Source organism: Ignavibacteriales bacterium (assembly GCA_026390775.1).
Taxonomy (GTDB): Bacteria; Bacteroidota; Ignavibacteria; order Ignavibacteriales; family Melioribacteraceae; genus Fen-1258.
In genome coordinates, this window is the sequence record JAPLFF010000003.1 from 115343 (window position 1) to 173013 (window position 57671).

The 57671-nt window shown below is 34.3% G+C and carries 51 protein-coding genes (2 of these 51 running past the window's edge); 38 read left to right on the forward strand and 13 right to left on the reverse strand.

All coding sequences use genetic code 11. The features are described 5' to 3' along the window. The 6 genes from dxs to rpmA all read left to right on the forward strand — a co-directional run. Window positions 1–851 carry the end of a 1-deoxy-D-xylulose-5-phosphate synthase gene (gene dxs / locus NTZ27_00715; protein ID MCX6173263.1) on the forward strand. It extends 1066 nt beyond the left edge of the window, so the window shows 851 of its 1917 coding nt (coding positions 1067–1917); its start codon lies off the left edge, out of view; the stop codon is at window positions 849–851. Then, window positions 851–1852 carry a Gfo/Idh/MocA family oxidoreductase gene (locus NTZ27_00720; protein MCX6173264.1) on the forward strand — a complete coding sequence of 334 codons (1002 nt, stop codon included), beginning with the start codon at window positions 851–853 and terminating at the stop codon, window positions 1850–1852. The genes dxs and NTZ27_00720 overlap by 1 nt, the downstream gene beginning before the upstream one ends. A gap of 5 nt (window positions 1853–1857) precedes the next feature. Further along, the gene (locus tag NTZ27_00725; GenBank protein ID MCX6173265.1) at window positions 1858–2550 is read left to right on the forward strand and encodes a response regulator transcription factor; all 693 of its coding nucleotides are present in this window, start codon (window positions 1858–1860) and stop codon (window positions 2548–2550) included. Further along, window positions 2543–3571, forward strand: coding sequence for an ATP-binding protein (locus tag NTZ27_00730; protein MCX6173266.1), 1029 nt, complete (start codon window positions 2543–2545; stop codon window positions 3569–3571). Before NTZ27_00725 ends, NTZ27_00730 begins: the two co-directional genes overlap by 8 nt. A 143-nt stretch (window positions 3572–3714) precedes the next feature. Further along, the gene (gene rplU / locus NTZ27_00735; protein MCX6173267.1) at window positions 3715–4023 is read left to right on the forward strand and encodes a 50S ribosomal protein L21; all 309 of its coding nucleotides are present in this window, start codon (window positions 3715–3717) and stop codon (window positions 4021–4023) included. A 17-nt stretch (window positions 4024–4040) separates the two neighbouring features. After that, window positions 4041–4301, forward strand: a complete 261-nt coding sequence (rpmA, locus tag NTZ27_00740; protein MCX6173268.1) for a 50S ribosomal protein L27 — start codon at window positions 4041–4043, stop codon at window positions 4299–4301. A 74-nt stretch (window positions 4302–4375) separates the two neighbouring features. On the opposite strand, the gene mdh is transcribed toward rpmA, so the two are convergent. From mdh to NTZ27_00770, 6 genes are all read right to left on the reverse strand, one after another. After that, window positions 4376–5341, reverse strand: coding sequence for a malate dehydrogenase (gene mdh / locus NTZ27_00745; GenBank protein ID MCX6173269.1), 966 nt, complete (start codon window positions 5339–5341; stop codon window positions 4376–4378). A 102-nt stretch (window positions 5342–5443) separates the two neighbouring features. Continuing rightward, the gene (locus NTZ27_00750; protein ID MCX6173270.1) at window positions 5444–5857 is read right to left on the reverse strand and encodes an ATP-binding protein; all 414 of its coding nucleotides are present in this window, start codon (window positions 5855–5857) and stop codon (window positions 5444–5446) included. A 92-nt stretch (window positions 5858–5949) separates the two neighbouring features. Continuing rightward, window positions 5950–7857, reverse strand: a complete 1908-nt coding sequence (locus NTZ27_00755; GenBank protein ID MCX6173271.1) for a hypothetical protein — start codon at window positions 7855–7857, stop codon at window positions 5950–5952. Between the two features lie 13 nt (window positions 7858–7870). Beyond that, window positions 7871–8785, reverse strand: a complete 915-nt coding sequence (locus NTZ27_00760) for a hypothetical protein (protein ID MCX6173272.1) — start codon at window positions 8783–8785, stop codon at window positions 7871–7873. A 55-nt stretch (window positions 8786–8840) separates the two neighbouring features. Then, a complete protein-coding gene (locus NTZ27_00765) occupies window positions 8841–10238 on the reverse strand; it encodes an MBL fold metallo-hydrolase (protein ID MCX6173273.1) in 1398 nt (465 codons plus the stop codon). 91 nt (window positions 10239–10329) lie between these two features. Next, complete coding sequence (locus tag NTZ27_00770) at window positions 10330–11388, reverse strand: AI-2E family transporter (GenBank protein ID MCX6173274.1); 1059 nt, start codon at window positions 11386–11388, stop codon at window positions 10330–10332. Between the two features lie 156 nt (window positions 11389–11544). On the opposite strand from NTZ27_00770, the gene pta reads away from it, so the two are divergent. From pta to NTZ27_00790, 4 genes are all read left to right on the forward strand, one after another. Beyond that, window positions 11545–12528, forward strand: coding sequence for a phosphate acetyltransferase (gene pta, locus NTZ27_00775; protein MCX6173275.1), 984 nt, complete (start codon window positions 11545–11547; stop codon window positions 12526–12528). 313 nt (window positions 12529–12841) lie between these two features. Further along, complete coding sequence (locus tag NTZ27_00780) at window positions 12842–13633, forward strand: hypothetical protein (GenBank protein MCX6173276.1); 792 nt, start codon at window positions 12842–12844, stop codon at window positions 13631–13633. Window positions 13634–13859: 226 nt separating this feature from the next. After that, complete coding sequence (locus tag NTZ27_00785) at window positions 13860–14435, forward strand: DUF4256 domain-containing protein (GenBank protein ID MCX6173277.1); 576 nt, start codon at window positions 13860–13862, stop codon at window positions 14433–14435. A 130-nt stretch (window positions 14436–14565) separates the two neighbouring features. Next, entirely contained in the window at window positions 14566–15141 is a 576-nt protein-coding gene (locus NTZ27_00790; protein MCX6173278.1) for a glutathione peroxidase, read from the forward strand. 43 nt (window positions 15142–15184) lie between these two features. On the opposite strand, the gene malQ is transcribed toward NTZ27_00790, so the two are convergent. Further along, window positions 15185–16720, reverse strand: a complete 1536-nt coding sequence (gene malQ, locus NTZ27_00795; GenBank protein MCX6173279.1) for a 4-alpha-glucanotransferase — start codon at window positions 16718–16720, stop codon at window positions 15185–15187. Between the two features lie 289 nt (window positions 16721–17009). Between malQ and NTZ27_00800 the strand changes: the two genes are divergently transcribed. The 9 genes from NTZ27_00800 (at window position 17010) to NTZ27_00840 (ending at window position 28972) form a co-directional block, all read left to right on the forward strand. After that, window positions 17010–20570, forward strand: coding sequence for a vitamin B12-dependent ribonucleotide reductase (locus NTZ27_00800; protein MCX6173280.1), 3561 nt, complete (start codon window positions 17010–17012; stop codon window positions 20568–20570). Between the two features lie 132 nt (window positions 20571–20702). Further along, on the forward strand, window positions 20703–21386 hold the full coding sequence (locus NTZ27_00805; protein MCX6173281.1) for a YggS family pyridoxal phosphate-dependent enzyme: 684 nt from the start codon (window positions 20703–20705) through the stop codon (window positions 21384–21386). 12 nt (window positions 21387–21398) lie between these two features. Beyond that, complete coding sequence (locus tag NTZ27_00810; protein ID MCX6173282.1) at window positions 21399–21947, forward strand: DivIVA domain-containing protein; 549 nt, start codon at window positions 21399–21401, stop codon at window positions 21945–21947. Beyond that, on the forward strand, window positions 21944–22765 hold the full coding sequence (locus NTZ27_00815; GenBank protein ID MCX6173283.1) for a purine-nucleoside phosphorylase: 822 nt from the start codon (window positions 21944–21946) through the stop codon (window positions 22763–22765). The genes NTZ27_00810 and NTZ27_00815 overlap by 4 nt, the downstream gene beginning before the upstream one ends. After that, window positions 22762–23379, forward strand: coding sequence for a hypothetical protein (locus NTZ27_00820; GenBank protein ID MCX6173284.1), 618 nt, complete (start codon window positions 22762–22764; stop codon window positions 23377–23379). The genes NTZ27_00815 and NTZ27_00820 overlap by 4 nt, the downstream gene beginning before the upstream one ends. An 84-nt stretch (window positions 23380–23463) precedes the next feature. Beyond that, window positions 23464–26652: an isoleucine--tRNA ligase gene (gene ileS, locus NTZ27_00825; GenBank protein ID MCX6173285.1), complete on the forward strand. Its 3189-nt coding sequence runs from the start codon at window positions 23464–23466 to the stop codon at window positions 26650–26652. A 20-nt stretch (window positions 26653–26672) separates the two neighbouring features. Continuing rightward, window positions 26673–27293 (forward strand): conjugal transfer protein TraR, encoded by a 621-nt coding sequence (locus tag NTZ27_00830; GenBank protein MCX6173286.1) that lies wholly within the window; start codon window positions 26673–26675, stop codon window positions 27291–27293. A 28-nt stretch (window positions 27294–27321) separates the two neighbouring features. Further along, window positions 27322–28029: a signal peptidase II gene (gene lspA / locus NTZ27_00835; protein MCX6173287.1), complete on the forward strand. Its 708-nt coding sequence runs from the start codon at window positions 27322–27324 to the stop codon at window positions 28027–28029. Further along, entirely contained in the window at window positions 27992–28972 is a 981-nt protein-coding gene (locus NTZ27_00840; GenBank protein ID MCX6173288.1) for an RluA family pseudouridine synthase, read from the forward strand. The genes lspA and NTZ27_00840 overlap by 38 nt, the downstream gene beginning before the upstream one ends. A 188-nt stretch (window positions 28973–29160) precedes the next feature. Here NTZ27_00840 and NTZ27_00845 read toward each other — a convergent pair whose 3' ends face one another. Beyond that, entirely contained in the window at window positions 29161–31284 is a 2124-nt protein-coding gene (locus NTZ27_00845; GenBank protein MCX6173289.1) for a T9SS type A sorting domain-containing protein, read from the reverse strand. A 251-nt stretch (window positions 31285–31535) separates the two neighbouring features. Between NTZ27_00845 and cysS the strand changes: the two genes are divergently transcribed. The 5 genes from cysS to rsgA all read left to right on the forward strand — a co-directional run bounded on the left by cysS (window position 31536) and on the right by rsgA (window position 37372). Beyond that, the gene (cysS, locus tag NTZ27_00850) at window positions 31536–32957 is read left to right on the forward strand and encodes a cysteine--tRNA ligase (protein ID MCX6173290.1); all 1422 of its coding nucleotides are present in this window, start codon (window positions 31536–31538) and stop codon (window positions 32955–32957) included. Between the two features lie 42 nt (window positions 32958–32999). Further along, window positions 33000–33773 (forward strand): hypothetical protein, encoded by a 774-nt coding sequence (locus tag NTZ27_00855; protein ID MCX6173291.1) that lies wholly within the window; start codon window positions 33000–33002, stop codon window positions 33771–33773. Between the two features lie 142 nt (window positions 33774–33915). Beyond that, the gene (locus NTZ27_00860) at window positions 33916–34827 is read left to right on the forward strand and encodes a hypothetical protein (protein ID MCX6173292.1); all 912 of its coding nucleotides are present in this window, start codon (window positions 33916–33918) and stop codon (window positions 34825–34827) included. Window positions 34828–34865: 38 nt separating this feature from the next. Beyond that, on the forward strand, window positions 34866–36335 hold the full coding sequence (locus NTZ27_00865) for an outer membrane protein transport protein (protein ID MCX6173293.1): 1470 nt from the start codon (window positions 34866–34868) through the stop codon (window positions 36333–36335). Between the two features lie 95 nt (window positions 36336–36430). Next, the gene (rsgA, locus tag NTZ27_00870) at window positions 36431–37372 is read left to right on the forward strand and encodes a ribosome small subunit-dependent GTPase A (GenBank protein MCX6173294.1); all 942 of its coding nucleotides are present in this window, start codon (window positions 36431–36433) and stop codon (window positions 37370–37372) included. Here the strand turns inward: rsgA and NTZ27_00875 are convergent. Further along, complete coding sequence (locus NTZ27_00875) at window positions 37369–38268, reverse strand: hypothetical protein (protein ID MCX6173295.1); 900 nt, start codon at window positions 38266–38268, stop codon at window positions 37369–37371. The two genes, rsgA and NTZ27_00875, sit on opposite strands and share 4 nt — an antisense overlap. Window positions 38269–38377: 109 nt before the next feature. Here NTZ27_00875 and NTZ27_00880 point away from each other — a divergent pair, with 109 nt between their 5' ends. From NTZ27_00880 to NTZ27_00905, 6 genes are all read left to right on the forward strand, one after another. Continuing rightward, a complete protein-coding gene (locus NTZ27_00880; GenBank protein MCX6173296.1) occupies window positions 38378–40186 on the forward strand; it encodes a tetratricopeptide repeat protein in 1809 nt (602 codons plus the stop codon). Next, window positions 40183–40971, forward strand: coding sequence for a DUF4292 domain-containing protein (locus NTZ27_00885; GenBank protein MCX6173297.1), 789 nt, complete (start codon window positions 40183–40185; stop codon window positions 40969–40971). The genes NTZ27_00880 and NTZ27_00885 overlap by 4 nt, the downstream gene beginning before the upstream one ends. After that, window positions 40961–42181 (forward strand): peptidoglycan DD-metalloendopeptidase family protein, encoded by a 1221-nt coding sequence (locus tag NTZ27_00890; protein ID MCX6173298.1) that lies wholly within the window; start codon window positions 40961–40963, stop codon window positions 42179–42181. The genes NTZ27_00885 and NTZ27_00890 overlap by 11 nt, the downstream gene beginning before the upstream one ends. Window positions 42182–42507: 326 nt before the next feature. Further along, window positions 42508–42966, forward strand: coding sequence for a hypothetical protein (locus tag NTZ27_00895; GenBank protein ID MCX6173299.1), 459 nt, complete (start codon window positions 42508–42510; stop codon window positions 42964–42966). Window positions 42967–42976: 10 nt separating this feature from the next. After that, on the forward strand, window positions 42977–43105 hold the full coding sequence (locus tag NTZ27_00900) for a hypothetical protein (GenBank protein MCX6173300.1): 129 nt from the start codon (window positions 42977–42979) through the stop codon (window positions 43103–43105). 199 nt (window positions 43106–43304) lie between these two features. Then, complete coding sequence (locus NTZ27_00905) at window positions 43305–43844, forward strand: hypothetical protein (GenBank protein MCX6173301.1); 540 nt, start codon at window positions 43305–43307, stop codon at window positions 43842–43844. Between the two features lie 46 nt (window positions 43845–43890). On the opposite strand, the gene NTZ27_00910 is transcribed toward NTZ27_00905, so the two are convergent. Together NTZ27_00910 and NTZ27_00915 are read right to left on the reverse strand one after the other, a co-directional pair. Next, the gene (locus NTZ27_00910) at window positions 43891–44547 is read right to left on the reverse strand and encodes an HAD-IA family hydrolase (protein ID MCX6173302.1); all 657 of its coding nucleotides are present in this window, start codon (window positions 44545–44547) and stop codon (window positions 43891–43893) included. Window positions 44548–44550: 3 nt separating this feature from the next. Then, window positions 44551–45675 carry a PQQ-like beta-propeller repeat protein gene (locus NTZ27_00915; protein MCX6173303.1) on the reverse strand — a complete coding sequence of 375 codons (1125 nt, stop codon included), beginning with the start codon at window positions 45673–45675 and terminating at the stop codon, window positions 44551–44553. A gap of 166 nt (window positions 45676–45841) precedes the next feature. Here NTZ27_00915 and lepA point away from each other — a divergent pair, with 166 nt between their 5' ends. The 5 genes from lepA to NTZ27_00940 all read left to right on the forward strand — a co-directional run bounded on the left by lepA (window position 45842) and on the right by NTZ27_00940 (window position 51901). Beyond that, window positions 45842–47635 (forward strand): translation elongation factor 4, encoded by a 1794-nt coding sequence (lepA, locus tag NTZ27_00920; protein ID MCX6173304.1) that lies wholly within the window; start codon window positions 45842–45844, stop codon window positions 47633–47635. 108 nt (window positions 47636–47743) lie between these two features. Continuing rightward, complete coding sequence (lepB, locus tag NTZ27_00925) at window positions 47744–48673, forward strand: signal peptidase I (GenBank protein ID MCX6173305.1); 930 nt, start codon at window positions 47744–47746, stop codon at window positions 48671–48673. A gap of 104 nt (window positions 48674–48777) precedes the next feature. Beyond that, window positions 48778–50775, forward strand: coding sequence for a S8 family peptidase (locus tag NTZ27_00930; protein ID MCX6173306.1), 1998 nt, complete (start codon window positions 48778–48780; stop codon window positions 50773–50775). Window positions 50776–50792: 17 nt separating this feature from the next. After that, entirely contained in the window at window positions 50793–51434 is a 642-nt protein-coding gene (locus NTZ27_00935) for an O-methyltransferase (GenBank protein ID MCX6173307.1), read from the forward strand. Between the two features lie 2 nt (window positions 51435–51436). Beyond that, window positions 51437–51901: a hypothetical protein gene (locus NTZ27_00940; GenBank protein MCX6173308.1), complete on the forward strand. Its 465-nt coding sequence runs from the start codon at window positions 51437–51439 to the stop codon at window positions 51899–51901. 33 nt (window positions 51902–51934) lie between these two features. Here NTZ27_00940 and NTZ27_00945 read toward each other — a convergent pair whose 3' ends face one another. Next, window positions 51935–52363: an Rrf2 family transcriptional regulator gene (locus tag NTZ27_00945; protein ID MCX6173309.1), complete on the reverse strand. Its 429-nt coding sequence runs from the start codon at window positions 52361–52363 to the stop codon at window positions 51935–51937. A 121-nt stretch (window positions 52364–52484) separates the two neighbouring features. Next, window positions 52485–53117 carry an IMPACT family protein gene (locus NTZ27_00950; protein ID MCX6173310.1) on the reverse strand — a complete coding sequence of 211 codons (633 nt, stop codon included), beginning with the start codon at window positions 53115–53117 and terminating at the stop codon, window positions 52485–52487. A 78-nt stretch (window positions 53118–53195) separates the two neighbouring features. Between NTZ27_00950 and uvrA the strand changes: the two genes are divergently transcribed. The 3 genes in view from uvrA to NTZ27_00965 are tightly spaced (at most 10 nt apart) and all read left to right on the forward strand, a layout consistent with a single transcriptional unit that may run on beyond the window. Next, complete coding sequence (gene uvrA, locus NTZ27_00955; protein ID MCX6173311.1) at window positions 53196–56027, forward strand: excinuclease ABC subunit UvrA; 2832 nt, start codon at window positions 53196–53198, stop codon at window positions 56025–56027. A 10-nt stretch (window positions 56028–56037) separates the two neighbouring features. Further along, window positions 56038–56400, forward strand: a complete 363-nt coding sequence (locus tag NTZ27_00960) for a carboxymuconolactone decarboxylase family protein (GenBank protein MCX6173312.1) — start codon at window positions 56038–56040, stop codon at window positions 56398–56400. Next, window positions 56390–57671: the 5' portion of an amidohydrolase family protein gene (locus NTZ27_00965; protein ID MCX6173313.1), read on the forward strand. Its footprint extends 65 nt past the window's final position; only the first 1282 of its 1347 coding nucleotides appear in the window; the start codon lies at window positions 56390–56392; the stop codon falls past the right edge of the window. Before NTZ27_00960 ends, NTZ27_00965 begins: the two co-directional genes overlap by 11 nt.

Genomic DNA, 57671 nt, shown 5'->3' on the forward strand with positions numbered 1-57671 from the left:
ATATTTTTCAGAAAGAAATGCCTGAAAGATATTTTGACGTCGGAATTGCAGAAGAACACGCTGTAACTTTTGCTGCTGGAATGGCAACACAAGGAATTATTCCTGTGGTTGCTATTTATTCTACTTTTCTTCAACGTGCATTCGATCAAATGATTCACGATGTTGCGTTACAAAAACTACATGTGGTTTTTGTTTTAGATAGAGCAGGATTAGTCGGTGCTGATGGACCGACCCACCACGGTGCATTTGATCTAACTTATCTGCGTTTGATACCAAACATTGTCATCATGGCGCCGAAAGATGAAGCAGAGCTCCGCGATATGCTTTTCACTGCTGTTAATTATGAGAAAGGACCAATTGCAATTCGTTATCCGCGTGGTTCGGCGCTCGGAGTTCCAGTAAAAAATGGATTTACTGAAATCCCGATTGGTAAAGCTGAAAGATTGGTTAACGGGCAAGATGTTGCTCTACTTGCAGTTGGAAATATGGTTGAGTATGCAAAAAAATCTTCTGAGAAATTATTGGCAGAAGGTATTCGTTGCGAAATAATTAATATGCGGTTCATTAAACCTCTTGATGTTGATATGTTGCATGATGTAGTTACTCGATTTGAAAAAATCGTTACGCTTGAAGAAAGTACAATTATAGGCGGATTTGGAACCGGTGTGCTGGAATATCTAGCCGAGAGAAATTTAAAGAATGATATTTTAAGAATTGGACTACCCGATAAATTTGTTGATCATGGAACTCAAGAAGAATTGCACAAGCAGATTGGTATAGATCCGGATGGTATTGTTGAAAAAATTAAAAAATTTCTCAATACAAAAATAAATCATGGTGTGGTAGCTTAATGGAAAAAACAAAAGTTGCCGTTATCGGTCTTGGCGGAATCGCTCAGCTAGTACATTTGCCAATATTATCAAAATTGATGAATGTTCAAATTTCAGCTGTGGCTGATAGAAATAAGAATCAACTTAATTCAGTTGGTGATATATTCAAAATTGAAAAACGCTATACTGACCATAAAGAGATGCTTGATAAAGAGGAAATCGAAGCTGTTATAATTGCAACTCCAACAAATACACATCTAGAAATAGCATTAGATTGTTTAAAAGCAAACAAACATATCTTGATAGAAAAACCGATTGCAAGAAGTGTTGAGGAAGCAAAACAAATAAATGCAGCATCAAAAAAATATAAAAAACAAGTAATGGTTGGAATGAACTTACGTTATCGTCCGGATGCTATGTTAATGAAAAGTTTAGTAAATAGCGGTGAACTGGGAGATATTTGTTATATCCGCTGCGGGTGGTTAAGAAAACAAAGCAACGAGCAAAAATGGTTTATTAATAAGAGCCAATCCGGCGGCGGCGTAATAATTGATCTTGGTATTTTAATTCTTGATTTGGCGCTCTGGATTTTGAATGATAAAAAGATGAAAAGTGTTTCCGTCCAAAAATTTAATCACAATACAAAAGATGTAGAAGATTCCGCAATCGGATTGATCCGTTTCGATGACGATCGTGTTATAAGTTTTGAAGTAAGTTGGGGGTTACATTCGGAATGGGATAAATTTCATCTTGCAGCATTTGGTACCGAGGGCACTGCTCATCTTAATCCCTTACGTGCATATAAGCGAATGGAATCAAGCCATATTGATTATACAGTTTCAAATCAATCTAATCAAACAAACCTATTTAAGAAATCTTATGAAAATGAATTAAAACATTTTATCGGCGTTGTTCGCGAAAATACTCCGGTTATTTCAACCGGAGACGATGCAGTTTCTTTGATGATTTTATTGGAAGCACTTTATAAATCGGCAAAGCTTAAGAAGGAAATAAATCTTTAAAAATTATGCAGACAAAGATTCTTTTAGTTGATGATGAAAAAGATATTGTAGAATTTCTTCAATATAACTTGGTCCAAGAGGGATTTAAGGTAATCACTGCCTTTAATGGTAAGGAAGCACTGGAAAAAATTTCTCAAAAACCAGATTTGATTATATTAGATGTTATGATGCCTAAGATGGACGGTTACGAAGTATGCTCTAAAATCAGAAGCATGGAGGAATTTAAAAACACGCCAATTATTTTTCTAACCGCTAAAGCAAGTGAACAAGATGAAGTACTCGGACTGAATATCGGCGCAGATGATTTTATTCAGAAACCAATCTCTCCAAAGAAATTAACAGCTCGTGTAAAATCTAACCTTCGCAAATTAGAAACCTCTCAGACTGAAATAAGTAATGCCGCAGAAATAAATGCCGGCCCCTTAACTATTAATAAAGAAAAATATTCAGTTTCACTTGCTGGGAAACAAATTGTATTTCCGAAAAAAGAATTTGAAATACTCGCTTATCTGGCATCGCATCCAGGTAAAGTTTTTCATAGGGACAAAATACTGAGTGATATTTGGGGTTCTGAAATTTTTGTTGTAGAAAGAACTATTGATGTTCATGTTAGAAAGATAAGAGAGAAACTCGGCGATTACGCAGATTTGATTGAAACAATAAAAGGCGTTGGATACCGGTTTAAAAGTGATGAGTAATCTCAAAAAATATTTTTTCTCCGCAAAAAGAATAATCCCGTCAGTTTTTTCTGTCACAACAATTCTAATAATTTTGTTTTCTTTTTTATTCAGCTTAACCGTAATTCAACTACTCGAAACAATTTTATTCTTTGCAATCTTAGATTTTCTATTAATTCTATTCATAAGTAAGAATAGAAATGATGAACTGATCGCGATAAAAAACGTAATTGAAATGATCCGAACAAATAGTTTTCATTCGGCTGATGAAATTCAATTAGGAAACGACTTAAAAGAATTGGAAGACGGAATCAAATCAATGTTTTTAAGGACTCAGAACGATATAACCAATCTAAAAAGATTAGAGCAGGTAAGAACTGAATTCCTGGGAAATGTTTCTCACGAACTACGCACTCCGATTTTTGCAATTCAAGGATACATAGAAACATTACTCGATGGCGCAATCAACGATGAGAATGTGAACAAATCATTTCTACAGAAAGCTAATCAGCATACAATCAATCTAAATAACCTTCTTAATGATTTGATTAACATTTCGATGATAGAATCCGGACAGATGCTTATGAGTTTTCGTTATTTCAATGTTCACGAATTTTTAGAAGGAATAATTCACGACCAAAAACCAAATGCAGTTAAGAAAAATCTTGAATTAAATCTTGTTCAGTTTAATCACACACTTCAATTGTTTGGAGATAAGCAGCGGCTCAGACAAGTGATGACTAATCTGATTCAGAATGCATTAAAATATACAGAAATAGGAAAAGTTGATGTTGGTGTTATTGAAGAAGAAAATCACGGAAGAATTTTTGTCCGTGATACTGGAATTGGAATTTCCGGTAATGATATTGATAGGATATTTGAAAGATTCTATAGAGTTGATAAAGACAGATCCAGAGAGATGGGCGGAACGGGATTAGGATTAGCCATTGTTAAACATATAGTTGATGCGCATGGTTCAAAGATTGAGTTGGTAAGTAATTTGGGAAAAGGAAGTGAGTTTTCTTTTCGTTTGAAGAAATGATAATTACAATTCATTAATAAATAGACCGAAAACAAAACTTTTTTCATATAATCCTATCGTAGAATTTAATTCATCAATTTATTGACATCAATAAGTGGTTTAGCTTATATTTACGGCTCAAAAATTGAGTGTTTGGAGGAAGAATGTTTGCAGTTGTTGATATAGCTGGGCAGCAATTTAAGGTACTGGAAAACAATAAGTATTACGTCCCGCGCTTAGATGCTGAACCTAATGCGGAGGTTACCTTTGATTCTGTATTGATGTTAGGTGATGATAAATCTACTAAAGTTGGCACACCAAATATTAAAGGTGCAAAGGTTCAAGCAAAAGTTTTAGAACATCTTAAAGATGAAAAAGTAATTGTGTTCAAAAAGAAAAGAAGAATTTCTTATAGAAGAAAGAACGGACACAGACAACTATTAACTAGAATAGAAGTTACTAAGATTTCTTAGTAGCGGAGGATTTTTCAATGGCACATAAAAAAGGTCAAGGTTCATCTCGTAACGGTCGTGATAGTAATCCGCAATATCTTGGTGTAAAAGCTTTCGGCGGAGAAAAAGTTACTGCAGGTTCAATCCTTGTTAGACAAAAAGGGACAAACTTTCATCCCGGTAAGAATGTAAAGTTAGCCGGTGATCATTCATTGTTTGCTACTGTTAATGGAGTTGTTAAATTCGAAAGAAAAAAGAACGATAGACAATTCATCAGCGTTTACGAAGCAACAGCATAAGAATTTTTTATATTCAGAAAATAAAAACCCCGACAAAAGCCGGGGTTTTTATTTATTCAAATATTGAAATAATTTTAGAAACCGAGTCTTGTCATAGCTTCAACTAATTCTTTAACAGCCTTAACAGAATTATCAAGAGCAGCTTGTTCTTCAGCATCAAGTTTGAATTCGATAATTCTCTCAACTCCGTTAGCTCCAAGCACAGTCGGCACGCCAACATAATATCCTTTAACTCCGAACTCGCCGTTTAAGAATGCACAAGTCGGAAGAATTCTTTTTTCATCATATAAGATGGCTTCAGTCATAGCAATTGCAGAAGAAGCGGGAGAATAGAAAGCTGAACCGGTCTTCAATAATTTTACAACTTCGCCGCCAGCCATCTTTGTTCTGTTAACCATTGCATCCATAACTTCTTTTGCTTTGGTTTTGTCATTGTATTTTCTTTCTAACAATTCCATAACCGGAATACCGTTTACATTAGCATAACGAACGATTGGAACCATTGTATCGCCATGTCCGCCCATCACCATTGCATTAACATCTTTAACAGACACACCAAGTTCCCAAGCAATGAAAGTTGCAAAGCGTGATGAATCAAGAACACCGGCTTGACCGATAACGCGTTTTGTTGGGAATCCCGTAATTTTTTGGAATAGTGTTACCATTGCATCAAGAGGATTTGAAATTACAATTACAATTGCATTAGGTGCATATTGTTTTACATTCTCGGCAACAGTCTTCATAATTTTAGCATTCGTTACAAGAAGATCATCTCGGCTCATGCCGGGTTTTCTTGGAAGTCCTGCGGTGATAATCACAAGATCAGATCCTTCAATATCTTTGTAATCATTCGTTCCTCTAAGATTAACATCAAACAAATCAACTCTTGAAGCTTCAACAATATCAAGTGTTTTTCCTTGCGGAAGGTCTTCAACGGTATCAAACAAAACAACATCACCTAATTGTTTTTGAGCGATTAATTGTACAAGTACTCCGCCAATCTGTCCGCCGCCGATTAAAGCAATTTTTTTTCTTCCCATATTATTCTCCAATTGAAATAATTAAATAGATAGACAGACAAAATATATGAAGATTGAGTTCAATTTTCATTAAACAAAAATGAGTTAAAAATACCGATGGTATTACTTTAATTTAATTTCTAGAATTGCTTCTGTACCGGTAGGAGTAAAATTATATCTGAGACCGTTCAGAAAAGAACGCATGATGTGTATTCCTCTTCCGTTATCCTTTAAAATATTTTCCGGTTTGGTGGGATCTGGTACGGAATCTAAATTAAAACCTTTTCCTTCATCTTTTATGATAACGGTCATTTTATCTTTATCAACTTTGATAGTGATTTTTACTTTTTTGTTAACATCGAGTTTATTTCCATGAACAATACTATTGGATGCAGCTTCGGAAAAAGAAAGTGCTAAGCTGTTTAATTTTTCGTCAGTTAGATTATATTTTTTTGCCAATTTAATTATTAACTCTTCAAGTTCAGGCAAAAGATCAGGATCGCTCTGGATTTCTTTCTCGAAAATTATTTCCTGCAAGTTTTCTCCGCAATTAATTCAATCAGTTATGTCGAAAAATATAATTACTTGTTCATTCTTACAATAGTAAATCTTAATGATTAAAAATATTTCTAAATTTTATAATTAAGCTTAATACTCATATTTGCCATTTCGCGGTTCGTATTATCTTCGGATTTTATAAATTCATACCAGCCATAAATTTTAAGATTAATCCTTTCACCAACCACGTAGCTAATTTCAGCAAGTGGTCCAATGCTTCTATAATCGGAGATTTTAATTTTTTCAATTCCTTTATTATAATTAAATGTCTCTAATGAAAAGTAACGAATGCCTAATCCGATGCTAAGCGACTGAAACTCATAATAAATTTTTGGATCAGCATACTGTTCGCTTAAATAACGTAATGGTTTACTAGAAAAACTTGACCACTTAAAATCGCCCTGCTCTGATAATTTTAAGTAACCGGAAAAAAATAATCTAAGCTTACGGCTCAATTTATAATCGGAAGAATCTCTAAACACAAATTGGCGGAATGAGTAACTCCTAAAGTTAGGATTGAGTTCTTCATAATCGAAGACTGTGTAATTTGCCGATACTTCAGCGGAGTTTGATGATGAAAAATTTCCGGTTGTAAATGCACCGCCTGAAGAAAATTTTAGAGTTCTCTTGTTATTGTTATTAGAACTACGCTGTGCAAAAATATACACTAATTTATTTAAGCTTCCTTCGAGATTAACAAAAATTCTAAAGTAGGGATTGAATTCTTTCTCAAATAGTATTCTGCCGATTGATAAAAGCTCATCCCGGTCATCATAATTAAGAATGCTGGGAGTATCGTACATCAATTTTCTATGGAAAATGCTGAAAGTAATTTTATCGTTACGGGATAAATATATTTTACTTAGTAGTGAAATATTTGCAAACTGTGAAGTATTATTTTTTTGTTGTTCAATTTCATTTCGCTCATCAATAATAATGTTATTTAATCCTTCAGTAGCCATCGGCAGATGTTTCTCATCTCTCTCAGAGAATGTAAAACGGAATGATAAATTAATATCGTCTGTTAAATAATCCGCTGAAGATGCAAAATCAATACGCGATTCTTCAATGCGTGTATCATAATTTGTGTTTGCAACATTGGTGAATGATATGTAGCGCGTGTTCCGGTCAATCCTGCGCCATGCTATTCGACCCTGAATGTCGAATGAAAGCGGAGAGTTTGCGGGTGTGAATTTTATCCTGTCCTGAATTGAGTAATTGGATTCTATTCTGCTCTGAATGTTATTCGTAATATTAAATTGGGCCGCACTTAAAGGATCTGCTGTAAAGTAAAAATCTTTTCTCTGTTGTGAATAATCTGCTGATATTGAGTTGTGAAAGCTTTCTTCAAACGTACTATTGAGATCAAAATTTATTAAACGCAGGTAATTTTTTCTTGGAGAAATATCTTCGTTTTGAAATTTCATAAGGGATGATAAATCAAAATCTCCGAAGTTGTACTTATCAATATTAAATTCCGAGCCATATATAAGTCCGTTATTCGTTTCACCTATTTGATTGTTTTGTGAAAATCCGGCGAACGGAGTTAATACGATATTATTAATAGGAACAAATTTTGTAAATACCGTTGTAGTAAGAAGAGATGTTTTATTTATTGCTAAATCTCGATCATCAGTATAAAAATTATTGTTGATCATCATTCCCATCTTAAACTTTTCCGATAGATCGTACTGTCCTAAAACCCAAAGGAATTGTTCGTCCTTAATGTTTTTGGTAGAAGATTTAGTAACAGTTGAGTTGAAGTTTTCTTTTATACCGAAAAATAATTTATCCGAACCGAGAAAATATTTAAGTAATGTGCTGTAATTAAAAGTGTTGAGTTGTTTATCGAAATTATTGATAATTTGTTTATCGCTGAAATTCAATTTAGAAAAACTCAAACTGTCTTTTCCTAATTGAGCAAAAAGAAAAGAGTTGTAAAAAAGCAGAATAGAAAATATTTGGAATAATTTTTTCAAGTAAGTATTCTATTTAGTGTGGAATATAAGTGAATGTAAAACTTCCGCTAAAACTGTTCGGATCTATTTCATTTGAAGTATAAGTAAATACACGCCAAGTATAAGTCTTTGAAGATTCAAGTTGCACATTCGAAACATCAGCTTTTAATTCTTGATCTAATAATTCCGAAGTGAAATTAAATTCTTGAACTGTTCCATAAACCTCATTGGATTGAATTACCAATTTATATTTAGCCGGCAGAGAAACTGATTTGAATCGAAATTCTGTTAACTTATTAATAATAGAATTATTCGAAGGGAATATAAGTGCTGGTGAATTCAATACTACATCGCTTATTACAAAAGTTGGAGGACTTTTTAAGAATCCTTTGTCTACAGCTTTAACTTTATAATAATATTTTGTCAGAGTTAGAATGTTTTTAGTATCGGAATAAGATGTAAGCTGAGTAAAATCTAAAAAATGAGTTGTATCAGGTTCGAATGATTCAGTTGTACTTCTATAAATATTGTATCCTTTAATATCAGTGTCCAAAGGAGGATCCCAATAAAGAAGGATTGTTGGAACCGTTGACCAATTGCGCCCATTAATTCTAACATTACTCGGAGATAATGGTGCGTAGATATTAATAGGTTTTGCATAAACAAAATCCGTCATTGGACTTTCATGACCAAATGAATTGATAACACTGATCTTATAATAATAAGTTGAATCATATTCTAAATGGTTATCAATAAAATAATTATCATTTACCTGTGTTATGAAAATGAAATTATACGGTTTATTAATACTCCGGTAAATTTTATATCCTGCAATATTGCTCTCAGAATTTTTGTGCCAATCAATACCAATTTCACCATCCTGCGCGCCAAAGATTTGCAGATCGGTTGGAATTGCCGGAGGTTTTCCGTCATCAATGGGTTCTATCAAACTCTCCCGACTGCAGCTTAAGAATAATATAAATAGTAAAGAGAGATTTATTAATTTAAATCTTAACAGCATATCCTCGTTCAGGTATGATTATATTTTTAAATCCAATCGCTTCTAGATGATTTTTGTAAATCTCTTGTTGATCAATTTCTCCATGTACGAGAAAAATATTCTTCATCATATTTTTATCAAGCTTTGATGTATAATCAATTAACTCGTTGGCATCCGCATGAGCGCTGAAAGATTGCATTACGATCACTTCAGCATTAACATTATACTCATCTCCCAATATATTGACCCTCTTTTCACCATCAATAAGTTTTCTTCCAAGCGTATTTTCTGCACAATATCCAACCATTAAAATAATATTATTAGGATTTTCAATGTTGTTAACAAGATGATGTAAGATACGCCCTGCTTCGCACATACCCGAGCTAGACATTATAATACATGGACCGGCAACATCATTGAGTCTTTTTGATTCTTCAACGCTTGTTATGTAAGTAAGCCGATTAAATCCAAACGGATCTTCATGCTTCAGAAGAAACTCGGCAGTTTCAGAATCAAAACATTCGGGATGAAGACGAAAAACGGAAGTTGCATTTACAGCGAGCGGGCTGTCTACATAAACGGGAATTCTTTCTGCTTTACCATTCTCAAAAATTTTATGCAATGAATAAACAATTTCTTGAGTTCTTCCAACGCTAAATGCCGGAATAATAATTTTAGATTTATTTGTTATTGCTTTAGAAATTACAGCTGCTAAGGCGCCTTCAGAATTTGTTGCGCTCTCATGAAGTTTTCCGCCATAAGTGCTTTCACAAATAAAATAATCAACACTTGGAATATTTTCCGGGTCTTTTAGAATTGGAAGATTCGGTCTCCCAAGATCACCGGAAAATGCAAGGTTAATAATATTTTCATCTTCTTTAATTGTAAGCGTAACAATTGTTGAACCAAGAATATGTCCGGCATCATAAAACTTAAGTGTAATGCCGGGGACAATTTCGTACTCTTGATGATAATTTAATCCAACAAATAGTTCTAATGCTTTTACGGCATCGTCTGGGACATAAAGCGGTTCAAAAAGTTTTTTCCCTAGACGCTTTCTTTTTTTGTTTACAAATTCAACATCTTTTTCCTGGATGTGTGCGCTGTCTTGAAGCATAACAACGGAGAGATCGCGCGTTGCAAATGTTGAATATATTTTTCCGTGAAAACCATTTTTAAAAAGTGTTGGTAAGTTTCCTGCATGATCAATATGGGCATGAGAGAGGATAACAAAATCAATATCTGCCGGATTGAAGAAATTAAATGATCTGTTTATTTCAAAAGCATCTTTTCTTTTGCCTTGATAAAGACCGCAATCAAGTAAAAAATTTGCTTGTTTAGTTTTGATGTGGTGCATTGAACCAGTTACAGTTTGTGCAGCACCGATAAATTGAATTTCCATTTCTTTCCCTAATTTTGGTAACAAACTATCCAAAGTTTGTTTGAGATTCAATTCACAGGATTATTACTTTTTAGAAGGGATAGTAGTTATTTCAAACGCGTATGATCTGATAATTCTTATAACCAAGATAGATTTCCCGGGCTGCAGTTTTTACAACAGTTGCAGTTGGAACTGCAAGAAGCATCCCGAAAACGCCAAGTGTTTCGCTTCCAATAAGGATTAATAAAATTATTACAAGCGGATGCATATCGGTACTTTTAGAAAAAACATTTGGCTGAATAAAACCGTTATCAATTAAATATATACATGCGAACATAAAAAGAATACTTGGTATCATTGAGAAATCACCAAATTGAATTATCGAAATAATAATTGCAGGAATGCCGCCAATTATCGGGCCGAAGTATGGAATTAGATGTCCTATGCCGGCAATAAAGCCGATCGAAATAGCGTTGTTAATCCCCAGTATGGTTAATCCTAAGCCGGTTAAAATACCAACAACTGATGCATCAAATATCCAACCGCGAACGAATCTTCCGAGTTGATAAGATATTTTTCTCACAACTGAGTAAGAAACCTCAAAGTATTTGTTAGGCATAATGTTTATAATGCCGCGCATTAACCGTTTATTATCTTTAAGTAAAAAGAATGACATGAACGGTACGATAACTAAAATTGCAATAATGGAAACAATGCTGTAAAAGATCTCGTTGATATTATTAACCCAGCTGAAAATTATATTTTGGAAAAAACTTGTAACTTTCTGAACGAAGTTTACAGAGTTTAGAAATGGGAAAGAATGTTTCAATGTTTTTTCAAATTTTCCGATTACAAGTTCTAAATTTTCTTGTGATAATGTTCCTCCAAGATTATTTAATTGATTTACAATCTTGGGCATTAAAAAGGAAACCCCGCTAAAGATTAATGCACAAACAGATATAAAAACTATCAAAACAGAAACAGTTCTATTTATTCGTCCTTTTTCTAGAAAATCGACGACCGGGTTAATGATCATTGTAAGAAGAATAGATAAAACAAGAATTGCTAAAATATTTGCATATAAATATGAGAGATAAACTATTAGACAAACAGAAAGTGTAATGAGAACTATAGCTTTAATTTTCTTTATTTGTATTTCGCTTAACTGCATAACAACAATCTTTTAATTGCTCATACAATATTCCAATTTCTTAAGAGAAATCCAATTTGATTTATTAGAGCTAAAAAACTTATTTGTTAACCGAATCCGTGTGACTGAAATTCCATATATTTGTAATGAAACTTTCAACAATATTGGAATAAGATAATGGCTGAAATTGAATTTTTAAATCAAATTAGAACAAAAGCCGCACAAAGAAAAAAGACTATAGTTCTTCCGGAATCGCATGATGAAAGAGTTTTAAGAGCCGCAGAAATTTTAACGAAAGGAAAAGTTGCTTCTATAATTACGCTCGGTAACGAAGATAGAATTAGAAAAGATGCAAAAAAAATCGGGGTTGATCTTCAGGGAATAAGAATTATTGATCCCGACAAAGCTGATAAGTTAAGCGACTTCACAAATTATTTTTTCAATTTACGAAAGCATAAAGGAGTAACAATTGAACAAGCCCGAGAAACAATGCGTCGCGATATTTTCTTTGGGGCAATGATGGTTCGCGAAGGAATGGCTGATGGAAGCGTCTCGGGTTCTTTTGCTACAACTGCTGATGTTATGCGAGCTTCAATTTTTTGTGTCGGAATGAAAGAAGGTATTTCTATTGTCTCAAGTTTTTTCTTAATGGTTTTTCCGGATGTTGTTTACAGTTTTGCTGATTGCGCAGTAAATCCAAATCCTGATTCAAATCAGCTTGCAGATATTGCAGTCTCTACAGCAGAGAACCATAAAAAATTAACCGGTGAAGAACCTTACATAGCAATGCTTTCATTTTCAACAAAAGGAAGCGCTGAGCACGAATTAGTTGATAAAATCCGCGAAGCAACAAAACTCGTTCAGCAAAAACGTCCCGACTTAAAAGTTGATGGCGAACTTCAATTTGATGCTGCAATAGTTGATGGAATTGGAAAGAAAAAAGCTCCCGGAAGTTCTGTTGCCGGACGAGCAAATGTTTTAATATTTCCGGATTTGAATTCCGGCAACATAGGTTACAAAATTGCTCAACGACTTGGGAAAGCAGAAGCTATTGGTCCAATAAATCAAGGATTGAAAAAACCGTTCTTCGATCTAAGCCGCGGCTGCAGTGTAGATGATATTGTTAACACTGCCGCGATTGCATGCTTAGCTGCTGATTAGAATTTATTGCGGCACAGATTCGTAATCTGTGCCACAGATATTTGACAATTCTTATTGCACATTAATCCGCCATACCTTACTTTAAATTCATAAAGAAAAGTATTTATCATTATTGCATGGCGAAATGTATGGCGGGTAAAACATTTTCCAATAGTTTCAATCCTATCTTAACCGATATATTTGATACTAACATCAAAGTCTTAGATCAACTAGAAATTAATCACCGCACAAATCAATACAACCGGAAAACCGAAGAGGCAATTAATTTCATTCAGTATAAGTAATAGTTATACAATTAATTAAAGGTTATAAAATGAGCAAGTTTCTTCGAGATCAATACATAAGAAATGTGAATGTTAATGAATCATTTGTTGAAAATATTAATGACACAATAAAGGATATAGTCAATATTCACAATATATCATTACCAAAAGATGAAGAAAGTATAAAAATAGGTCTAGTGCAGAGTTATATAATTCGTTTTGACAACAAAGGATTTCTATTGTATGATTATGAAACTTTAGTAAAATATTTTAAGGAAGCTATTAAAATTGAGCGACTTGTTTTTATTATAGATTCATTTGAAAGTCGTTCTTCTAACCGTCAATTTGGAAAATGTATTGATCTAAGGTTGGATTATAATGATCAAAGTAATAGTTCTCTTACTGTTCAAGCTGACCATAAAGAATGGGTAGATGCTGCGTTTAGTAATTTGTTTGAAACGATTAATAAATACAGTAATAAAAATTATCTAATCCGAAATAAATGGATCAACTTTATTGTTCAAATTGTGGGAGTATTCATTGGATTTGTCTTGAGTTTATGGGCAGCACTTAAAATCTCTCCATCGCTTAGTATTGAATATTCTTTCATTGTGACTTTTATTCTAGCATTTATATTGTTCTCAAACATTTGGACTTATGCAAATCCTCTTATTCTTCGTCTACTTAATCATTATTATCCTAATATAAAATTTAGAGATACAAAAGGTCTTCATTGGCTAATAAAAGCTGTTATAAGTTCTACTTTTGTTGCTCTTTTACTTTACTTAATCAATTTACTATATGGTTATTTGGGTGAATTATTCAAAACAATATTAAAATAATTTTATAACACGCGCCTCAACAACGACCGCTTCTTCGATGCGGTCTAATTGAGTCGCCTCGGGTTTTGCTTTTCAGAATTAGTCTGTTGTGTAAAGTTAATTAGCAATACAAAACTGATTTATTAAAAAATAGTTGCGCTCACAAAACCGTTATTGTTGTTCTGGGTGGCGTTTTAGTTGCAACGCCGTTATTAGAACACAAAAGTAATGGAGATAATAAACAAGTATGAACAAAATAAATAGCACTAAAAAAGAGTTGTCAGCAAAACAACATAAAGAACTACTCCGAGTATTGAAAACTCGTTTTGAGAAAAACATGAATCGTCATAAAGGTCTTGAATGGGTTAAAGTACAAGCAAGACTGGAAGCTAATTCCGAAAAACTTCAAACCCTTTTTGAAATGGAAAGAACTGGTGGTGAGCCGGATGTTGTTGGTCATGATAAAAAAACAGACGAATACATTTTTTATGATTGTTCAGCGGAAAGTCCTAATGGCCGTAGAAGTCTTTGTTACGACCGTGAAGCGCTTGAGTCAAGGAAAGAACATAAACCGAAAAATAACGCTATTGATTTGGCTACTGCCATTGGCATTGAGCTTTTAACAGAAGAACAATATCGAGAGCTACAGAAACTTGGAAACTTCGATTTGAAAACATCGAGCTGGGTGAAAACACCTACGGATATTAGAAAACTTGGTGGGGCCATCTTTTGTGATCGCCGCTACGACACTGTCTTTGTATATCACAACGGAGCAGAATCCTACTATGCCGTCAGGGGTTTCCGTGGCTCTCTAAAGATCTAAATTTTATGCAAACAGCTGCTGATTAATTTTTTACGTAGTGGCAACTCTCAAGTTGTCACTACTTTTTACCCATCATTTGAACTAAAACTCCTCAAAATTAGTTTTACAATTAAACAAAGAAAGGAAAGCAATGAAAGCATTTAGATATATATCATATCTATTATTCTTACTGGGAATATCATTTAATTCATATGCAAAAAATAAGGAAGGTGAATCTTTGACAAATAATATTAAAGATATAGTAGTGAAAGATATGAATGGCAAGGAAGTGAAACTTTCTGATTATAAAGGGAAAGTTTTATTAATTGTTAATGTTGCCAGCAAATGCGGTTATACCCCTCAGTACACAGGTTTGGAAGCAATCTATAATAAATACAAAGACAAAGGTTTTGAAATTCTTGCATTTCCATGTAATGATTTCGGAGGACAAGAACCCGGAACGAACGAAGAGATAAAAGAATTTTGCTCAACTAAATACGATATTACTTTCAAGTTGTTTGATAAAATAAAAGTTCTTGGTGATGAAAGATCTCCGCTTTATGCACGGCTTATTAATAATAATGTTACGGAGAAAGGAGATGTTAAATGGAACTTCGAGAAATTTTTGATTGGGAAAGACGGTAATGTTGTTAATCGTTTTAGAAGTAAAGTAAAACCTGAAAGCGATGAATTAACAACTGCAATTGAAAAAGAATTAGCAAAATAATTTTAGTAGTGGTCGCAAAATTGCGACCACTACAGGTTGAAAACTATTCTTCAGCTACTTTAATCTTTGCATTTTCATTTTTTTTCAATGGCGGACGCTCATACATAATAGCCATTTCTTTATAATTACTTGCCAATGATTCGTGAACTTGATCCCAAGTAAAACGCCACGTCCAATTTCCACCAACGGTACTTGGCAGATTCATTCGAGCTGAATTATCTAAATTCAACATATCCTGCATTGGTATAACACATATATTTGCAACTGAATTGTAAGCAGCTCGGATTAATTCATAGGTCATGTTATCGCCATAATAATTAAAATATTTTTGCGCCCACTCATAAATGCCGGAATGTTTCTTTCTTTCGGATTCTAAAAATCCGCGAGTTGTTTCATTATCGTGAGAACCGGTATGAACGACACAATTCTTAATATGATTATGCGGTTGAAATTTCCTATCGCCATGTTCTCCTAAACCGAATTGCAAAATTTTTATTCCTGGAAAATTAAATTGATCACGCAAAGCTTCAACAGAATCAGTTATAACTCCCAAATCTTCGGCTATAATTGGTAAATCACCCAATGCTTTCTTTATGGAATTAAATAATTTTTCACCCGGCGCCTTTACCCAGCGTCCTTTAATTGCAGTTTTTGCATTCCCTGGAATTTCCCAATATGCATCAAAGCCGCGGAAGTGGTCTATTCTAATTATATCAACCATCTCCAGCAATTTTGAAATTCGTTTACGCCACCATGCAAAATTATCTTTCTCCATTACTTTCCATTTGTAAAGAGGATTACCCCACAGTTGTCCTGTAGTGCTAAAATAATCTGGCGGTACTCCGGCAACAAATTCTAATGAACCGTCTTTGTGAACGGTAAATAGTTCTTTGTTCGCCCAAAGATCTGCGCTGTCGTACGCAATGAAAATTGGAAGATCCCCGATAATTTTTATTCCATATTTATTTGCATATTCTCGAATGTCTGTCCACTGTTTATTAAAAATGAATTGTAGAAATTTTTGGAATTCAATTTCTTCTTTGAGTTTATTTTTCCACTCCGGAATATTTTTTCTGAACGCAATTGATTTGTCCCATTGTGTCCAAAGTACTCTATTGTGAAATTGTTTGACTGCCATGAAAAGTGAATAATCATCCAGCCAATAGTTGTTGGCTTTGCAAAACGTTCCGCATTCTTCTTCAAATTTTTTCTGTTTCTTCTTAAAATTTTGAAAAGCTGATCGAAGTATTTTGTATTTGAATTCGATAACAGAACCAAAATCAATCTTATGCGGATCGAAATTAGGAACGTGTGAAAGTTCTTCGTTACTAAGCAGATGATCTTTTTGTAATAACTCAAAGCTGATTAATAATGGGTTACCTGCAAAAGCCGAAAAACATTGATAAGGTGAATCTCCGTATCCTGTTGGACCTAAAGGAAATGTTTGCCATAATGTTTGTCCTGCACTTTTTAAGAAATCAACAAAGTCATAAGCACTAGGTCCAAGATCGCCAATTCCAAATTTACCAGGGAGTGAAGTTGGATGTAATAAAATTCCTGCAGAACGTTCGATGTTCATGAGTTCCTCAATAGTTTGTGATATAAATTGCTTATAAAAAAATAAAATAAAAAAACAATATTTACTTCAAACAATTATTTAGTATTTTGCACTCAGTTGCAAAGTTAATCAATTGCATAATTTTTAAAAAATTGTTCAACTGATTGCTTCAAGATTTTTTTTTCGTTATGTTGAACTCACCTTCAACGAGGTAAGAAAATCGTTCCTCAAAATAATTAAATAATAAAATTACTTTCGCTTTTATAAGAGAAAATTTTTTCAATATGCTTTTCTAAGATTGGAGTATTGAATGAAGATTAATCGTCTTTTCACTAATGTAGGAAAAGATCCTCTTGAATCAATTGAGTTTGTTAAGAGAACATCTGAAATAAAAAATCCGGACGGCTCAATTGTTTTTAGAATGGAAGATGTGTTTGTCCCCAAGGAGTGGTCGCAAGTTGCGACTGATGTTCTTGCGCAAAAATATTTTCGCAAAGCAGGTGTTCCAAAACTTTTAAGTAGATTAGATGAAAAAGGAATCCCTGCATGGTTACAACCTTCGGTTGCAGATAAGAAACTAGATGAACTTCCCGAAAAAGAAAGATATGGATCAGAAACAGATTCAAGACAAGTTTTTTATCGTCTTGCAGGAACATGGACATATTGGGGATGGAAGGCAAAATATTTTGATAGCGAAGAAGATGCGAAAGCTTTTTACGATGAACATGTTTACATGTTGACAAATCAATTTGCCGCTCCTAACTCTCCGCAATGGTTCAACACTGGTTTACATTGGGCTTACGGTATTAATGGTCCGTCTCAAGGTCATTATTATGTAGATTACAAAACTGGTAAACTCACTTCTTCTGAAGACGCATATACACATCCTCAACCCCACGCATGTTTTATTCAATCGGTCAGAGACGATCTTGTTAATGAAGGCGGCATAATGGATTTGTGGGTTCGTGAAGCACGTTTATTTAAGTACGGTTCTGGTACCGGAACAAACTTTTCCGAACTCAGAGGAATAAATGAACCGTTAAGCGGAGGTGGAAAATCTTCGGGATTGATGTCATTCTTAAAAATTGGTGATCGCTCTGCCGGTGCAATTAAGTCCGGCGGTACAACTCGCCGTGCAGCTAAAATGGTTACTCTCGATATTGACCATCCTGATATTCAAGAATTTATTAATTGGAAAGTAGTTGAAGAACAGAAAGTTGCCGCCTTGGTAACAGGTTCAAAAATCTTAAATCAACACCTTAACAATATTATTAAAGCTTGTTATGATGAACATCCCGAGAATGACCGCTTCAGTAAAAAAACAAATTTGAGATTACGCAAAGCAATCATTGAAGCGCGTAAATTAAATGTTCCGGAAAATTATATTGATCGCGTAATTAAACTAGCAAAGCTTGGATTTAGATCTATTGAAATCCCGGTTTATAATGAAGATTGGAATTCAGAAGCATATACAACTGTATCGGGACAAAATTCAAATAATTCAGTCCGTGTGAATAATGGTTTTATGCAGGCAGTTTTAAACGATGATAATTGGAATTTGTATTGGAGAGTAGAAAAGAAAAAAGCAGAAAAAGATGGAAGAGAACCAAAACCTTGCAAAACACTTGGTGCAAAAGAACTTTGGGATGATATCGCTTATGCAGCATGGGCAAGTGCAGATCCTGGACTTCAGTTCGATACAACTATAAATGAATGGCACACATGTCCGGAAAGCGGATCAATTCGTGCATCTAATCCTTGCAGCGAATATATGTTCTTGGATGATACCGCATGTAATCTTGCATCTCTTAATCTTGTAAAATTTTATAATGATGACACACAAAAATTTGATATTGAAGCTTACCGTCATGCAACAAGATTGTGGACTGTTGTTCTTGAGATAAGTGTTTTGATGGCACAATATCCTTCAAAAGAAATCGCACAAAAAAGTTACGAGTTCAGAACACTTGGTCTTGGTTATGCAAACCTTGGTTCATTATTGATGAGACAAGGTATTCCTTATGATAGTAAAGAATCTTCTGCGATCTGCGGAGCGCTCACAGCAATTATGCACATGCGTGCTTATGCAACATCAGCAGAAATGTCAAAAGAGCTTGGCTCATTTCCGCGTTATCAAGAAAATTCAGAGGCTATGTTAAGAGTTATTCGGAATCACAAACGAGCTTCTCATAATGTTAAGAAAGATGAGTATGAAGGATTATCCATTTTGCCTGTTGGTATTAATCCGGAAAATTGTCCTTCAGATTTATTAAATGCTGCAAGAGAAGATTCTGATCTTGCTTTAGAGTTAGGAGAAAAGTACGGCTTCAGAAATGCACAAGTAACGGTAGTAGCTCCAACCGGAACAATCGGATTAGTTATGGATTGCGATACTACCGGAATCGAACCTGATTTTGCTCTCGTTAAATTTAAAAAACTTGCCGGCGGAGGTTATTTCAAAATAATTAATCAATCAATTCCTCCTTCTTTAAAGAGATTAGGTTATAATGAAGATCAAAGCCGTGAAATAATTAAGTATGCAAAAGGTTCCGGGACACTTATCGGATGTCCTCATATTAATCATGAATCGCTCAAGGCAAAAGGATTCAGCGATGATGTACTGAATAAGATTGAAACTATTTTACCTTCTGTATTTGAATTAAGTTTTGCATTCAATAAGTATACGCTTGGTGAAAAGTTTTTGAAAACTAATCTCAATATTACCGATGAACAAATGAACAATTTCAATTTTGATCTTCTTACAGAACTCGGATTTACAAAAGAAGAAATTGCATCGGCAAACGATTACGTTTGCGGAACAATGACTGTTGAAGGTTCGCCTTTCTTAAAACATGAACACTATCCTGTATTTGATTGTGCTAATAAATGCGGGAAAAAAGGAATACGCTTTATTAAAACCGATGCACATATTAATATGATGGCAGCTGCTCAGCCATTTATTTCCGGTGCAATATCCAAAACTATTAATCTTCCTAATAATGCTAGTATTGATGATATCAAATACGCTTACTTACAATCATGGAAACTTGGGACAAAAGCTAATGCACTTTATAGAGACGGTTCAAAACTTTCTCAACCTCTAAACAGCATGACCGATGAAGAAGTAGAAGACTTGATGGAGAAGAAAGAAGAAAATGATATTATCAAGATTGCCGAAAGAATTATTCACAGATATATTGCTAAGAGAAGAAGATTACCGGATAGAAGAACTGGCTACACGCAAAAAGTAAAAATTAACGGTCAAACCGTTTACATTAGAACAGGTGAATATGAAAACGGGCAGCTTGGCGAAGTATTTATAGACATGCACAAAGAGGGCGCTGCATTCAGAAGTTTATTGAACTGCTTTGCAATTTCGATTTCTCTCGGATTACAACACGGTGTTCCCCTTGACGAATTTATTGATGCTTTTGTCTTCACACGATTCGAACCAAGCGGAGTATTAACAGGTCACAGCAGAATAAAAATGGCTACATCTGTAATTGATTTTATCTTCAGAGAATTGGCCGTTACATATCTCGGCAGAAATGATCTTGCTCATGTTGATGAATCAGAGATAATTAAAAAAATAGATCACCACTCTGTTGTAGAACCGGATTTTGAAAGTGAAGAAATTGTTAGTGAAAGAATGATCGAATTAGATAATGCTAAAGATCTTGTGGATCGTTATCCAGGTGATACACCATCGGAACAAAAAGCTCATGCTATTACTCTTCATCAAAGTGTTATGAAAGCTCGGGAACGCGGTTACACTGGTGATATCTGTCCCGAATGCCAAAGTCTGACCATGGTTCGTAACGGTACTTGTTTGAAGTGTACAACTTGCGGTGCGACTACGGGATGTAGTTAAATTTACAATTATTATACGTTTCTACTTAACAAGAAAGGGGCTAAAGCTTAGCCCCTTTTTCATTATATTAGAATTGTTATTCGTTGACTTTTATAACTCAAAGGGATACATTTTCACCCTCATTTTTGAGCAATGATTGCAGAAAATCTTAAAAAAATTGAAGACGAGATTACAGAATCTTGCATTAAATGTAGTAGAAATCGTTCTGAAATAAGACTGATTGCGGTGAGTAAGACTCAGCCGATAGAAGTGATAAAAGAAGCTCTTAACGCTGGAATTAATGACTTAGGAGAAAATAAAGCTCAAGAACTTCGTGATAAATCGGAGCTGATAACAGGAGATTTTAACTGGCATTTTATCGGTCATCTTCAAACAAATAAAGTTAAATATGTTATTAAAGCGGCAGAATTTATTCATGCTGTAGATTCGATAAAGTTAGCGGAAGAGATAAATAGAAAATCAAAAGAGATAAATAAAAATCAGAAAGTTCTTCTTGAAATTAAAACTTCTGATGAAGCAACAAAATTTGGATTTGCAAACGAAAAAGAAATTTTTGAAGTAGCTCAGTTTTGTAAGAACAGTTCTAATTTGAATTTAGTTGGTTTGATGACTATGGCGCCGTTTACCGATGATGAGAGTGTGATCAGAAATTGTTTTATTCAATTGCGCAGACTAAAAGAGAAACTAAATAAAAATGGATTTGCTCTTTCTGAACTTTCTATGGGAATGACAAACGATTACACAATTGCAATTGAAGAAGGAGCTACCATGTTGAGAATTGGAACTGCAATTTTTGGTGATAGAATTTATAAATAACGCGGGAATAAAATGAAATTCACCCCGTTTGGAATAAAAAATCAAGAGTTCAACAAAAGCGTCCGCGGTTACGACCGTGACGAGGTAAATAATTTCCTTGAACGGTTATCGGATGAATTTGAACAGCTGCAAAATGAAAATGAAAAACTGAAGAATGAACTCGATCACCAGGAAGAACAATTAAAAGAGTTCAAAAGAATTGAAAAAAATCTTCAGCAAGCAATGTTGAATCAAACAGAATCAACATCTAAAACTGTAGATTCTGCAAAGAAACAAACTGCTCTGATGGTAAAAGAAGCGGAACTCAAATCCGCACAAATAATTGAAAAAGCAAAAGAGAGTGCTAATTCTGTGCGCGATTCTGTTTTGAAACTCCGCGAAGAAAGAAAATTATTAATTGCCCGTATCAAAGCATTGATTGATTCTCAATCAAGTTTACTTGAGATGAATGTTCAGAACATAGATACACGTCCTAAGAAAAAAGAAATTGCTAAAGAACAGACAAATCAAGAAGAACAAAGCGATATAAATGTTGATGATATTTTGGAGAAACTTTTATGAGCACTCTTACTGAAATGATTAATGAAACATTAGAAGTCATCAGAAAGAAGACAGATAAAAATTATGAAGTTGGAATTATACTTGGTACCGGACTCGGCGGATTAGTTAAAGATATTTCTGTTGAACATGAAATTGATTATTCCGATTTACCGCATTTTCCCCTTTCTACTGTTGAATCACATCAAGGTAAATTAATCTTTGGAAAGATCGGCGGCAAGAATGTTGTTGCGATGCAAGGTAGATTTCATTTCTACGAAGGATACACGATGCAGCAAATTACGTATCCTGTACGTGTTATGAAATTTCTTGGTGTTAAAAATTTATTAGTCTCAAATGCTTGCGGAGGAATGAACCCGATCTACCAACGCGGAGATATTATGCTGATGATTGATCATATTAATCTGCTGGGTGATAATCCGCTAGTCGGAAAAAATGAAAATGATTTAGGTCCGCGTTTTCCAGATATGAGCGAACCGTATAATTTAGAGTTGATAAAGTTGGCTGAACAAGTTGCGCTTGAAAATAAAGTTAAAGTTCAGAAAGGTGTTTATGTTGCCGTGCCGGGACCAAACCTTGAGACAAAAGCCGAATATAGATTTTTACGTGCTATTGGAGCCGATGTTGTTGGAATGTCAACCATTCCGGAAAATATAGTAGCTAATCATATGGGCATGAAAGTTCTTGGTTTAAGTATTATAACTGATGAATGTTTTCCGGATGCTTTAAAACCGGCAAAGGTTGAAGAAATTATAGCAGCGGCTATGGCTGCTGAACCAAAGATGACTTTGATAATGAAAGAGGTTATAAAAAAACTGTGATAGAGAAAAAACCAATTTATTATGCCACACCGGGATTGCTTGCAGTTATTATTTTTGCATCCAACTTTTTAAGCACAGATCTATTTAAAGCCGGCTATCAGAATTTTTCCGTCTGGTTTGTTCTTTCTGTTTTTTCATTTGCATGCGGCTGGTTGATAAATAAAACGCTTGGTTACAATCATGGCGGGAAAGTTGTATTTGCAGTTATAGTTGCCTCGGTGTTTGTGAGTATTTTACTCGTATCAATATTTAGCGAGTATTTTGGAATGAGTAATCTTCTTGTTGAGAACATGATCTTATATGTTCTTCGAAATATAATGCTTGGAGCTATTGCATTTTTTGGTATGGCTCTGTCGGAAGTAATACTTCTGCAGAAAGAAGGGGACAAGGGAAAATCAAAAGAAGATGATACAAAAAAAATATTAATTGCCGCTCAACGTGAAGCTCAGATAATAGTTGAAGAATCAAAATTGAAAGCAGATAAATTGCTTTATCACGCTCAACAAAGTGTTGATGATATGGTTGAGAGAAAAACTCAAATTGAAAGAAGACTGAAAGAATTTCTTTCTGCCGAGAAAGAATTAATAAAGAAATACGAATCAGAAGAAGAGTAAACGCCCAACCCAACCTTCTCCAAGAGTAGGCATTTTATAAATGGGATATAGATAAATTTTTAAATTCATTTTTAGAGTTAATAAATGTTCAAACGGTTTGATGAAAAAATAAACTATCCAAAGATCGAAGAAGAAGTACTTAAGTTTTGGCAAGAGAACCAGATTTTTGAAAAAAGTATTTCATCACGTCCTAAATCAAAACCATTTACTTTTTATGAAGGACCTCCAACTGTAAACGGCAAACCGGGGATTCATCACGTAATGGCAAGAGCCTTAAAAGATTTAGTCTGCCGTTATAAAACTTTGAAAGGATATCAAGTTCATCGTAAAGCAGGATGGGATACACACGGCCTTCCAATTGAAATTGCCCTAGAAAAAGAACTCAACTTCACTCAGAAATCAGATATAGAAAAATATGGTGTTGCCGCATTCAATCAGAAAGCAAAAGATCTTGTATATCAACATATTGAAATGAAAGAAGGCTGGCGTACATTAACCGAACGGATGGGTTACTGGGTTAATCTCAACGATCCGTATATCACTTGTACAAATGAATATATTGAATCCGTATGGTGGGCGCTTTCGGAATATTTTAAGAAGGGATTAATCTATAAAGGATTTAAAATCGTTCCTCAATGCCCTCATTGCGAAACTCCTTTATCATCACATGAACTTGCTCTTGGTTACGATGATGTGCAAGATCCGAACGTTTTTGTAAAATTTAAATTGCAGAATGAAGATGCATCAATTCTTGTTTGGACAACAACACCTTGGACTTTAATTTCAAATGTTGCTTTAGCTGTAGGTAAAGATATTGATTATGTAAAAATAAAAACAGAAAAACATGGAATCTTGTATTTAGCAGAAGCACGCTTATCTGTAATAAAAGAAGAGTATCAATTAATTTCTAAGTTAAAAGGAAAAGATCTTTTAGATAAAAATTATGAACCGCTCTACTCTTACGTCCCAGTTGAACAGAGAGCTTGGTATGTAATTGCCGGAGATTTTGTAAGTACGGAAGATGGAACCGGAGTAGTTCATATAGCTCCTGCATTCGGTGCTGATGATTATGAAATTTCAAAAAAATATAATTTACCGTTTGTTCAGCCTGTTACTAAGGGTGGAAGATTTACAGATGAAGTAACAGATTTTGCTGGACGACTTGTTAAGACAATTCAATTTGAAACCCATGAAGAAAAAGGTGTTGATCCGGATATCATCCGCAATTTGAAAGAACGCGGATTAATTTATAAAGCGGGTAATGATTATACGCACTCGTATCCGCACTGTTGGCGTTGTGATAATCCGTTAATCTACTACGCAAGAGATAGCTGGTATATCCGTACTACCGACGTTGCAAAACGAATGATAGAATTGAATAAAACAATTAATTGGTATCCGCCCGAAGTTGGTTCCGGTCGCTTTGGTAATTGGCTTGAAGAAAATAAAGATTGGTCACTATCTCGCGATAGATATTGGGGAACACCACTTCCGATTTGGTTAAATGATGATGGTGATATGATTGTTGTTGGTTCAATTTCTGAATTGAAAGAAGGATTTATTGAACGGGATGGGAAACGAATTTCAGTTAAGGATTTACAAGCTGATGAGATTGATCTGCATAAACCTTTTGTAGATGAAGTAAAATTTGAACGGAACGGAAAGATTTATAAACGTACTCCTGAACTAATTGATGTTTGGTTCGATAGCGGTGCAATGCCGTTCGCACAATATCATTACCCGTTCGAGAATCAAGAATATTTTAAGGAAAACTATCCGGCAGATTTTATTTGCGAGGGCATAGATCAAACACGCGGCTGGTTTTATACTCTTCATGCAATCGGAACAATGTTATTCGACAGCATCTCGTACAAAAATTTGATCGTTAACGAATTAGTCCTTGATAAAGCAGGACTGAAGATGTCGAAATCGCGTGGCAATACAGTTGATCCATTTTCTCTTTTTGAAAAATATGGTGCAGATGCAACAAGATGGTATTTAGTTACTACCAGTCCCCCGTGGAAACCAACTTTGTTTGATGAAGAAGGAATAGCTGAAGTCCAGAGAAAATTTTTCGGGACTTTAATCAACACATACAATTTCTTTGTCCTTTATGCCAATGTAGATAAATTTAATTTTTCCGAAAAAGTTATTCCATATAAGGAAAGATCGGAAATAGACCGCTGGATAATTTCTAAACTTAATTCTGTTGTAAAAGAATATGATGAGTTAATGATTAATTACGATGTTACAAAAGCTGCAAGATTAGTTTCCAATTTTACAATTGATCAGCTTTCAAACTGGTATGTACGCAGAAGCAGAAGACGTTTCTGGAAATCTGAAATGAATAAAAATAAATTCTCTGCGTATCAAACTCTTTATGAATGTTTGGTGACGATCGCAAAATTAACTTCACCGTTTGCGCCTTTCATTGCAGAAGAATTGTATCAAAACTTAAACAAGGCAACAAAAAAAGAGAAGTATGAATCAGTACATTTAACTGATTATCCGGAGATTACTTATTCCGAACCTAAACTTGAAGTGAAGATGGATATTGCTCAGCGGATCGTATCTTTAACAAGATCAATCAGAGCTAAAAACGAGTTAAAGGTTCGTCAGCCGTTAAGTTTGATGATGGTTCATGTTCAACCTGAAGAAATAGATCATGTTCTTGAAATGAAAGATATTATTCTTGAAGAAGTAAACATCAAAGAATTAAAATTTGTAGATGAAGATGCCAACTTTGTTCAGAAAACCGTAAAGCTGAATTTTAAGGTAGTCGGTAAAAAATATAAAGAGCATGTTAAAACATTACAGGAATATGTTAAGACACTTTCGAATAAACAAATTGATGATCTTGAACAAAACAAACAGATAGATACACCGGTTCAAGGATTATTATTGAGTCGTGAAGATGTTGAAATATTTGCAAGCGGTATAGAGGGATGGATAGTTGTAAGTGAAGGTAATATTACGGTTGCTGTTGATACCCATGTGAATGCAGAATTAATAGCTGAAGGATATGCAAGAGAATTTGTTAATCGTGTTCAGAACATGAGAAAAGATGCCGGCTTTGATGTGATTGACCGTATCAGTGTGTCATTTAAAAGTGAACAAAAAATGGTTGATTATGTATCCAAATTTTCTGATTATATTTCAAGTGAAGTACTGGCTGATTCTCTCGAATCAAAAAATAATATTGTAGGTTTCAAACAAGAATTTAAAATAGGCGATTATGATTGTACGATTGTGATCGTTAAGATAAAGAATTAAATAGGTAAACGGAGGCACTAATGACTACTAAAAAGATTAATAAAAAAACCGCAAAAAAATCCACCGCTAAAAAGAAATCAATTAAAAAGCCGGTGAGAAAACTAAAGAAAATAAATAAGGTGAAATCTGCTAAACCAAAAACAGCACTTAAAAAGAAATTGAAAGTTCAGAAAGTATCCAAATCTCGTAAACATGTGGAAGTTATTTCCCCAACAAAAAAAGTTAGAAAGATTCAGGGTTATTCAAAAAAAGATTTAGAAGAGTTTAAGAAAATAATTTTTGATAAGAGAAATGAGATCATTGAACAACTGCAATCGCTGAAAGACCAAATGATGGATCCAACTACTGGTCAATATGTAAATGAAAGTTCACCCTACTCACTGCATATGGCTGAACAAGGAACTGACGCGATGGAACGAGAAAAACTTTATTTGTGGGCGCAGAGAGAAAATAAATTTCTTGGTTATTTAGATGACGCACTTCAACGTATTGATAATGGAACATATGGGATCTGCATTGAATGTATTGATGAACCGCAGAATCTTTGTCCGACATGTCCGCTTATACCGAAAGACAGACTTGTAGCGGTGCCGCATACTCAGCACTGTTTGCAAGTAAAGCAAAAAATGAAATCAATGTAAAATCACTTTTCAGAAAATAGGAATTGTCTTGAGAGTATTATTCGTTTCGTTGTCCATTGTAATAGCCGATCAATTATCAAAATTTTTTGTTAAAGGGGGAACAATCCCTTTGCTTAATCTTCACGTTAACGGGATGAGTTATGGGGGAAGCGTTAACGTAATTGGGGATTTTTTCAAACTAACTTTTGTAGAAAATCCCGGCATCGCATTTGGGATTGATGTTAACGGAGTATCAAAATTATTATTATCACTTTTTACTCTACTGGCAAGCCTCGGTGTTTTTTATTATTTGTGGAAATCGAAAGAACAAAAATTAATTATCCGTCTTGCCCTTGCTTTTATTCTGGGTGGTGCGATCGGTAATTTAATTGATAGAACTTTTTACGGACTATTTTACGGTTATGCACCTTTATTTTACGGGAAGGTTGTTGATTTTTTCAATATGGACTTTTTTGATTTTACTATTTTCGGAAGGACTTATGATCGTTTTCCAATATTTAATATTGCAGATTCTTCTGTAACTATTGGTGTAGCACTGCTTTTATTATTTCATCGAACGCCTACTGTTGATGCTAAGGGAGTAGAATCAGAGACAATTGATACAACATTGAATAATAATTTGACCATTCCGGAAAAGAATAAAGAGATTAACAATTCAGAAGCAACTAATTCTTCTTTGAGCGAAAACAATAAGAATAATGTCGAAAATTATAAACGAGAAGAAATTCAAAATTGATGTTCCTGATGGTAAGAAAAAAGAACGCATTGATGTTTTTCTAGCCAATTCAATAGAGAATGCCACCCGCTCGCGAATCCAAAAATTAATTAGAGCAAATTGTGTTTTAGTAAATGGGAAAGTTATTAAAGCTAACTATCTCATTTGCCCAAAAGACATAGTAGAAGTTACAATTCCCACATCGCCACGTCCTGAAAAAAATGAAGCTGAAGATATTCCGCTCGATATAATTTATGAAGATGAAAATCTTTTAGTAGTCAATAAAGCAGCAGGAATGGTTGCACATCCTTCTTTGGGAAATTACACAGGCACACTTGTTAATGCGCTTCTTCATCATACAAAAAAGCTAAGCGCACTTAACGAACCTGGACGTCCGGGAATTGTCCACAGGATAGATAAGGATACAAGCGGACTACTTCTAATTGCAAAAGATGAATGGACCCACGCTAAACTAGCAAAACAATTTTATGATCATTCTATTGATCGCGAATATTGGGCTGTATGCTGGGGCTTGTTTAAGAACAAGAAGGGTGAAGTTATCGGAAACATTGTCCGTTCTACAAAGGATCGAAAAATTTTTACTGTTAGTGAATCTGAAGGCAAGCATGCACATACTTTTTATGAAGTAATTGAAGAATTTGAATTTGCATCTCTAATTAAATTAAAATTGAAAACCGGGAGAACTCATCAGATTCGTGTTCATATGTTGCATATTAAGCATCCAATCTTTGGCGATCCGACATACGGAGGAAGAATAATAGTTTACGGATCTGCTTTGCCAAAAATAAAAGCCCGAGTTGATAATTTATTGGAGATCATGAAACGGCAAGCTCTTCATGCTAAAACGCTTGGTTTTATTCATCCGCAAACAAAAGAAAAAGTTTTTTTAGATTCAGAACTACCGGAAGATTTTGAAAAACTTTTAAGAAAGTTACGCCCGTAACAAAAATCATACGCCTATATTACGCTTCAATTAATTAGGTAGCTAATTTAACGAATTCTTGGATTGTTAAGTCGCTAAGGATTGTGATTATTGAAGACGTAAAAGCCGAAAGTTGATAAGACTGAGTTTGCACTTAAAATAAAAAACCCCGCATGTGCGGGGTTTTTTAAGAAATATATATAGATGAATTATTTAACGAGAAGCATCTTGTTAACTTTAACAAAATTATTAGCTTCGATACGATAGAGATAAACACCCGAAGCCATATTTTTTGCTTTCCATTCGATTGTATGTGTACCTGCAACTAATTCATTATTAACCAAAGTTTCAACTTCTCTACCAAGTGCATCAAAGACAGTTAACTTAACATGTCCGTTGTTTGGTAAAGCAAATTTAATATTAGTTGTTGGGTTGAATGGGTTCGGATAATTTTGATACATAACATACTGTGTTGGAATAGCTTCTTCTTTCTCAACAGCTGTTGCAATACCTAATGAAACCATAGCTCCTTTTAAGCCAGAAACAATATATTTTGGATTATGGATTCCAAAACTTGCATCAGATTCAACTGCTTTAGCATTCCAATAAGCTTTCAATTGTGTTGGTGTCCATGTTTTGCTTGGACTTGCAACCTTTCCACCACTTTGAGGTAATGCTGCATAAATTTTAGCAATCATACCTTTTACTTCATCTTGTAATCCTTGAACAATACCGTTATTATCATTATCACCGTTACCATTAAAGAAAAACTTTACATCTGAAAATGAAGTACCCAATGTTGATCCATGACATGTTGCACATACGTCCATATTATCTACACCATTTGGATCACTCATCCTAAATGTATGTCCGCCGCTCAGAATTAAATTTTTATTTACATCAATTCTACTATTAAAATTATACATGTGACATTTAACGCAAGCATCAGCTGTATAATCAAAATGGAAAGACGTTGCTAATTTAACACCACCCAATTCTAACAAGTTGCTGCTCATTAATATATCACCTTGTACACCATAATGAGGCCCTATACGTGTGGTTGTACCAGCAATCATATTAGCAACATTATTATTAGCTTCTTCTCTAGCATGATGGCAGTTGAAACATGTTGTACCCATACCAGCTCCTGTAACATTCACTTCGATTGGTGTACCGCCAGGTGTGGTTGGATTTGGTCCATAAATAGTTGCTGTAACTTTTCTTAGTTGTCTGACATTAGTTGCATCGTGAGGATCGTGACATGCAACGCAGGAGATTGGATAATTGTTTGCATCAAAATAAGGATCGGTCGTTGAAACGCCATCAACATATTGAGCGAAACCTTTGCCTGTATGGCATCTTACGCAAGATTCACGGCCAGAACCACTTTCATTAACTACAGTACCATTAGCCAATGTATTATTGGAGTGAGCAGCAGCTCTAAATTGTCTTGATACAATGTGATTAGTTCCAGATTCATGGCAAAATGCACAAACATCATCATTAAATGTTGCAACCATTCTTTCATCGCTTGTATTTCCTAAGTGAGCACTTGCAGGACCATGACAAGCTTCACATTGAATGTTACCCCTCTTCATTGCATCAGGAAATTGTGTAACCAGAGTATTATATGTTGTAGTTGTTAGTACAGTAGGATATGTAAAAGTTAAATCATCAAATCCATCGTTCTTAGCAGTTGGGTTATCGTCGTAACCTGTTGTATGGCATTTAATACAGGATGCACTGTAATGATCTGTAGGACCACTGAGTCCAGGAGTTGCACTCATTGCTCTTGTGAACATAGATGAGTGTAAAGTTCCTTCAAAAGAAGTTACTTTACCAGGATGACAAGTACTGCAGCTTAATTTTGTATCAACACCATTTATTACAGTATTCTTATAACCAAGATATTTAGCAGCATTGAATACAACTGTTTGTGTTAAACTACCATCTGTAAAAGTAACAGAATAAGTACCAGCAAGATCAGCTGTAAAATATGCAACTTGTGTAGAATCGTTTTGTTTATCTTTCGTTGTACCAATTGCTGCAGTGGAACCGGAAGGTTTACGTGATACCGTCCATGTTGCCGCTGTACTAATTTTTGCTTTCGTCCCTTTAGTTCCAACTTCAATAGCTTGTAAATATACTTTAGTACCAATACCCACATTTGTCAAACCTGTATACCTAAAATCATAGATATCAGTTGTTGAAAGTGAAACCATGTAAGGAGTTACACCGTACGGATTTAATGAAAGTGTAACGTTAGTTTGAGCATGCAGTGTTACTGATAGAAGGGTAAGAACGAAAAATAGAGTTGTAATTTTTCTTTGCATAAATTTCCTCCGGTGATTAGAGTGTTTTGTTATTTGTTGATAGGTTTTTTTCATTCTAAGATAAAAAGACTTACTTGAGTTTTGATATATTTTCTTGATAGAAATATAGAAATTAATTCAAAGATGTCAAAGTCCGTTGATAAATTTATTTTTATAAATTCAATCAATTTATGTTATGCAAGAATTGTTCCTTCAATATATTTGTATAAACTAAGCTCTATTCGTATATTTTTTCTCATAATTTGGAAAAAATGATGAAGATTTATAATACTTTTACCAAAACAAAGGAAGAATTCCAGCCAATCAACCCTCCAAACGTAACGATGTACATGTGCGGGCCCACGGTTTATAATTACTTCCATATAGGAAATGCAAGATCATTTGTAATGGCGGATATTGTTCGGAGATATCTCGAGTTCAAGGGATTTGATGTAAAATTCACTATGAATATTACAGACGTTGATGATAATATTATCAAAAAATCTAATGAAGAGAAAAAATCCACAACGGATGTTGCTGGTTTTTATACTGAAGCATTTTTCGAAGATGTAAAAAGACTGAAAATTAAAACAGCTAGTATTTATCCTAAAGCAACTTTACACATTTTAGAAATGATAGATGTTATTAAAGAATTAGAGAAAAAAGGATTTGCTTATAATGTAAACGGAAATGTGTTTTATGATGTTTCAAAATTTTCAAATTATGGAAAACTTAGCGGTAAGAATACGGAGGATTTAGAATCAGGCGCACGCGTTGATGTGAATGAAGAAAAACGAAACCCGCTCGATTTCGCTCTATGGAAAAAAGCAAAAGAAGGGGAACCAAGCTGGGATAGTCCTTGGGGAAAAGGAAGACCAGGTTGGCATATTGAATGTTCAGCCATGAGCACAAAGCATTTAGGCAAATCAATTGATATTCATGCTGGGGGAAATGATTTGATATTTCCACATCATGAAAATGAAATTGCTCAGAGTGAAGCTTGCTTTGGACAAAAATTTGTTAAATACTGGCTGCATTTTGGATTCTTAAATATTCAGAATGAAAAAATGTCTAAATCACTTGGAAATTTTTTTACTGCGCGTGAAGTTCTGGATAAATATCCCGCCGAAGCTATTCGATTATTTTTTGCTCAAACTAATTATGGTGGACCACTAAATTTTAGCGATGAATTATTGAATTCAGCTCAAAAAGGTTATGAGAAAATACTTAACCTTGCTAAAAAAATTGAGCGGGAAATAAAGCTTGATACTAAAAGTGGAGTTATTCCTGAATTTGATCTAAAAAAATATTACTCTGATTTTGAAAAGGTAATGGATGATGATTTTAATTCACCTCAAGCTGTTGCGGTTATTTTTAATTTTATCAGAGCGGCTAATAAAATAATTGCTGGGAATAATAATATTGATTCGACTTTCTATCATGGACTGAAAAAATTTCTTAAGGATACTGCAGAGAATGTATTAGGGATAATTCATCTTGATGATTTGACTAACGAATTAAATTCGGATATCGATAACAATCAAATAGAATTGTTAATCAAAAAAAGAGATATAGCTAAAAAAGAAAAAAACTTTGCTCTTGCAGACCAAATAAGAACAGAATTAACTAATTTAGGCATCATACTCCAGGATAGTAAAACTGGTACTACTTTTAAGAAAATAAATCTGAAATAGATTAAGATTATCTCTAACTTTAACAAACTTCGAAAGTAAAAAATGAAAAAACATTTCTTGATAATACTTTTATCTTTAGCTTTTTCTTATCAATTATTTTCACAAGGGACAGGCGGTACTAATGCTAAATTTGAATATCGCCGATTGATTGATCTTCCAACCGCAGGCATTCTTGAAAAAGGTTTCGCCGGAGTTACGCTCGATGTAATGCCGGTTGGTGTTGTTATTACAAGAATTGAAGTTGGTGTCGTTGATGGATTTAGTTTTGGTATTTCATACGGCGGTAAAAATATTATTGGTAGCGGAGATATTGATTGGAATAAATGGCCGGGCGTAAATATTAGAGCAAGAATTGTTGATGAAACTCAATTATTTCCTGCTTTTGCTATCGGTTTTGATTCCCAAGGGAAAGGGGCTTATAACAGAGATCTCTCAAGGTATCAAATCAAGTCCCCCGGTTTTTTCGTAGCTGCATCTAAAAATTTTGAACTATTTGGTTATTTGAGTATTCATGGTGTAATTAATTATTCGATGGAACGAGATGATGGTGACAAAGATTTGAACTTAGGTATAGGGTTTGAAAAAACAATAGGTTCAAAAGTTTCTTTTATCGGTGAATATGATTTTGCTGTAAACGATAACACAGGTAATTCTTTAGGGAAAGGAAATGGTTATTTGAATTTCGGTCTTCGCTGGTCGGTTGGGGATGGACTAACTCTTGGTCTCGATTTACGTGATTTTCTAAACAATAAACGTATTGACGGAAATAAAGCCGATCGTGGAATTTTTGTAGAATATGTAAAATCGATCTTTTAAATCAAATTGTATTCATAATCACACACATCAGTTTACTGATATAGACACAATTCAGTTTTATTCTTTCTTTTTACCTTTCATTTAATCATTAATTAGGTATAATTTTTGAATATATAAATTATCATTTGAGAATGGTGCTATTATGAAAACTTTAATTCGACTATTAATTGTATTACCTCTTCTTACGCTTGGAGGGTGCTACACACAAATTGCTTTTCGTGATTATACTCCCAAGGACTCTCGTTTTGAAAAAGGAGAAGATGAATATGCATACGAGGATCAAGCCGATTCCAATTATTACAATGATAGTACTTACGATAGTTTCTATCAAGATTCTTACATCCCTGGTTACAGAAGATTTCTTGGAAGTTACTATCCATCACTCGGTTTCTCATTCGGATTAGCATACGATCCTTATTATTACAGTTTATTTGGATGGGATAATCCTTACTGGTATTGGAGATATAATTCCATTTGGAATAATGGATATTACGGGTATAACTATGGTTATCCATACTATTGGAATAATTATAACTCAAACTGGAATAATTATGCCGGCAGTATAATTAAATACAGAAATAACGTAAGTACAAGAACAAGAGATAACGATGGTCAACGCGGTAGAGGTGGAAGCGGAGTAAGCGATCCAGGCAGAACTAGTACAAACTATACTACTCGTGATAGGACTGATCGCGCTAATGAAGTTGATCTTGGAAAAGTTAGAGTTTCAAGAGATGCAAATAATACAAATAACGGAACCCGTGTATCATCCCCAAAGAATAATAATCCATCAACACGTAATGGAAACACGCGAACGCGTGTGCGTAGCAATGCTAATGACAGTAAATCTACACAACCGGCAACACGTGGAAACGATGCATCCCGCGGACGCAGTCAATCTACACAACCAGCAACAAGAGAAAGAACATCTGCACCATCATATTCTCCGCCTCCTTCGTCTCGGTCTAATGAAGGATCAAGATCCAGCAGTTCTGGCAGCTCTAGCAGTGGTTCGCGTTCAGGCAGTAGTTCTGATAGCGGAAGGAGACGTTAATAAATGCATTTTCAAAAAATTTGGTGGAGGGATTCAAAATGAAAATCTTATTTAAAATTATTTTTGCCATCGGTATTATTCTAGTCTTCTCTGATATAACGATAGCACAAAATTACAATGATGTTTTCAGATTAAGTGAATCGGGAATAGTTCTTGGTGCAAGATCATTAGGAATGGGTAATGCATACACCGCTGCCGGTAATGATTTATCAGCAACGATGTTCAATCCGGCTGGTTTGGCATTAATTAAAAAAGCCGAACTATATACAGGATATAATTATAATAACTACGATAATAGTGTTGGATTCTTTGACAAGAATTCTCAATTATCAAATAGTATTTCAAAGTTAGGACAATTTGGTGTTGCACTTCCGATGCCCACTATACAAGGAAGTTTTGTTCTAGGTTTTGGTTATACTCAAGTAAAAGATTTTAATGGAACATTGGGATTTAATGCTTTCAATTCAGGTGCCAATTCTTACATCCAGGATCTCACGTATTCTCCTTACATGGCAGATCGAGATATTGCATTTAAGCTTGCACTTAGTTACCCGTTGTACTCCAATAACGGTACTTATCTAAGAGATACAACTCGAATCAACGGTAAATTGAATCAACGCGGGAATATTTTACAAGATGGTTCACTAAATGCCTGGTCATTTTCAGCAGCAATTGAAGTTGAGAAAGATATTTTTATTGGAGCTACCATTAATCTTTACTCCGGAAACTTTAATAAGAATAGAGATTACAGTGAAGAGGACGTAAATAATATTTATCCGGCATCGGTTTTATTAGACCCAAGCGAACCAGTTTCGGCTGATTTTAAATCATTTACATTACACGATAGAATCTCTTGGGATATTTCCGGTTCTGGATTTAATATCGGTGGTCTAATGAAAATGAATAAGAACTTAAATATTGCGGCTAACATTAAATTCTCAAAAACATTTACAGTAAAAGAAACTTATTATGTTAATGGCACGAGTTATTTTGGACTTGATACAAGATTTGTTTTAGACCCGGCAATTGATTCAAAAAGCGATTATGAAATTACTACTCCTGCGGAATTCACTTTTGGCGCTTCTTATATACTGAATAATTTAACCGTAAGTGCTAACGCAACAATGATTGATTACAGCAGCGCAAAATTTAAATCCGGGTTTGATTTAATTGGTTTAGATAATAAAAATTCTGATATAAAATCAATGTTCAGATCGGTTGTTAATTTAAATGCGGGATTTGAATATGTGCTTTCTTCTACTAACCTTGCTATTAGAGGCGGATTTATTCTAATGCGTTCACCATTCAGAGATGATCCAACTGAGTATGATAAAAAATTTCTAACAGTTGGAATTGGTATCCATCTCACAAATTCCATAACAGTTGATGGTGCGTATGCATATGGTTGGTGGAAAGATTATGGCGACAATTATGGCAGCGGATTATCGCGCACATATCAGGACATAAAAAATCAAAACATTATTACTTCATTGAAATATAATTTCTAATCATTCATAATAACATCTCGATTGACAACCCTTAATAAGCACCTTATTTTTAAGGTGCTTTTTTATTTATAACGGAGGTTACAATACAGGGCATTATTTTCAAAATTGAGAGTAAAGATTATTATTTATTCGATTCTAATGGAAAACAAATCCGTTGTTCTTTAAGAGGAAAATTTCAAAAAGATTTTGCGCTTAAAAGAAATAAACTTTACACAGTTGATATTGTTGCCGTTGGTGATAAAGTAAATTTTGATATGAATAACGACGGCTCCGGTGTTATTAACGAAATACTTCCAAGAAAAAATCATATCTCAAGAAAAGCCCCTCGCATAAAAGGAGCCGGTACCCGCGGTGAAAGGCTGGAACAAATTATTGCTTCAAACGTTGACAACTTAGTAATTGTAAGCAGTTGCAAATCACCTAAATTCAATAATCGTTTGATTGATAGATTAATTGTCTGTGCGGAAAGTTCTCATATAAATCCAATTATTGTTTTGAATAAAACTGATCTGGATTCACATTCGCATTACGAAGATATTATTAAACTGTATTCTTCCATTGGATATAAAATAATTTCTACAAGTACAGTCACTAAAAACGGTATTGATGAATTAAAAAATAGTCTATCGGGAAAAGTTAATTTGATTTGGGGTCAATCAGGTGTAGGGAAATCATCATTATTGAATGAAATATTTCTCGGTCTAAATTTGAAGATCGGTATAATCAGTAATTCGACCTCTAAAGGAAAACATACAACTGTAACAAGTTTACTCTTAAGATTTGATAACGACACATCAGTAATTGACACGCCTGGAATCCGGGAGATTGATCCATACGGAATCCGCGAGGAAGATTTAGGTCATTACTTCAAGGAATTTGTTCCGTTCATAAATAAATGCAAGTTCAATACATGTACTCACGATCATGAACCCGGCTGTGCAGTAATTAAAGCTGTTGGAGAAAAATTGATTAGTGATGAACGATATCAAAGCTATTTAAACTTGCGTGCAACTATTGAAGATGATATGAATTTCTAAAGGTAAATAATTTTCTTTTTCATCGCTTCTACAAATTCTGAAACAACTTCATCCGGAATCCCATCAATATGATTTGATCTTAAGCGCATATCACATTGATCGTTAATATAATCAATCAAAATAAATTTATGATCTTTTGTAAGAGCAATTTCTGTTGAAAAGTAATCAAGCCGGGTTATTCTCGCTAGTTTTTTTGATATTCTGCCAAGCGGAAGAAGATTATATTTCTTTGTTTCACTATTAGTAACTCTTTGGTAGATATGTGTTTTGTCATCCCACCATGTTGGAAGAACTTGGCCGAATGCGTAAATAACTCTAAACCATGCGCGTCTTTCGTTCAACATTCTTGGGAGTATTTTTTCTTGAACTATATATTTATCACTGTGGTTTTTAATTCTTTCTTTCTGAATTTGATCAAGCGAAGTTGCATTTCGAATTACACCCTCACCTCCACCGGAAAAAGTTGCCGGTTTTATTATAAAAGGATTGCCGAGTAACTTCAATTCTTCATCGGTTATAAAAAGTTCGTTGTGCTTATCATATGGCTGAATAAGAAATGTTTTAGGAAGTTGAAATTTTTTCTTGATTAATTTTCTATGAATTAAAACTTTATCAATGGATTTTACTACTTTATTATGAGGATTTATTAAGTGGCACTTTTTTCGTTTAAGGAGTTTAGTGAAAGGAATGAACTCCAAGTCTTCATCTGATGCCCGATCGAGCAAAGCTTTGAAGGAAATTTTATTCTTTTTTGTTAGATCTATAACTTCAGATAAGTTGAATTTTCCGATAACAAATGTTCTCAAACCGCTGAGTTGAAAACTATGCTCGATCAGTTCAACAAATTCTTTATCATATTTCCATTTGTATGCAATTGCAAGATCGTAAGTGCGCATTCTCGTAAAATATTTTTGCAAAGATAGAAAAATGAATTGCAGACATCAATCTTTACCCTTGTGATTCAAACCGTTAAAAACTATTTTTTGTTTCAAATTAATGGTGTTTATGAAGTTCAAAATTATTCTAATATATATAGCTTTTCTTTTGGCGGGTTGTTCTTCGGATGTTGTTAGGGAAAACAATTCAAATGCTAATAACGATCAGAGCTTTAGTGCTCAGCAAAATAAAAAACTCGCTCAGGAAAAATTTATTGCCGGCTCTCTTCAAGAGTTGAAAGGGCAGTATGCTGAAGCAATTCTTGAATATCTTGAAGCACTTAAGTATGATCCTCAGCCGGGTATTAACTATGCAATTGCAAAAAATTATTATCGGCTTAATAAATTTTCTTCTGCTTTAACTTATTCTCAGAAAGCAGTTGAAAATGAACCAAAGAATACTGAGTACTTAACTCTTCAAGCTACGATTTATTCCTCTTCGCACTTGGAAGATTCAGCCGCTGTAGTTTATAGTAAAATTATTCAGCTTGATTCAACCAATGTTACTGCATATTACAATCTTGCTCAATTGACCGAAGCAAAAAAACCATCTGTGGCGCTTCTGTATTACAAGAAAATTCTTGATATGATCGGTGCTGAATGGAATGTGTTGGTACGAATTGCTGATATCAATGAACGGATGGGAAATATTAAAGAAACAATCACAACTGTTGAAGAACTTATTAAATTAAATCCATCCGATCTGATGTTGCAAAAGTTATTAATCGAATCATATCTCAAGACAAAAGATTATGAAAAGGCATTATCAAAAGTGAATGAATCACTTACAAGTTATCCGAATGATGAAAGTCTTATTGATCTAAAAGGGAAAATATTTATTCAGCAAGCAAAGTGGGAAGATGCTTCTAAAGAATATATGAAATTAGTGAAAAGCCGGAATATTGGCATCGAGGAAAAATTAAAGATCGGGACATTATTTTATTTCCAATCAGAAAAAGACTCAACCACTTTAAATATTGCTAAACAAATTTTTTTAGAAGTAAGCCGCGATACATCAGATTGGCAAGTGAATGCTTATTTGGGTGAGATCGAACTGCGTGCACATAAGAATGAATCCGCAATCGAATATTTTAAAACTGCTGCAAAACTTGCCGAATGGAATGCACAAGTTTGGGTTCGTCTCGGGGGATTACTCTTCGATACTAAAAAATACAAAGATGCAATTGAATACATGAGCAAAGCATCAGAAAAATTTCCAAATGATTTTGCTATAAATTTAATTTATGGTCTGTCTCTTTCAACAGAGAATGAACACTTAAAAGCAAAAGAAGCATTGGAAAAAGCTTTCAAATTAAATCCGGATGATGTAACTGTTCTTTCTGCACTTGGCTATACTCTTAATCAATTGAAAAATAATAAAGAAGCATTAGTACACTTGAATAAAGCATTAATAATTGAACCAAAAAATTTACAAGTAATAAGTGTGCTGGCAATGATCCATGAATCGCAGAAGGAATATCAAATATCAGATTCGCTTTACACATCTGCATTAAAAATTGATTCGTCAAATGTTCTTATAATGAATAACTTTGCTTATTCGCTTGCAGAGCGAGGAATTCGTTTGCAAGAAGCATTAACTATGTCGAAGAAAGCAGTTGAAGCGGAGCCGAAAAATTCTTCTTACCTTGATACATTTGGCTGGGTCTATTTTCGCCTTGGTGATTATAAAAAGGCAAAGAAAAATATTGAAGAAGCAGTAAAAGTGGAAAATAAAAACGCAACTCTATTAGATCACTTAGGTGATGTTCATTTTAAGTTGGGTGATAAAACTAAAGCTGTAGAATTGTGGAAAAGTGCATTCGAATCTGACTCGACAAAATCTTCTATTAAAACGAAAATTGAAAAAGGAGAATTGTGAAAAAAAGTTTATTTGTTTTTATGATTGCTGCACTTATCTCTCAATTATTTTTGGACGGATGCGCACCTTCAACTCCCGTTCAGGTAGATAGAATGATTTCTTCCGATCGGTTGATCAAACGTCTTGAAGCTAACAGAAGAAAAATAAAAAGTTTTATAGGCACAGGTTCGATAAGTATTAAAACATCCGAGTTGGATGCAACAAGCAGTTTCCGGGTTGAAATTAAAAAACCGGATTCTGTTAAAGTATCTTTCTATGGGCCGTTTGGAATTGACCTTGCCTTTGCGTTAATAACCCCTCAGAACTTTCAATTTTACGATGCGATCAACAACATCTATTATAAAGGGAAAGTAGAACCCGGAGTTATGAAAGATATTTTAAAAATTAATATTTCTTTTGACGAACTTATAGATGTTGCAACCGGCTCAGTTAATTTGACAGATAAGCTAAGAAGTGAACCGGACAAGTTTGAAGCTGTTGATGATTTATATAAACTTACTTATATAGATTCGGTTAGCAGGAAATCAAGTATCTATTGGATTAAATCCGATGAGCTTGAAATTCGGCAGTACCAGAAGAACGATTCGAAGGGAAAAAATTTAGTTGATGCTAAATATTCAGATTTCTTGAAAGTTGAGGAAACTCCAATTCCAAAACAAATTAATATGAATGATCTTCTCAATAATCAAAAAATAAAAATTGAGTACCGAATAATTGAAGTAAACAAAGAAATTGGAAAGCTAAAGATTGATATACCAGATGATGCAAAAATCATTGAACTGTAAATCAATATTAATATTTCTTGTAATCTCGACAACAATTCTTACCGGACAAACTTCCGATAGCATCCGTACAAAGAACCAAGAATTGGACCGTATCAAAAAAGATATTTCCACACTGCAAAAAGAACTTCAGGCAAAAACCAAAAAAGAAAGAGAATCACTTCAATCACTTGAAAATATCAATCAGCAGAATTTACTTTTGAATAAATTGATCAACAATCTTCTTACTGAGGAAAAAGATAAAGAAAAAGCCATTAAAGAGATTGAAGATGTGATTAGTAATGTGGAAACTAGTGTAAAAGATTTAAAAGAAAAATATGCTCGTTACATCGTATGGATTTACAAAAACCGCGGTCTTTCCATGTGGCGTTTTATTCTTGATGCCGAATCTTTCAATCAGGCAATCAAACGTTACCGTTACTTAAAATATATCTCCGAACAGAATGAAAAAACTTTGAAACAGCTTAACTCAAATAAATTTCAACTCAGTCAGCTTAAAAATGATTTGGAAGGAGAGCGGAAAGAAAAAGCTGAGTTAGCTAAGCAGAAAATTAATGAACAGGACGCTCTGGAAAAGAAAGAACAGGAAAAAAAGGATCTGGTTGATCTCTTAAAACATGATAAAAAACTTATTGCTCAGGAGATTGAATCTAAGAGAAGAGCGGAAATTGTTATTAAAAATATGATTGCTAAATTGATTGAAATTGACCGCGAACGTAAAGCTCAGCTCCATGAAAAGAAAGCAACTGATAAAAAAAGTTTAGCTTACAAAAAGAATATTCAGTTTTTTGATTACAGTGCATTTGAAAATTTTGCACAACTACGCGGTAAACTCGGCTGGCCGATACATGAAGGAAAAGTTGTCCGTCCATTCGGTGAAAATAAAAATGAACGCCTTAACACTGTTACGTTGAATTACGGGATTGATATTGCTGTTAAAGGTGAGCAGAATGTTTTATCGGTAGCTGAAGGAATTGTTTCTGCGATAGACTGGATACCGGGTTACGGCAGTATTGTAATTGTAACTCACCGTGATGATTACAGAACTGTTTACGGACACGTTGCTAAGATTACTGTTAAAGAAGGCGAGAAGGTTAAAGGCGGCAGTGCAATCGGTAAAGTGAATGAAAGTCTTGAAGGGAAAATATTACACTTCGAAATCTGGAACGAACGGAATTACCAGAACCCGGAAATTTGGTTAGCGAGGAAATAGCTGTTAGCGTTTAGCTATAAGCTTTTAGCTACCGAAACTGCCGACTGCTGATTGCAAACTAAGTATTGACATCAATTTCCTTTTATACTAAGTTAAATTAGTACCAAATCAATTCTTTAATCGGGGTACTTTGTTTGGAAATATGAACAAAGAAAATAGATTTCCCTTTTCTGTCAACTTATTTGTAGAAAAAATAGTTGGAATGTTACCACGCACAAAATTTAGAATATAGTACGAAAACAAAATAAATGTTGGTAGATAACATTCCTCGCCATCATATCTATTGGCGGGATAATTAATAGTTAGCTAGCAAAAAGGTAATCATTATGAGTGAATTAGAAAAAGAAATAGTTGATGAATCTGAGGACAAAAACTATAAACTATATATTGATGAAAGAAAATTATTAATTGAAGCGCTGAGAGAAAGTTCTCAAACATTTGATAAAGCAATACTTACTTTAGCTTCGGGTTCGTTTGGCTTCACGATTGCTTTTCTAAAGGATATAGCGCCTAAACCATTTGCTAATACACTATGGTTGCTTGCCTTCTCGTGGTTTTTATTTGCGGTTTCTCTTATTGTAATATTGTTTTCTTTTTTAGCGAGTCAAAAAGCATGTAACGAAGGAATTGATATTGCTTTCGATGTAATTGTCAAAGGTGAAATACGTTCTACTCCATGGAGGACAATAACAACAGTTTGCAATTATATTTCAATAATCGCTCTCATTGCAGCTATAATTTTTTGGGGATGTTTTGCTTATTTCAACATTCATTACACAAATTAGTGAGGTAAATATGTCATTCAAGAAAACTGGTAGTTTTAGTCCGCCACCTCCACCAAAAAAGGAAGAACCTAAGAAGCGCGGATATTCGCCACCACCACCGCCTAAAAAAGAATCGATTCCACCAAAAGGTAAAAAATAATTGCTAAATAACCAGCAACTCAAAGCGACCGCTTCAAAAGAAGCGGTCTGAGTTGCAATTATAGTATTTAGCTTTCCAGATTTAGTTTGTTGTGTAAAGTGGATTTGGTTATAAAAACTAATTTAAAAATAAAAGTTGCGTTGACAAAAGCTGCATTGTTGTTCTGGGCGGCGTGTTAGGCGCAACATCATTAGGTAACATGAAAAATAGAAAAATAGTTTACCGTTTTGTTATTCTCGTTTGTTTTCTGTTCTCAGCTTGTAATTTAACCAACAATAGTGATATTGATTCTTTGATTGTCAAAAATGAATTAAACTGGGGTATGAACTATCAAACTGTAGAAAAAGTATTAGGCAATAAATATGGGCTTACATTCATAAAGAAAGAACAGATTAATGATAAAAGTTCTTTCATATTTTTAGGTGGTAGTATCAATGGTATCAAAATGAAAGGCGTAAAATTTCTCTTTCAAAATGATGCTTTGGAAGGAATGGATATTTGGATTGATAGTAATACTAATGAAGAAATGAAGTGGAAATATAGTAGCCTATCTAAATATTTTTCTAAAATTGGCGAAATTGAATTTAGCGCTAGCAATGATGCCTGGAGATATTGTACAATTGGTAATGATGGAGAAAAAAAGTGCGATACTGATATATTCATGTTGCCAGAGGAAAACAAAATATTAGTCCACATACACAAAACTTATGTAAGCAAGGAGTCCATTTTTATCTATTGAATAAAAAAGCTACCTAACACCTGTCTCAGCCGACTCGCTTCTTAGTTTAATCCTGCTCCAAATTTGTTCTTAAAAACTTCATCAACTCATCTACTGTTTCGAAAATATAATCGCTATTCATTTCTAAAATTTTTTCTTTTGCATAGCTATCCCAAACAACGGAGGCAATTTTCACTCCGGCATTTCTTGCAGCAAAAATATCTGCGGGTGCATCGCCAATCATTAAAACTTTCTCTCGGTTTAATCTAAATTTTTGAACAAACATATCTATTCCTTCAGGTGAAGGTTTATGATCTTCAATATCATCACCGGTAACTATCATATCGAAAAGTTCATACACACCAATTTTCTTTAATGTTATATCAGTCGAACCGCGTCCTTTGCCTGTGTAAATAGAAAGTGGAATGTTTTTAGATTTGATATAGAGGAGTGCTTCTTTAATTCCGGGATAAACATCAGCCATCGCATGATGTTTGGCTTCGTAGAAAGCGAGATAATCTTTCCGTGCGTCTTCGTAATCTTCTTTCATCCACTCTTTTAGAATTACATCTTCAGTCGGTCCAAAAAGTGAAATGATCTCTTCATCCGTAACTTTTTTGTTAAGATATTTTTCAGTTACATGCCGGAATGTTGCAAAGATAAGTTCGTTGGTTGATGTGAGTGTCCCGTCAATGTCGAAAATGATTCCTTCAAAAATTTTCAAGAGTTACCTTATTGAAAATATAATAATTGAGCCGGTTGAATTGGAAACAAGAAATTTATTTTTATCTATTTGAGTGAATGAGTTTATTAGATTGCTGCCGAATGTGAGAACGATTGATTCTTTATATTTTTCATCCAAAAAAATTATTGAGTTCATATTAGTGAAAAGAATTCTCTTCTTATATTCAAACGGAGAAATATTGTCCTCCTCAAAAAGATCATAACGTCTAATCTCTTTCAACACTTTGCCATTCATGGCAGAAAGGATATAAAATTTACTATACAATCCTTTAGCGTATAATTTTTTCTTATCAATTGAAATTCCCACCGCACCGAAAACCTTGGCAGGAGATCTCCATGTAAAATTTCCAAGCAGCAAGTCAATCGAGAAAAGGGAATTTTCATTATCAATTACATAAACTTTTCTGCCGTCGCTAACTATCTGTGAATTTGAGAAATCGGTTTCTGCTTTTTCTTTCCACCGCCAATTTAATAATCCGTTACGTGCATCAATGCAGTAAAGAAATCCGTCCTTACTTGTAAAGAGTAATTTATTGTCTACAACGATTGGCTGTGTCTTGATCATTTCTTGAGCATCGCTGTTGTGCCAATATTCTTGCAAAGTTTCAAGATCATAGCAAAAAATTTTGCCTTTATTAGTTCCAAACACTATAGCAGATTTTGATCCGATTGTTTTCGGCATCATCAATTCTTTTTCGCCGGAGTACTGAAGTAAGATCAAATCTGTTGTAATACTGTCGTCAATTCCAAATGATTGAATTTGACTTCCCTTATCTAAACTAAAAGTTACAATTTCATTTTTACTAGTTGCAGCGCACAAAATATTATCTGCAATAACCGGTCTTGAATGAAGTGTGTTTGAAGTGTTACGGCTCCATATTTTCTTGCCTGAATTATCAAAACATGATATTATTCCGGATAACTCAGAAGTATAGATTCTGTTTTGATAGAATAACGGGGAAGAGCCAAGTTGGAGATTTAGTCCAATTTTCAAAAGAGTATCAATTGGGGAAGCGTTTAATACTGATGACATTGGTGATTTATTGTTCTGCGGAAATAGAACATTAAAAAATAATCCCAGAAATAATATTACGTGCCGAGCTTTCATTTTTTGTATTCCTTAAACAAAAATAATAAAAAGACGAGTTACATTTCGATCTTTATGATCTTCATGTTCATAGATAATTTAACTCGATTCAACTTCGTATGTCTGCAACATCAAATTGTAATACCCCCTCTATTTTCATATATTTTCGCACCAAAATTTAAAAAGTATGATTGACATTCGTAATTTTTGCATAATTGCTCACATAGATCACGGTAAATCTACAATTGCAGACTGCCTGCTTGAGTTCACTCACACTGTTTCTAAAAGGGAAGCAAAAGAACAACTCCTGGATAGCTTAGATCTTGAACGTGAACGCGGTATTACAATTAAGTCTCATGCAATACAGATGAAGTATCCAGCCCATGACGGCAAAATTTATGTTCTAAATTTGATTGATACTCCCGGGCACGTTGATTTTTCTTATGAAGTCTCGCGCTCGCTTGCCGCCTGTGAAGGCGCCATTTTAGTTGTTGATGCCGCACAAGGTGTTGAAGCACAAACCATCAGTAATCTTTATATGGCAATAGATGCCGGACTTGAAATTATTCCTGTCGTTAATAAAATTGATCTGCCAAGCGCGATGGTGGATGTTGTTAAAAAACAGATCATTGATTTAATCGGCTGCAAAGATGAAGATATTATTCCTGTTAGCGCAAAGGAAAGAATTGGTATTGAAGAAATGTTGGAAGCAGTGGTTAAAAGAATTTCTCCTCCCAGTGGTGATGAAAAAGCCCCGCTTCAAGCGTTGGTATTTGATTCGATCTTTGATTCTTACCGCGGCGCTGTTGCCTACGTTCGTATATTTAACGGAGTTCTTAAAGAAAAAGATGAGATTAAGTTTTTTGTAAATGATAAAAAATGTCTTGCTGAAGAAGTCGGCACTTTACGTCTTGGTAGAATTCGCACCGGGGAATTAGCTGCTGGAAATGTCGGATATCTTATTGCCGGTGTTAAAGATGTACACGATACAAAAGTTGGTGATACAGTAACTCATTTTCGAAACGGATCGGACACAGCATTACCAGGTTATAAAGAAATTAAACCGATGGTTTATAGCGGACTTTATCCGACAGATACTGATGCATATGAAAACCTTCGCGAAGCACTTGAGAAATTCCGTCTTAACGATTCAGCATTAAGTTATACACCCGAAACTTCAACAGCTCTTGGATTTGGTTTCCGATGCGGATTTTTGGGTATGCTACATATGGAAATAGTTCAAGAAAGACTGGAGCGTGAATACGATCAGTCTATTGTTACTACACTTCCAAACGTTGAATATTGGGTCTTCAAAAAAAACGGAGTTAAAGTAGTTGTTGATAATCCATCTGATATGCCGACTGTTGGCGATATAGATCATGTAGAAGAACCGTACGTAAAAGCACAAATTGTTACACCGAGCGAATATGTCGGGAACTTAATGCAGCTTGCGATTGAAAAAAGGGGTGTATATAAGAACACAACATATATTGATCCGACTCGTGCTGATATAGAATTTGAATTTCCACTTGCAGAAATAATTTTTGATTATTACGACAAACTAAAATCTATATCGCGCGGTTATGCTTCTCTTGATTATGAATTTATCGGTTACCGCGAATCTGATCTTGTTAAAATTGATATTCTGTTAAACGGCGAGAAGGTTGATGCGCTTTCTATAATCTGCCATGAGAAAAAGTCTTTTACATGGGGACAGAAAGTATGTACCAAACTTAAAGACCTAATTCCTAGGCAGATGTTTGAGATTGCAATACAAGCCGCTATTGGATCAAAAGTTGTATCAAGAACAACTGTGAAAGCGATGCGTAAAAATGTTTTGGCAAAATGTTACGGCGGCGATATTACAAGAAAGAGAAAACTTCTTGAGAAGCAAAAAGAAGGGAAGAAAAGAATGAAGCAAGTCGGTAACGTTGAAATTCCTCAAGAAGCATTTTTAGCAGTTTTACAAATTGATGATTAATATTTTTTCATGATCATTATCTTGTTCTTAATCTTGATCAAGAGCAAGATCAAGATTACAACTGGAAAATTAACAAATCAATTCGATTAGAAATTTAGAGAAGGGAACATGTCATTATTCAATAAAGACGAAAGTAAAGAGAAGCCAAAAGAAATTAAAAAGCCTGCTGTAAAAACATCTCAGCAAAAGTTTTGGGAGTTCTGGAAAAATTTATTATTTGCCGCTATAGCTGCTTTTCTAATCAAAACTTTTTTGATCGAGACCTCACGCGTTCCAACAGGATCAATGGAAAAAACTATTTGGGTAGGTGATTTTCTTTTTGTAAATAAATTTATTTACGGCTCGTCTTCACCCAGAAATATTCCATTCACAAATATTTCGTTGCCGTATTTTCAAATGCCGGCTCTAAGCGAACCAAAACACGGAGATATAGTTGTTTTTGAATTTCCCGGTGAAAAAGATGAATTAGCTCCGACAGAACTGAGCAATTATGTAAAAAGATGTATCGGTGTTCCTGGAGACACTATTGAAGTTGTTGATAAAGTTGTATTTGTTAACGGCAAAGAAGCTCCAAGAGCTTCTCAAATTCAGTATATAAACTCATATGTCTCTTCGAAAGCTGTAATAAATCCGCGTATTTTCCCCAAAGACAGCCAATTTAATGAAGATAATTACGGACCGATTGTAGTTCCTAAAAAAGGTAATGCAATAAATTTAACTTTGGATAATGTTGAACAATGGCGAACAATAATTGACCGTGAATTTGGGAAACGTGTTGTTACTGTGGATGGAAATCAAATTATGATCGAAGGGAAACCGGTTAAATCATACACACTTAAACAAGATTATTATTTTATGATGGGCGATAACCGTGATGACAGTTTGGACAGCCGATTCTGGGGATTCGTTCCTCGCGATAAAATTATTGGTGAGGCATTTATGATTTATTGGTCTTGGGATCCCAGCATTCCGTTTTCGGATTTTTTCAAACTTCTTGGATCAGTTCGTTTAGGTAGAATAGCAAAAATAGTTCATTGAGTTTGAGCGGATTATTAGTTTAATTCTAAGTGCGGATAAGTATGAATTCTTATTTCGCACTTTTTTATTTGTTTTTTTGTTAAGTAATGAAAATCGAGGTCTAAATGAAAAAAATATTTATACTAATTTTTCTTTTCGCCCTTTCAGCTTCGGTACATTCACAAACGAAATACCTAATCTATTTCAAAGATAAAGGTGTCTCTCCAAACAATTCTCTGCAGAAATCATCAGCTCTTTTTAAGTTAGCTGAAAAAGAATTATCACAAAGAGCGATTGAAAGAAGAAAGCAAGTTATGGGTGAGGATAATTATATCACCTATGAAGATCTTCCGCTGATTGAAAATTATATTAATCAAATTGAAAACCTCGGAATAAAAATTGAAAATAAACTGAAATGGTTTAATGCTGTCAGCGCTTACTTAACGGATGAGCAATTAAGCTCGTTAAAAAGTTTATCATCTATTCAAAAAATTGAAAAAGTCCGTGTATTCAAGTCGAGGAATGATGAAATTAAATTAAACGAATCTTCTGCTAATAATTCGAACAGGCTTCTCAATAAAACATCATCAACAACAGGATTAGACTACGGTGGATCATTCACACAAAATAATCTTTCCGATATTCCGGTAGTCCACGATTTGGGAATTAAAGGAACCGGCGTTTACATAGGAATTCTCGATGACGGTTTTTCGTATCTATCTTATCAGGCGCTAAAAAATTTAACGGTACTTCGCCAATATGACTACGTACATCATCTTTCAACAGTTTCAAATCAGAGCGGACATGGTTCAAGTGTATTTTGTTTAATGGCTGGTAATGATCCGGGCAATGCTATTGGTCCCGCGTATGATGCTAAATTCTTTCTTGCCGAGACAGAGAATGATGCGAGCGAAACCCATGCTGAAGAGGATAATTACGCAGCAGCCCTTCAAGATATGGAAGGTGCCGGTGTTGATATTACTAGCAGTTCACTCGGTTATACATTATTTGACGCAGGACAATCTTCCTATACTTATGCTGATATGAATGGCAATACTACGATTGTAGCACAAGCAGCAAATCTTGCATTCCAAAGAGGACTTACTAGTTTTACCGCAGCTGGAAATTATAATAATGATGGCTGGTGGATCATCAATTCACCTGCAGATGCATTTAATATAATTTCAGTAGGGGCAGTAAATTCTGGAAATATTTTAGCTTCATTCAGTTTACCTGGACCTACTGCTGATGGAAGGATTAAACCCGAAGTCTGTGCTATGGGTTCTGGAAATTATGTTGCATTACCACCTAATGGGATTAGTTATGGCACTGGAAGCGGCACTTCGTATGCAACACCAATTGCTGCAGGAATTGCCGCATTGCTCAAATCATGTTGGCCTCATTTAATAAATGTCCAGATAAGAAAAATATTTCTTGAATGCGGAGATAATTCTGCGAGTCCAAATAATGGTAGAGGTTGGGGATTAATTTCTGCAAAGAGAGTTATTTCTTATCCTAATCTTAGCAAAACAAATAACGTTTATAATGTTATTAACAAAATCTTTATTGATGCTAACGGAGTGAAATCTTCTACAGTAAGCTTAAATTATAAAGTTGGCAGCGGCTCTTATCAAACTGTTTCTATGGATACTGTAGTTTTTAATAACACATTAAAATATAAGTATGTTTTTCCAGCTTCAATCAATGGTGACTCAGTAAAATTTTATTTCCAGTATCAGACAACAGGTGGTTCTTCTGTTCGCGAACCGGCGGGTTCCAATTATTACAAATTTTCGTACGGAAGTATGAATATTAGTAACCTTACTTCTGTAAAAAATAATGATGCTATCCCGTCTCAATTTTATCTTTTGCAAAATTATCCGAATCCGTTTAATCCGTCAACGGTTATCAGTTATAAGTTATCGGTTACCAGTAAAGTCAGTCTAAAAGTTTATGATCTTCTCGGCAGAGAAGTTGCAACACTTGTCAACGAAGAACGATTACCGGGTTCTTATAATTCTCAATTCTCAATTCAAAATTCTCAATTACCAAGCGGTGTTTATTTTTACAGGTTACAAGCTGGAGATTTTTCCGAGACTAAAAAAATGATATTGATTAAATAAAATCAGCAAGCAAAAAAATGTCTAATATTTTATATGATGATCAAGTTACGTATTTAACTTCGTTAAGAAACGATCCTGAACTTTTGCTTACAGAAATGGAGAAATTTGCTGCTGAAAAAAAGATACCGATATTAGACTGGATGTCGGCAGAGTTTCTTGAGCAATTGGTTTTAGTTACTAAGCCAAAGAGTGTTTTAGAAATTGGGACAGCAATTGGTTATTCATCAATTCGTATTGCAAGGAAGCTTCGCAAAAAAGCATCACTGGATACGATTGAAAGAAGTAAGAACAACATTAAACTTGCCAAAGAATATATTAAACGAGCAAAGCTTACCTCTTCAATAAATATTTTAGAAGGTGATGCGTTAGAAATTATGCCCAGGTTGAATAAGAAATATGATTTGATATTTCTTGATGCAGATAAAGAAGATTACGAGAAACTTTTCCATTACTCACTTATACTTTTGAAAAAGGGTGGCGTTCTTTTTGTGGATAATCTTTTATGGCATGGTTATGCAGCCGCAAAATCGGTTCCGGAATCATATAAAAAATCAACAAAGATTATTCGTGAGTTTAATAAAATGTTTATTAACTCAACCTTACTTCATTCTACAATTCTTTCGATAGGTGATGGCATCGGTCTCGGAGTTAAATCATAATTATGAATCATGAATTACTTCCGGAAGTAAATAAAATACTAACTGAAGTTGACAAACTTTCTAATAATCGCCTCTACTTTCGAGATGATTTAGAAATATTGATTAAGATTGCACATCAAAGTAGTAAGTTCGAATTGTTAGAAGAAATATCCTTCCACGCAAAATTCTCAAATGGGTTGTTAAAAGTAATTCAAAGAAAAGATCCGGTGATAGAAGAAACATTTTTGCTCAAAGCATCAATCGAGTATAAAGATAGTCTTCAAAAAGTAGTAAAGTTATTGGAAGATTTATTAAAAGAGGGGAATGATTTTATAAGAACGATCTTTAAGGAAAAATATTTAGAATTAAATCAGCAATATTTATATAACCTTAATAACCTCTGTTCGGATCTAAGTTATCTAAAATTATATTTTAATGATTTGAAGGATGGGCAATTACTAACAATAAAAAAAGGACTTGAAGATTAACTGCAAGTCCTTTTAAGTAATAACTAAAAAAAATTATTTTACTTTTCTCAATGTTTCAGAATACTTTTCTGCAACATCTTGAACCGATCTGCTGGAAATAAGATTATATATTTTATTCCTTAATTCAGCCCATTCTTCATGAAGAGGACATGGGAATTCATCAGAACATTCTTTTAGACCGGTTACACATTTTAAGTTTATAACAGGTCCTTCTACTCTCTCAACAATTTCCAGGATAGAACTTTTTTTAGCAAGTTCGGTAATCTTAAATCCTCCGCCTCTTCCTTTAAATGAATCTACATAACCGTATTTAGCCATTCTTTGCAAAATTTTTGCGAGATAATGAGCCGGAATATCTTCACTTTTTGCTATTTCTGAAGACATGATCAAGCTATCTTTGGTTTGACGAGCCAAGAACAAAATTGCTCTTATTGCGTACTCTCCCGTTTTAGTATAGATCATTTATTTCCTCTTTAGTTAAATATTAATATGTATATGAGATTTAAGGGAGCCTCTTATCTTATAATTAAATTAAGTAAAAGAGTTCTCTTTGTCAATGATTAGGATTTATCTTGAGGAAAATCTAAATATTCGTATAAAATAAGTTGTCAGTGATCCTTAAAATTAAATTCGGATTGTAGTTCTCATTTAACTCAGATGAAATCTCATTTATTCTAGATGCTTTAATTGAACATTGCATTATGGGGGATGATTCAAACAAATTTTTATTTACAACTAATTCAAATTTTGATATCAAATGATGAACATATTTAGTCTGTTCAAATTGATATTCTAATTCTATTTTCTGATAAAGTTCTTTCTGAATTTTCACAGAAGCTTCTAAATTTTGTATCGCCGCTTCATAATAAGCTTTTCCTAAAGGACCAACTCCTAATTTTATACCGCCAAAATATCGAACTACAATTGTAATAATGTTGGTGAGGTGGAAATGATTTTGTGCATTATTGATTCTTATTCCGGCAGTCCCGTTTGGCTCACCATCATCAGAATATTTGAATAAACCGTCGGCCAGCTTATATGAGAAACAATGATGTGTTGCATCATAAAATTTTTTCTTAACAGAGTTCAAGAAATTAATTCCTTCTTCCTCTAAATTAATCGGCGATGATAATGCTATAAACATAGAACCTTTCTCTTTGAATCTGAACTCAGATTCGGTAGCTATTGTTTTTATCTGATATGGTAGATTAGACATTATTTTATTCTCACTAAAAATTGATTTTCAAACTGCCAATGCTTACAATAACATTTTGAACTGCGGAAATTTATCTATTTGAACTCTATAAATAAAATAATAATTAAAGGGGCGAGAGAGCACAATCTCAAAAATATTGATCTGGAGATCCCCCGTGATTCGCTCATTGTAATTACAGGATTATCCGGTTCCGGAAAGTCCTCTTTAGCTTTTGATACAATATATGCCGAGGGTCAACGTAGATATATCGAATCTCTTTCTGCTTATGCCAGGCAATTTCTTGGTGTACTTGAAAAACCCGACGTTGATCTCATCGAAGGATTAAGTCCGGCAATTTCCATTGAGCAAAAATCAACACACGGTAATCCACGTTCTACTGTTGGAACAGTAACAGAAATTTATGATTATCTCCGTCTTTTATATGCACGTGTGGGCACTCCTCATTGCTATAATTGCGGAAGACCTGTTGAGAAACAATCCACCGAGCAAATTATTGACACCATCTTAGAAAAATTTAACGAAAAAAGAATTATAATTTTAGCGCCTGTTATTCGAGGAAGAAAAGGACATTACAAAGAACTTTTTCAAGAAATTTTAGCTGATGGTTTTGTTCGTGTCCGTGTTGATAAAGAGACATATGATTTAAACGAACCAATAAAAATTGACCGTTATAAGATTCACAATATCGAAATAATCATTGATCGAATTAAAATTAATGAAAAATCCAGATCAAGAATTGCTGAATCTATAGAAGTAGCTCTGAATTACGGAAATGGAAATATTATTGTTAATGATGGGCAAGAAGATACTACGTTTAGCCGCAATCTTGCATGTGTTCATTGCGGAATTAGTTTTCAAGAGTTAGCTCCTAATTCTTTTTCATTCAATTCTCCTTACGGTTCATGTCCCGATTGCGACGGACTTGGTGAAAAGAAAGAACTTGATATCAATTTAATTATTCCGGATTGGGATAAAACAATTAATGAAGAAGGAATAGCTCCGCTTGGCAGACCGAGAACGGTTTGGTTCTTTAATCAACTGGAAGTAATTGCAAAGAAATTTAATTTCGATTACGACACCCCGCTAAAAAATATATCCAAGGAACAACTTGATGTTCTCTTAAACGGAACAAAAGAAAAAATACCGTTCACTTATACTTATGGCGGGGGAAGAACAGTGACATATCAGCACAAATTTACCGGCGTTATTAATTACATCAAGCATTATTACGATAACACTTCATCGAATAAAATACGCGAGTGGGCCGAATCATACATGAACACACTTACGTGTTCAACTTGCAACGGTGGAAGGTTGAGGAAGGAATCGCTTTTTGTAACGATTAACGATTATAACATTTCACAAATAACTGCATTTTCTATTGAGAAAGCGAAAAAATTATTCTCATCGCTAAAACTTAACAAACGGGAAGGAATAATTGCGCAGCAAATCTTAAAAGAAATTAATTCGCGTCTCGATTTTTTATTAAATGTCGGTTTGGATTATTTAACTCTTGACAGATCAGCGCGCACACTTTCAGGCGGTGAATCACAGAGAATTAGATTAGCAACGCAAATCGGCTCTCAGCTTGCGGGTGTGCTTTATGTTTTGGATGAACCAAGTATCGGCTTACATCAAGCTGATAATATTAAACTTATAAATTCACTTAAAGATCTCCGCGATCTTGGTAACACTGTAATTGTTGTTGAACACGACCGAGAAACTATTGAAAGTTCGGACTTCATTGTTGATCTTGGACCATTTGCAGGTGAGCATGGCGGTGAAATTTGTTTGCTCGGTGATACAAGGACAATTGTAAAATCTGCAAATGGTAAGAACTCATTAACTATTGATTATCTCCTCAATAGAAAAAGAATTGAATTTAAACCGGAACGTAGAAAAGGAAATTTAAAATTTATTGAGCTCAAAGGTGCAAGTGGAAATAATTTAAAAGAAATAGATATAAAAATTCCTCTTGGAAGCTTTATAGCTGTCGCAGGCGTAAGCGGTTCAGGAAAATCTTCTTTGATAAATGAAACTCTTGTAAAAATTTTAATGAAGAAAATTTACGACTCGAAAGTTGTACCGCTACCCTACAAATCAATTAAAGGGTTAGAACACATTGATAAAGTAATTGAAATTGACCAATCGCCAATTGGCAGAACACCTCGTTCTAATCCGGCAACATATACAGGATTGTTCACTCATATTCGCGATTTGTTCGCACAGCTTCCTGAATCTAAAATGAGAGGTTATAAGCCGGGAAGATTTAGTTTTAATGTTGCCGGAGGCAGATGTGAGGGGTGTGAAGGAGACGGTTTAAAAAAAATAGAAATGAATTTTCTTCCTGATGTTTATGTGTTGTGTGAAGTTTGTAATGGAAAAAGATACAATCACGAGACGCTCGAAATATTATATAAAACAAAATCAATTGCTGATGTTTTAGATATGAGAGTAGAGGCAGCGGTTGATTTTTTCGAAGATCTTCCAGCACTTCGAAGAAAAATAAAAGCACTCAACGATGTTGGTCTGGGTTATATAAAACTTGGTCAGCAGGCAACAACATTATCGGGCGGTGAAGCCCAAAGAGTGAAATTAGCAACGGAATTGAGTAAAGTTGGAACAGGAAAAACTATTTATATTTTAGATGAACCAACTACAGGACTTCATTTTGAAGATGTAAATATTTTACTGAAGGTTTTGAATCAGCTTGTAGATAAAGGGAATACTGTGATTGTTGTTGAACATAATCTGGATGTTATTAAAGTTGCAGATCATGTTATTGATTTAGGTCCCGGTGGTGGTGAATATGGTGGGGAGATAATCGCTTCCGGAACACCTGAAGATATTGCAGAAAATATAAATAGTGTAACGGGAAAATATCTTAAGAAAGAACTTAATAGATTGTAGGAGATTAAAAATGAAATCAACCGTGAATGAATTCCGAGCTTACCGAAAAGAAATGAATGATAGAATACTGAACTCCGGGTTTCGTGATTATAATAAATTTTTTGCGTTAGATAATAAAGCTTATATCAACGGGGCATTAAATTCAAAAACCAAAGAACTGATGGGACTTTCTTCTTCAATGGTATTGCGCTGTAATGATTGTATCCTTTATCATATTGATCGTTCGATTGAAGAAGGCGCTACGCAAGAAGAATTATATGAAACATTTAATGTTGCTTTAATTGTTGGCGGTTCAATTGTAATACCTCACTTGCGTTATGCAATTGAGAAGATGGATGAAATATTTGCAGAGAAAAATAAAAATGAAGCGTAAACTTTTAATACCGAAACAAATAGTTACTGTTAATCCAAAGAATGAAATTCTCCATGACCATGCTGTTGAAATCGTTAATGGAAAGATTGAAAGAATTATTTCACTTAAGGATTTTAAATCATCAGAATATGATGGAGATATTTTAGATTATCATAATTACACACTCATTCCTGGATTCATCCAAACTCACATTCATCTTTGCCAAACATTGTTTAGAGGATTGGCAGACGATCTGGAGTTGTTAGATTGGCTGCAAAGAAGAATTTTTCCTTACGAGAATTCTCACACAAAAAATTCTTTACGCGCATCAGTTCGATTAGGGCTCCAAGATCTTCTAACCGGCGGTACTACAACATTACTCGATATGGGCACTCTTCACCATCAAGAAGTAATTTTTGAAGAACTTATAGCTTCTGGAATCCGCGCCTTTGCCGGTAACTGCATGATGGATAAGAATGAATTGTATCCGCGGTTCTGTGAGACTACAGATTGGAATCTCAAATCTACTTATGATTGGGCTAAGTCATTTCATAACTCTAATAATGGTAAAGTGAAATACGGATTCGCTCCGCGTTTTGTTTTAGCATGTTCTGAAAAACTTCTTAAAGAAATAAAAGAGATGATGAAAGATTTTTCCGGTTCCGTATTTCATACTCACTCTTCAGAAAACAAATCTGAAATTGAAACCGTTAAACGAATGACCGGAAAAGAAAACGTAGAATATTTTGAATCAATTGGAATTCTTGACGAAAATACAATTCTGGCTCATTGTGTACATTTGAACGACAATGAAGTTAAAACATTAAAAACAAATTCAGTTAGGGTTGCACATTGTCCATCTTCAAATCTAAAACTTGGCTCCGGTATTGCAAACATTCCACGCTACATCAAAGAAGGAATATCCGTTTCCCTTGGTGCAGACGGCGCTCCTTGCAATAATGGATTAAGTATATTCAACGAGATGCGGCTTACTGCATTGATCCAAAAGCCGATTCACGGTTCAACGGTTATGGATGCTTTAACAGTTTTCCGGTTCGCTACAATTGAAGGCGCTAAAGCTCTCCATATAGAAAAAGAGGTGGGAAGTATTGAAGTTGGAAAGAAAGCTGATTTAGTTTTACTTGATCTCGAAAAAGCAGATCAACCTTTACAATTTGATGATCAACAGATTTATTCAAGCATTGTTTATTCTGCTGCTAAAGAAAATGTAAAATCAGTTATGATTGATGGTAAGTTAGTGATGGATGATGGAAGATGTTTGATGTTTGATG

Bases quoted from the DNA above. Each gene is read 5' to 3' on its own strand.
- rplU (MCX6173267.1), top strand. From the start codon at position 3,715: ATGTTTGCAGTTGTTGATATAGCTGGGCAGCAATTTAAGGTACTGGAA.
- ileS (MCX6173285.1), top strand. From the start codon at position 23,464: ATGTTCAAACGGTTTGATGAAAAAATAAACTATCCAAAGATCGAAGAA.
- NTZ27_00785 (MCX6173277.1), top strand. From the start codon at position 13,860: ATGAACAAAATAAATAGCACTAAAAAAGAGTTGTCAGCAAAACAACAT.
- NTZ27_00840 (MCX6173288.1), top strand. From the start codon at position 27,992: ATGTCGAAAATTATAAACGAGAAGAAATTCAAAATTGATGTTCCTGAT.
- NTZ27_00935 (MCX6173307.1), top strand. From the start codon at position 50,793: ATGTCTAATATTTTATATGATGATCAAGTTACGTATTTAACTTCGTTA.
- NTZ27_00940 (MCX6173308.1), top strand. From the start codon at position 51,437: ATGAATCATGAATTACTTCCGGAAGTAAATAAAATACTAACTGAAGTT.
- NTZ27_00915 (MCX6173303.1), bottom strand. From the start codon at position 45,675: ATGAAAGCTCGGCACGTAATATTATTTCTGGGATTATTTTTTAATGTT.
- NTZ27_00810 (MCX6173282.1), top strand. From the start codon at position 21,399: ATGAAATTCACCCCGTTTGGAATAAAAAATCAAGAGTTCAACAAAAGC.
- NTZ27_00860 (MCX6173292.1), top strand. From the start codon at position 33,916: ATGAAAACTTTAATTCGACTATTAATTGTATTACCTCTTCTTACGCTT.
- NTZ27_00950 (MCX6173310.1), bottom strand. From the start codon at position 53,117: ATGTCTAATCTACCATATCAGATAAAAACAATAGCTACCGAATCTGAG.
- rpmA (MCX6173268.1), top strand. From the start codon at position 4,041: ATGGCACATAAAAAAGGTCAAGGTTCATCTCGTAACGGTCGTGATAGT.
- NTZ27_00805 (MCX6173281.1), top strand. From the start codon at position 20,703: ATGATTGCAGAAAATCTTAAAAAAATTGAAGACGAGATTACAGAATCT.
- NTZ27_00865 (MCX6173293.1), top strand. From the start codon at position 34,866: ATGAAAATCTTATTTAAAATTATTTTTGCCATCGGTATTATTCTAGTC.
- NTZ27_00765 (MCX6173273.1), bottom strand. From the start codon at position 10,238: ATGGAAATTCAATTTATCGGTGCTGCACAAACTGTAACTGGTTCAATG.
- NTZ27_00780 (MCX6173276.1), top strand. From the start codon at position 12,842: ATGAGCAAGTTTCTTCGAGATCAATACATAAGAAATGTGAATGTTAAT.
- NTZ27_00960 (MCX6173312.1), top strand. From the start codon at position 56,038: ATGAAATCAACCGTGAATGAATTCCGAGCTTACCGAAAAGAAATGAAT.
- NTZ27_00895 (MCX6173299.1), top strand. From the start codon at position 42,508: ATGAGTGAATTAGAAAAAGAAATAGTTGATGAATCTGAGGACAAAAAC.
- cysS (MCX6173290.1), top strand. From the start codon at position 31,536: ATGATGAAGATTTATAATACTTTTACCAAAACAAAGGAAGAATTCCAG.
- malQ (MCX6173279.1), bottom strand. From the start codon at position 16,720: ATGAACATCGAACGTTCTGCAGGAATTTTATTACATCCAACTTCACTC.
- mdh (MCX6173269.1), bottom strand. From the start codon at position 5,341: ATGGGAAGAAAAAAAATTGCTTTAATCGGCGGCGGACAGATTGGCGGA.
- NTZ27_00815 (MCX6173283.1), top strand. From the start codon at position 21,944: ATGAGCACTCTTACTGAAATGATTAATGAAACATTAGAAGTCATCAGA.
- NTZ27_00945 (MCX6173309.1), bottom strand. From the start codon at position 52,363: ATGATCTATACTAAAACGGGAGAGTACGCAATAAGAGCAATTTTGTTC.
- NTZ27_00930 (MCX6173306.1), top strand. From the start codon at position 48,778: ATGAAAAAAATATTTATACTAATTTTTCTTTTCGCCCTTTCAGCTTCG.
- NTZ27_00730 (MCX6173266.1), top strand. From the start codon at position 2,543: ATGAGTAATCTCAAAAAATATTTTTTCTCCGCAAAAAGAATAATCCCG.
- NTZ27_00790 (MCX6173278.1), top strand. From the start codon at position 14,566: ATGAAAGCATTTAGATATATATCATATCTATTATTCTTACTGGGAATA.
- NTZ27_00725 (MCX6173265.1), top strand. From the start codon at position 1,858: ATGCAGACAAAGATTCTTTTAGTTGATGATGAAAAAGATATTGTAGAA.
- NTZ27_00900 (MCX6173300.1), top strand. From the start codon at position 42,977: ATGTCATTCAAGAAAACTGGTAGTTTTAGTCCGCCACCTCCACCAAAA.
- NTZ27_00800 (MCX6173280.1), top strand. From the start codon at position 17,010: ATGAAGATTAATCGTCTTTTCACTAATGTAGGAAAAGATCCTCTTGAA.
- lepA (MCX6173304.1), top strand. From the start codon at position 45,842: ATGATTGACATTCGTAATTTTTGCATAATTGCTCACATAGATCACGGT.
- NTZ27_00855 (MCX6173291.1), top strand. From the start codon at position 33,000: ATGAAAAAACATTTCTTGATAATACTTTTATCTTTAGCTTTTTCTTAT.
- NTZ27_00830 (MCX6173286.1), top strand. From the start codon at position 26,673: ATGACTACTAAAAAGATTAATAAAAAAACCGCAAAAAAATCCACCGCT.
- NTZ27_00905 (MCX6173301.1), top strand. From the start codon at position 43,305: ATGAAAAATAGAAAAATAGTTTACCGTTTTGTTATTCTCGTTTGTTTT.
- NTZ27_00880 (MCX6173296.1), top strand. From the start codon at position 38,378: ATGAAGTTCAAAATTATTCTAATATATATAGCTTTTCTTTTGGCGGGT.
- NTZ27_00845 (MCX6173289.1), bottom strand. From the start codon at position 31,284: ATGCAAAGAAAAATTACAACTCTATTTTTCGTTCTTACCCTTCTATCA.
- NTZ27_00875 (MCX6173295.1), bottom strand. From the start codon at position 38,268: ATGCGCACTTACGATCTTGCAATTGCATACAAATGGAAATATGATAAA.
- pta (MCX6173275.1), top strand. From the start codon at position 11,545: ATGGCTGAAATTGAATTTTTAAATCAAATTAGAACAAAAGCCGCACAA.
- lepB (MCX6173305.1), top strand. From the start codon at position 47,744: ATGTCATTATTCAATAAAGACGAAAGTAAAGAGAAGCCAAAAGAAATT.
- NTZ27_00770 (MCX6173274.1), bottom strand. From the start codon at position 11,388: ATGCAGTTAAGCGAAATACAAATAAAGAAAATTAAAGCTATAGTTCTC.
- NTZ27_00720 (MCX6173264.1), top strand. From the start codon at position 851: ATGGAAAAAACAAAAGTTGCCGTTATCGGTCTTGGCGGAATCGCTCAG.